Source organism: Amycolatopsis sp. NPDC102389 (genome assembly GCF_044765885.1).
Classification (GTDB): Bacteria; Actinomycetota; Actinomycetes; order Mycobacteriales; family Pseudonocardiaceae; genus Amycolatopsis.
In genome coordinates this window covers 1,953-56,637 of the sequence record NZ_JBIWKX010000015.1, presented here as the reverse complement: position 1 = coordinate 56,637, position 54,685 = coordinate 1,953, and the positions used below count along the sequence as shown (strand labels likewise).

57 protein-coding genes (1 of these 57 running past the window's edge) are annotated in these 54,685 nt (G+C 69.4%); 32 read left to right on the top strand and 25 right to left on the bottom strand.

Features of this window, described 5'->3' with window-relative positions:
• Window positions 1–644: the 3' portion of a chromate efflux transporter gene (chrA, locus tag ACIRGA_RS15975; protein WP_400941560.1), read on the top strand. 547 nt of this gene lie to the left of the window's left edge; the window shows 644 of its 1,191 coding nt (coding positions 548–1,191); its start codon lies beyond the left edge, outside the window; its stop codon occupies window positions 642–644.
• 177 nt (window positions 645–821) lie between these two features.
• Here the strand turns inward: chrA and ACIRGA_RS15970 are convergent, their stop codons facing one another.
• Window positions 822–1,439: a carbonic anhydrase gene (locus ACIRGA_RS15970; RefSeq protein WP_400941557.1), complete on the bottom strand. Its 618-nt coding sequence runs from the start codon at window positions 1,437–1,439 to the stop codon at window positions 822–824.
• On the opposite strand from ACIRGA_RS15970, the gene ACIRGA_RS15965 reads away from it, so the two are divergent.
• Window positions 1,438–1,614: a hypothetical protein gene (locus ACIRGA_RS15965; RefSeq protein WP_400941554.1), complete on the top strand. Its 177-nt coding sequence runs from the start codon at window positions 1,438–1,440 to the stop codon at window positions 1,612–1,614. The two genes, ACIRGA_RS15970 and ACIRGA_RS15965, sit on opposite strands and share 2 nt — an antisense overlap.
• On the opposite strand, the gene ACIRGA_RS15960 is transcribed toward ACIRGA_RS15965, so the two are convergent.
• Window positions 1,611–2,120, bottom strand: a complete 510-nt coding sequence (locus tag ACIRGA_RS15960) for a hypothetical protein (protein WP_400941551.1) — start codon at window positions 2,118–2,120, stop codon at window positions 1,611–1,613. The genes ACIRGA_RS15965 and ACIRGA_RS15960 overlap by 4 nt on opposite strands.
• 156 nt (window positions 2,121–2,276) lie before the next feature.
• Here ACIRGA_RS15960 and ACIRGA_RS15955 point away from each other — a divergent pair, with 156 nt between their 5' ends.
• On the top strand, window positions 2,277–4,553 hold the full coding sequence (locus ACIRGA_RS15955; protein WP_400941548.1) for an ATP-binding protein: 2,277 nt from the start codon (window positions 2,277–2,279) through the stop codon (window positions 4,551–4,553).
• A gap of 33 nt (window positions 4,554–4,586) precedes the next feature.
• Here the strand turns inward: ACIRGA_RS15955 and ACIRGA_RS15950 are convergent, their stop codons facing one another.
• Window positions 4,587–5,447, bottom strand: coding sequence for a dienelactone hydrolase family protein (locus tag ACIRGA_RS15950; protein ID WP_400941545.1), 861 nt, complete (start codon window positions 5,445–5,447; stop codon window positions 4,587–4,589).
• 189 nt (window positions 5,448–5,636) lie between these two features.
• On the bottom strand, window positions 5,637–6,827 hold the full coding sequence (locus tag ACIRGA_RS15945) for an oxygenase MpaB family protein (RefSeq protein WP_400941542.1): 1,191 nt from the start codon (window positions 6,825–6,827) through the stop codon (window positions 5,637–5,639).
• Between the two features lie 224 nt (window positions 6,828–7,051).
• Between ACIRGA_RS15945 and ACIRGA_RS15940 the strand changes: the two genes are divergently transcribed.
• Window positions 7,052–8,215, top strand: coding sequence for a TetR/AcrR family transcriptional regulator (locus ACIRGA_RS15940; RefSeq protein ID WP_400941540.1), 1,164 nt, complete (start codon window positions 7,052–7,054; stop codon window positions 8,213–8,215).
• 11 nt (window positions 8,216–8,226) lie between these two features.
• On the opposite strand, the gene ACIRGA_RS15935 is transcribed toward ACIRGA_RS15940, so the two are convergent.
• The gene (locus ACIRGA_RS15935) at window positions 8,227–8,988 is read right to left on the bottom strand and encodes an IclR family transcriptional regulator (protein ID WP_400941537.1); all 762 of its coding nucleotides are present in this window, start codon (window positions 8,986–8,988) and stop codon (window positions 8,227–8,229) included.
• 55 nt (window positions 8,989–9,043) lie between these two features.
• Here ACIRGA_RS15935 and ACIRGA_RS15930 point away from each other — a divergent pair, with 55 nt between their 5' ends.
• The 6 genes from ACIRGA_RS15930 to ACIRGA_RS15905 all read left to right on the top strand — a co-directional run bounded on the left by ACIRGA_RS15930 (window position 9,044) and on the right by ACIRGA_RS15905 (window position 14,070).
• Complete coding sequence (locus ACIRGA_RS15930; protein WP_400941534.1) at window positions 9,044–10,024, top strand: 2-dehydro-3-deoxygalactonokinase; 981 nt, start codon at window positions 9,044–9,046, stop codon at window positions 10,022–10,024.
• Entirely contained in the window at window positions 10,021–10,617 is a 597-nt protein-coding gene (locus tag ACIRGA_RS15925; protein ID WP_400941531.1) for a 2-dehydro-3-deoxy-6-phosphogalactonate aldolase, read from the top strand. The genes ACIRGA_RS15930 and ACIRGA_RS15925 overlap by 4 nt, the downstream gene beginning before the upstream one ends.
• Before the next feature lie 11 nt (window positions 10,618–10,628).
• The gene (gene dgoD / locus ACIRGA_RS15920) at window positions 10,629–11,777 is read left to right on the top strand and encodes a galactonate dehydratase (protein ID WP_400941528.1); all 1,149 of its coding nucleotides are present in this window, start codon (window positions 10,629–10,631) and stop codon (window positions 11,775–11,777) included.
• A 5-nt stretch (window positions 11,778–11,782) separates the two neighbouring features.
• Window positions 11,783–13,093, top strand: coding sequence for an MFS transporter (locus ACIRGA_RS15915; RefSeq protein ID WP_400941525.1), 1,311 nt, complete (start codon window positions 11,783–11,785; stop codon window positions 13,091–13,093).
• A gap of 81 nt (window positions 13,094–13,174) precedes the next feature.
• Entirely contained in the window at window positions 13,175–13,645 is a 471-nt protein-coding gene (locus ACIRGA_RS15910) for a carboxymuconolactone decarboxylase family protein (RefSeq protein WP_400941522.1), read from the top strand.
• Window positions 13,642–14,070, top strand: coding sequence for an ester cyclase (locus tag ACIRGA_RS15905; protein WP_400941520.1), 429 nt, complete (start codon window positions 13,642–13,644; stop codon window positions 14,068–14,070). The genes ACIRGA_RS15910 and ACIRGA_RS15905 overlap by 4 nt, the downstream gene beginning before the upstream one ends.
• A 3-nt stretch (window positions 14,071–14,073) precedes the next feature.
• Here ACIRGA_RS15905 and sigJ read toward each other — a convergent pair whose 3' ends face one another.
• From sigJ to ACIRGA_RS15885, 4 genes are all read right to left on the bottom strand, one after another.
• Window positions 14,074–14,985 (bottom strand): RNA polymerase sigma factor SigJ, encoded by a 912-nt coding sequence (sigJ, locus tag ACIRGA_RS15900; protein ID WP_400941518.1) that lies wholly within the window; start codon window positions 14,983–14,985, stop codon window positions 14,074–14,076.
• 83 nt (window positions 14,986–15,068) lie between these two features.
• Entirely contained in the window at window positions 15,069–15,887 is an 819-nt protein-coding gene (locus ACIRGA_RS15895; RefSeq protein ID WP_400941516.1) for a hypothetical protein, read from the bottom strand.
• A 56-nt stretch (window positions 15,888–15,943) separates the two neighbouring features.
• Window positions 15,944–16,666, bottom strand: a complete 723-nt coding sequence (locus tag ACIRGA_RS15890) for an ankyrin repeat domain-containing protein (protein ID WP_400941514.1) — start codon at window positions 16,664–16,666, stop codon at window positions 15,944–15,946.
• Window positions 16,666–17,214 carry a heme-binding protein gene (locus ACIRGA_RS15885; protein WP_400941511.1) on the bottom strand — a complete coding sequence of 183 codons (549 nt, stop codon included), beginning with the start codon at window positions 17,212–17,214 and terminating at the stop codon, window positions 16,666–16,668. The genes ACIRGA_RS15890 and ACIRGA_RS15885 overlap by 1 nt, the downstream gene beginning before the upstream one ends.
• A 187-nt stretch (window positions 17,215–17,401) precedes the next feature.
• On the opposite strand from ACIRGA_RS15885, the gene ACIRGA_RS15880 reads away from it, so the two are divergent.
• Both ACIRGA_RS15880 and ACIRGA_RS15875 read left to right on the top strand, forming a co-directional pair.
• A complete protein-coding gene (locus ACIRGA_RS15880; protein ID WP_400941509.1) occupies window positions 17,402–18,580 on the top strand; it encodes a sensor histidine kinase in 1,179 nt (392 codons plus the stop codon).
• On the top strand, window positions 18,577–19,203 hold the full coding sequence (locus tag ACIRGA_RS15875) for a response regulator (protein WP_400941507.1): 627 nt from the start codon (window positions 18,577–18,579) through the stop codon (window positions 19,201–19,203). The genes ACIRGA_RS15880 and ACIRGA_RS15875 overlap by 4 nt, the downstream gene beginning before the upstream one ends.
• A 34-nt stretch (window positions 19,204–19,237) precedes the next feature.
• Here the strand turns inward: ACIRGA_RS15875 and ACIRGA_RS15870 are convergent, their stop codons facing one another.
• Window positions 19,238–20,296: an aldo/keto reductase gene (locus ACIRGA_RS15870; protein ID WP_400941506.1), complete on the bottom strand. Its 1,059-nt coding sequence runs from the start codon at window positions 20,294–20,296 to the stop codon at window positions 19,238–19,240.
• A gap of 117 nt (window positions 20,297–20,413) precedes the next feature.
• Between ACIRGA_RS15870 and ACIRGA_RS15865 the strand changes: the two genes are divergently transcribed.
• The 4 genes from ACIRGA_RS15865 (at window position 20,414) to ACIRGA_RS15850 (ending at window position 22,991) form a co-directional block, all read left to right on the top strand.
• Window positions 20,414–21,253, top strand: coding sequence for a helix-turn-helix transcriptional regulator (locus ACIRGA_RS15865; RefSeq protein ID WP_400941504.1), 840 nt, complete (start codon window positions 20,414–20,416; stop codon window positions 21,251–21,253).
• A gap of 233 nt (window positions 21,254–21,486) precedes the next feature.
• Window positions 21,487–21,855 carry a roadblock/LC7 domain-containing protein gene (locus ACIRGA_RS15860; protein WP_073848829.1) on the top strand — a complete coding sequence of 123 codons (369 nt, stop codon included), beginning with the start codon at window positions 21,487–21,489 and terminating at the stop codon, window positions 21,853–21,855.
• A gap of 25 nt (window positions 21,856–21,880) precedes the next feature.
• Window positions 21,881–22,252, top strand: coding sequence for a hypothetical protein (locus tag ACIRGA_RS15855; protein WP_400941501.1), 372 nt, complete (start codon window positions 21,881–21,883; stop codon window positions 22,250–22,252).
• A gap of 22 nt (window positions 22,253–22,274) precedes the next feature.
• Window positions 22,275–22,991 (top strand): hypothetical protein, encoded by a 717-nt coding sequence (locus ACIRGA_RS15850; RefSeq protein ID WP_400941498.1) that lies wholly within the window; start codon window positions 22,275–22,277, stop codon window positions 22,989–22,991.
• 70 nt (window positions 22,992–23,061) lie between these two features.
• Here the strand turns inward: ACIRGA_RS15850 and ACIRGA_RS15845 are convergent, their stop codons facing one another.
• Entirely contained in the window at window positions 23,062–24,189 is a 1,128-nt protein-coding gene (locus tag ACIRGA_RS15845; RefSeq protein WP_400941496.1) for a S1 family peptidase, read from the bottom strand.
• Between the two features lie 208 nt (window positions 24,190–24,397).
• Between ACIRGA_RS15845 and ACIRGA_RS15840 the strand changes: the two genes are divergently transcribed.
• From ACIRGA_RS15840 to ACIRGA_RS15820, 5 genes are read left to right on the top strand one after another with little or no spacing between them, the layout of a single operon-like run.
• On the top strand, window positions 24,398–26,047 hold the full coding sequence (locus tag ACIRGA_RS15840; protein WP_400941493.1) for a fatty acyl-AMP ligase: 1,650 nt from the start codon (window positions 24,398–24,400) through the stop codon (window positions 26,045–26,047).
• Window positions 26,040–26,303 carry an acyl carrier protein gene (locus ACIRGA_RS15835; protein WP_400941491.1) on the top strand — a complete coding sequence of 88 codons (264 nt, stop codon included), beginning with the start codon at window positions 26,040–26,042 and terminating at the stop codon, window positions 26,301–26,303. The genes ACIRGA_RS15840 and ACIRGA_RS15835 overlap by 8 nt, the downstream gene beginning before the upstream one ends.
• 5 nt (window positions 26,304–26,308) lie before the next feature.
• Window positions 26,309–26,620, top strand: a complete 312-nt coding sequence (locus ACIRGA_RS15830; protein ID WP_400941489.1) for a hypothetical protein — start codon at window positions 26,309–26,311, stop codon at window positions 26,618–26,620.
• Entirely contained in the window at window positions 26,620–29,598 is a 2,979-nt protein-coding gene (locus ACIRGA_RS15825) for a WXG100 family type VII secretion target (protein WP_400941487.1), read from the top strand. The genes ACIRGA_RS15830 and ACIRGA_RS15825 overlap by 1 nt, the downstream gene beginning before the upstream one ends.
• 20 nt (window positions 29,599–29,618) lie before the next feature.
• Window positions 29,619–30,020, top strand: coding sequence for a hypothetical protein (locus ACIRGA_RS15820; protein ID WP_400941485.1), 402 nt, complete (start codon window positions 29,619–29,621; stop codon window positions 30,018–30,020).
• 10 nt (window positions 30,021–30,030) lie between these two features.
• On the opposite strand, the gene ACIRGA_RS15815 is transcribed toward ACIRGA_RS15820, so the two are convergent.
• Window positions 30,031–31,368: a GntP family permease gene (locus ACIRGA_RS15815; protein WP_400941483.1), complete on the bottom strand. Its 1,338-nt coding sequence runs from the start codon at window positions 31,366–31,368 to the stop codon at window positions 30,031–30,033.
• Between the two features lie 139 nt (window positions 31,369–31,507).
• Between ACIRGA_RS15815 and ACIRGA_RS15810 the strand changes: the two genes are divergently transcribed.
• Window positions 31,508–32,386 carry a LysR family transcriptional regulator gene (locus ACIRGA_RS15810; RefSeq protein WP_400941480.1) on the top strand — a complete coding sequence of 293 codons (879 nt, stop codon included), beginning with the start codon at window positions 31,508–31,510 and terminating at the stop codon, window positions 32,384–32,386.
• Between the two features lies 1 nt (window position 32,387).
• Here the strand turns inward: ACIRGA_RS15810 and ACIRGA_RS15805 are convergent, their stop codons facing one another.
• Together ACIRGA_RS15805 and ACIRGA_RS15800 are read right to left on the bottom strand one after the other, a co-directional pair.
• A complete protein-coding gene (locus tag ACIRGA_RS15805) occupies window positions 32,388–33,146 on the bottom strand; it encodes an ABC transporter permease (RefSeq protein ID WP_400941478.1) in 759 nt (252 codons plus the stop codon).
• Window positions 33,143–34,054 (bottom strand): ABC transporter ATP-binding protein, encoded by a 912-nt coding sequence (locus tag ACIRGA_RS15800; protein WP_400941476.1) that lies wholly within the window; start codon window positions 34,052–34,054, stop codon window positions 33,143–33,145. The genes ACIRGA_RS15805 and ACIRGA_RS15800 overlap by 4 nt, the downstream gene beginning before the upstream one ends.
• A gap of 178 nt (window positions 34,055–34,232) precedes the next feature.
• Between ACIRGA_RS15800 and ACIRGA_RS15795 the strand changes: the two genes are divergently transcribed.
• Window positions 34,233–35,294: a tartrate dehydrogenase gene (locus ACIRGA_RS15795; protein ID WP_400941474.1), complete on the top strand. Its 1,062-nt coding sequence runs from the start codon at window positions 34,233–34,235 to the stop codon at window positions 35,292–35,294.
• A 13-nt stretch (window positions 35,295–35,307) separates the two neighbouring features.
• Here ACIRGA_RS15795 and ACIRGA_RS15790 read toward each other — a convergent pair whose 3' ends face one another.
• Window positions 35,308–36,369 carry a hypothetical protein gene (locus tag ACIRGA_RS15790; protein ID WP_400941472.1) on the bottom strand — a complete coding sequence of 354 codons (1,062 nt, stop codon included), beginning with the start codon at window positions 36,367–36,369 and terminating at the stop codon, window positions 35,308–35,310.
• 82 nt (window positions 36,370–36,451) lie between these two features.
• The gene (locus ACIRGA_RS15785; RefSeq protein WP_400941470.1) at window positions 36,452–37,408 is read right to left on the bottom strand and encodes a zinc-binding dehydrogenase; all 957 of its coding nucleotides are present in this window, start codon (window positions 37,406–37,408) and stop codon (window positions 36,452–36,454) included.
• 79 nt (window positions 37,409–37,487) lie between these two features.
• Between ACIRGA_RS15785 and ACIRGA_RS15780 the strand changes: the two genes are divergently transcribed.
• Together ACIRGA_RS15780 and ACIRGA_RS15775 are read left to right on the top strand one after the other, a co-directional pair.
• The gene (locus ACIRGA_RS15780; protein WP_400941467.1) at window positions 37,488–38,123 is read left to right on the top strand and encodes a TetR/AcrR family transcriptional regulator; all 636 of its coding nucleotides are present in this window, start codon (window positions 37,488–37,490) and stop codon (window positions 38,121–38,123) included.
• Between the two features lie 118 nt (window positions 38,124–38,241).
• Window positions 38,242–39,399, top strand: coding sequence for a serine hydrolase domain-containing protein (locus ACIRGA_RS15775; protein ID WP_400941465.1), 1,158 nt, complete (start codon window positions 38,242–38,244; stop codon window positions 39,397–39,399).
• Window positions 39,400–39,444: 45 nt separating this feature from the next.
• Here ACIRGA_RS15775 and ACIRGA_RS15770 read toward each other — a convergent pair whose 3' ends face one another.
• Entirely contained in the window at window positions 39,445–40,359 is a 915-nt protein-coding gene (locus ACIRGA_RS15770) for a LysR family transcriptional regulator (protein WP_400941463.1), read from the bottom strand.
• Window positions 40,360–40,431: 72 nt separating this feature from the next.
• Here ACIRGA_RS15770 and ACIRGA_RS15765 point away from each other — a divergent pair, with 72 nt between their 5' ends.
• Window positions 40,432–41,397 carry a DMT family transporter gene (locus tag ACIRGA_RS15765; RefSeq protein WP_400941461.1) on the top strand — a complete coding sequence of 322 codons (966 nt, stop codon included), beginning with the start codon at window positions 40,432–40,434 and terminating at the stop codon, window positions 41,395–41,397.
• Here the strand turns inward: ACIRGA_RS15765 and ACIRGA_RS15760 are convergent.
• Entirely contained in the window at window positions 41,311–41,772 is a 462-nt protein-coding gene (locus ACIRGA_RS15760; RefSeq protein WP_400941459.1) for a universal stress protein, read from the bottom strand. The two genes, ACIRGA_RS15765 and ACIRGA_RS15760, sit on opposite strands and share 87 nt — an antisense overlap.
• A gap of 7 nt (window positions 41,773–41,779) precedes the next feature.
• Window positions 41,780–43,351, bottom strand: a complete 1,572-nt coding sequence (locus ACIRGA_RS15755) for an MDR family MFS transporter (protein ID WP_400941456.1) — start codon at window positions 43,349–43,351, stop codon at window positions 41,780–41,782.
• An 81-nt stretch (window positions 43,352–43,432) separates the two neighbouring features.
• On the opposite strand from ACIRGA_RS15755, the gene ACIRGA_RS15750 reads away from it, so the two are divergent.
• Window positions 43,433–44,014, top strand: a complete 582-nt coding sequence (locus ACIRGA_RS15750) for a TetR/AcrR family transcriptional regulator (RefSeq protein ID WP_072026315.1) — start codon at window positions 43,433–43,435, stop codon at window positions 44,012–44,014.
• Here the strand turns inward: ACIRGA_RS15750 and ACIRGA_RS15745 are convergent.
• From ACIRGA_RS15745 to ACIRGA_RS15725, 5 genes are all read right to left on the bottom strand, one after another.
• Complete coding sequence (locus ACIRGA_RS15745; RefSeq protein ID WP_400941761.1) at window positions 44,002–44,487, bottom strand: LysR substrate-binding domain-containing protein; 486 nt, start codon at window positions 44,485–44,487, stop codon at window positions 44,002–44,004. The two genes, ACIRGA_RS15750 and ACIRGA_RS15745, sit on opposite strands and share 13 nt — an antisense overlap.
• Before the next feature lie 100 nt (window positions 44,488–44,587).
• Window positions 44,588–45,805, bottom strand: a complete 1,218-nt coding sequence (locus tag ACIRGA_RS15740) for a glycosyltransferase (RefSeq protein WP_400941453.1) — start codon at window positions 45,803–45,805, stop codon at window positions 44,588–44,590.
• A gap of 144 nt (window positions 45,806–45,949) precedes the next feature.
• On the bottom strand, window positions 45,950–46,615 hold the full coding sequence (locus ACIRGA_RS15735; RefSeq protein WP_400941450.1) for a LuxR C-terminal-related transcriptional regulator: 666 nt from the start codon (window positions 46,613–46,615) through the stop codon (window positions 45,950–45,952).
• A gap of 147 nt (window positions 46,616–46,762) precedes the next feature.
• Complete coding sequence (locus tag ACIRGA_RS15730) at window positions 46,763–47,410, bottom strand: TetR/AcrR family transcriptional regulator (RefSeq protein ID WP_400941448.1); 648 nt, start codon at window positions 47,408–47,410, stop codon at window positions 46,763–46,765.
• A gap of 39 nt (window positions 47,411–47,449) precedes the next feature.
• The gene (locus ACIRGA_RS15725) at window positions 47,450–49,681 is read right to left on the bottom strand and encodes an ATP-binding protein (protein ID WP_400941446.1); all 2,232 of its coding nucleotides are present in this window, start codon (window positions 49,679–49,681) and stop codon (window positions 47,450–47,452) included.
• 93 nt (window positions 49,682–49,774) lie between these two features.
• On the opposite strand from ACIRGA_RS15725, the gene ACIRGA_RS15720 reads away from it, so the two are divergent.
• Window positions 49,775–50,407 carry a LuxR C-terminal-related transcriptional regulator gene (locus tag ACIRGA_RS15720; RefSeq protein WP_400941444.1) on the top strand — a complete coding sequence of 211 codons (633 nt, stop codon included), beginning with the start codon at window positions 49,775–49,777 and terminating at the stop codon, window positions 50,405–50,407.
• Window positions 50,408–50,413: 6 nt separating this feature from the next.
• On the opposite strand, the gene ACIRGA_RS15715 is transcribed toward ACIRGA_RS15720, so the two are convergent.
• Complete coding sequence (locus ACIRGA_RS15715) at window positions 50,414–50,983, bottom strand: response regulator transcription factor (RefSeq protein ID WP_400941759.1); 570 nt, start codon at window positions 50,981–50,983, stop codon at window positions 50,414–50,416.
• A 403-nt stretch (window positions 50,984–51,386) separates the two neighbouring features.
• On the opposite strand from ACIRGA_RS15715, the gene ACIRGA_RS15710 reads away from it, so the two are divergent.
• The 4 genes from ACIRGA_RS15710 to ACIRGA_RS15695 are packed head-to-tail and all read left to right on the top strand — an operon-like array spanning window position 51,387 to window position 54,555.
• The gene (locus tag ACIRGA_RS15710) at window positions 51,387–51,908 is read left to right on the top strand and encodes an Arc family DNA-binding protein (protein ID WP_400941441.1); all 522 of its coding nucleotides are present in this window, start codon (window positions 51,387–51,389) and stop codon (window positions 51,906–51,908) included.
• Between the two features lie 51 nt (window positions 51,909–51,959).
• A complete protein-coding gene (locus ACIRGA_RS15705) occupies window positions 51,960–52,805 on the top strand; it encodes a DUF4097 family beta strand repeat-containing protein (protein WP_400941440.1) in 846 nt (281 codons plus the stop codon).
• Window positions 52,806–52,816: 11 nt separating this feature from the next.
• Complete coding sequence (locus ACIRGA_RS15700) at window positions 52,817–53,767, top strand: ATP-binding cassette domain-containing protein (protein ID WP_400941439.1); 951 nt, start codon at window positions 52,817–52,819, stop codon at window positions 53,765–53,767.
• Complete coding sequence (locus ACIRGA_RS15695; protein WP_400941438.1) at window positions 53,764–54,555, top strand: ABC transporter permease; 792 nt, start codon at window positions 53,764–53,766, stop codon at window positions 54,553–54,555. The genes ACIRGA_RS15700 and ACIRGA_RS15695 overlap by 4 nt, the downstream gene beginning before the upstream one ends.
• Window positions 54,556–54,685: the final 130 nt, after the last annotated feature.

The window sequence follows — 54,685 nt, the reverse complement described above, 5'->3', positions numbered from 1 at the left end:
GCTGTGGCCTGATCGAGTTGACCGTGAACCGCGCACGCCGCGGCGAGTCCACCGCCGCCCTGTTCGCCGTCCCCGTCAAATCCTTGGCCGCCGCGGCCGCGGGCGCCGGAGTGTTCGCCTCCGTCGCGTGGGTGGCGCTCAAGGTCGGGATGCTGTCCTACGGCGGCGGTTTCGTGATCATCCCGCTCATGCAGGACGACGCGGTGAACACCTACCACTGGATGAGCGCGGGGGAGTTCCTCAACGCGGTCGCGCTCGGCCAGGTCACCCCGGGCCCGGTGGTGCAGACCGTCGCCGTCGTCGGCTACGCCGCGGCCGGGCTCGCCGGCGGCCTCTTGGCCTCGCTGGTCGCCTTCACGCCGTCGTTCCTGTTCATCCTGTTCGGTGCCAAGCACTTCGACCGGCTGCGCGGCAACCCGAACGTGCGGGCGTTCCTCGACGGCGCCGGTCCGGCGGCGGTCGGCGCCATCCTCGGCTCGGCGATCCCGCTCGCGCTCAGCCTGACCCGGGGATGGCAGTACGCCGTGCTCGCCGGTGCCGGGGTCCTGCTGTTCGTGTTCCGGCGCGGAGTGGTGACCACGATCCTTGCCGCGGCAGGCGCGGGATCCGTGCTCGCGCTCGCCGGAGCGCTCCTGCCTAGCTAGGTCGCGTCCTGTAAGGGTGCGTCCCCTTCAAGTGTCCACAAAGGACGCTAATCGGGCTGCGTCCAAGTGGTCGTGCAGCCGGAGTGTGTCGTGAAAGCCACGTTCGCGACATCTGATGTCCCGAAAGTGGCTTTCGCGACACCTCGGTGCGGAGACCGCCAACAGGACTTACAGGACCTAGTCCAACCCGCGGGTGGTCACGACCCGCGCGTTGCCGTCGGCCAGGTGGTACGAGAGCCCGGCGACGGCGGTCTTCCCGGCCTCGATCTTGTCGGAGAGCAGCCTGGACCGGTCGACGAGGAGGTCGACGGTGTGGCGGATGTGCTCGTCGATGATGTCGTCGTTGTCGGTGAGCCCGGCGGCCTGGGCGGCGAGGACACTCGGGGTGACCCGCTCGACGACGTCGCGGACGAAGCTGTTGGTGCCGAGTCCGTCGGTCAGTGCCGCGCGGGTCGCGGCGACGGCGCCGCAGGAGTCGTGGCCGAGGACGACGACCAGGGGGCAGTCGAGGATGCTGACGGCGTACTCGATGCTGCCCAGCACTTCCGCCCCGGCGACGTGGCCCGCGGTGCGGACGACGAACAGGTCGCCCAGCCCGCGGTCGAAGATGATCTCGGCGGCCAGTCGCGAGTCGGAACAGCCGAAGAGGACGGCGAAGGGGCTCTGTTCAGGGGCGGTTTCGGTGCGGCGTACCGCGTCCTGGTTCGGGTGTTCCGGGGTGCCGGCGACGAAGCGTCGGTTACCGGAGAGCAGAAGGTCGAAGGCCTCGGAAGGGGTCGGCGGCGCGTCGCTCATGATCCGGACATTACCGGGTGGCAGCGGCTCAGGTGGGTGGGCCGCGTCACTGATCGAGTCGCGCGGCGACGGCGCGCATGGCGCGGCCGACGGCTTGGAGGTCTTCGGGCGCGATCACGTCCTTTACGAGCGGTACGACGTCCACTTCGTCGACGCACCGGAGTGGGACACCTAGCCGATATTGAGCCGCCGAGTGGCCTCTTCGTCGATGCTGACCCTCCTGACCGAACCGACGCCGCCCGATCCGGCCAGCACCATCGCGACGAGCAGGAGGGGGAACAACAGGGTGCGCACGAGCATGGCCCAGCAGGCCGCCGCGCCGATCCGCCCGCCGTCCTTGACCCGGACGAGCCGGGTCCCGGTGAGCGCGGCGCCGACGACGCGGCCGTTGCCGAAGAACAGGCCGTAGACCACCGGGACACCGATCAGCAGGCCGAGCAGGGTCAGCAGGGCCGCGCTGTCGGGGAGCACGCTGTTCCGGGTGGCGACCGCGAAAACCACGAAACCGGCTCCCGCGCCCAGCAGGTAGACGGCGAAATCCACCAACCAGGCCAGCAACTCGGCCCAGCCGCCTGCCGAGACATAGAGGGTCCCGTCGTCGAACGCGTCGAGTCGTTTCGCGACCTTCGGGCCGAGCGTGCGTTCGACCTGCTCCCTGGCGATGGCCAGCCGGTCGGTCATGGACTGTCCCACCTGCCTCTCAGCCGTCGTGCGCGCGCGCGGACGACCGGTCCGGGGCATTATGCGGCGAGGTCCGGGCTGTGGTGTGAACAGCCCACGCCTCTCGGCGGGCATGCTTCGATGAGGGACCAGCTGGTTCCACGGGTGATGAGGGACATGACGAACGACAGCGAGGTCCGGTCGCGGCCCCTGACGAGCTACGTCAGCCGTACGGACGACGAGGACGAGGTGCGACGGCTGCTCGGCACCGGCCGTCTGGTCACCTTGACCGGTGCCGGTGGCGTCGGCAAGACACGGCTGGCCGCTCAGGTGGCCAGTTCGCTCACCCGGACCTTCCCTGGCGGTGTGGCGGTCGCCGGACTGGGTGAGCTGAGGGACGACCGTCTCGTCGCGCGCACGGTCGCCGACGCCTTGGGCCTGCACGACACGGCGGGGCGCACCGAGCTGGAGGCCGTCGTTTCGTATCTGCGTCCCCGGCGGTCGTTGCTGCTGCTGGACAATTGCGAACATCTCCTCGACGGCAGCGCGGACCTGGTGACGGCGTTGCTGCGCGACTGCCAGGACCTCGTCGTCCTGGCCACCAGCCGCTGCTCACTGGGGCTGGCCGGTGAGCAGGTTCTGGCGATCCCGCCGCTGGCCGTGCCCCACGAAGAGGTCGGGTCACCGCGAGAGGCGCTCACGTTCGGCGCGGTGCGGCTGTTCGCGGAGCGTGCCGCCAATGTGCTGCCCGCGTTCGAGGTCACCGAAAGCAACGTCGCGGATGTCGTCCGCCTCTGCCGACGGCTCGACGGCCTGCCGTTGGCGATCGAACTCGCCGCGGCCAGGATCCGGGTGCTGTCGCCGTCGCAGATCGCGGACCGGGTCGAGACGAACTCGGGGGTGCTGGCGAGTGGTCTCCGGATGGCGGTCGAGCGGCATCGGACGCTGCGCGCCACCATCGAGTGGAGTCACTCCCTGTGCACCGAGACCGAGCGGATCGTCTGGGCACGCTGTTCGATCTTCGCCGGGCAGTTCGATCTGGCCGCCGCCGAGGACGTCTGCGCCGATGACGGCGGCCTGGCCGTGCTCGACGCGGTGGACGGCCTGGTCGACAAGTCCGTGCTGGCCCGCGTCAACGGCACGGACAGGGTCCATTACCGGATGCTCCGGCTGCTTCGCGAATACGGCGGGCGGCGGCTCGCCGATTCCGGTGACGAGCTCGCCGTGGCGAGAAGGCATCGTGACCACTACGCCCGGCTGATCGACCAGGCCGCCGCCGCGTGGTTCGGGCCGGGGCAGGACGAGGCGTACGAACGCCTGACGGCGGCGCACGCCGACATCCGCGAGGCGCTGTCGTGGTCGCTCCGCACCCCTGGTGAAGGCGCGGTGGCGTTGGAGATGGCCACCGGCGTGATCGAATACTGGGTGGCCCGCGGCGCGGCCTGGGAACTGCGCGACTGGATCGATCGCGCGCTCGAGGCGATGTCACCGGAGGCCCGGGGACGGGCCCGTGGCCTGGCGGTCGCGGCCCTTTGCGCCGCCCTGCACGCGGATCTACCGCGAGCTCGGCAGCGGTTGGCCGCCGCCGAGGCGATCGAGGACGACGAAGCCGCTCCCTACCTCGCCCACGCGCGTGCTTTCGTGAGGATGCTGTCCGCGGAACCGAACACCATGGTCAGCGCGGCGGAGGCCACGCGCATATTCGGTGAGCGAGGCGACGTACGCCACCAGATGCATCCGATGTTCATCCAGGGGGTCGCACTGGCCTACCTAGGCGACCGGCCGGGCGCGCGGGAGCTGCTGGGCTCGATGCGCCGTCTGTGCGAGGAAGCGGGGGAGTACCGGTATCGCTCCATGGCCCTGTTCGGGCTGGGAGTCGTCGAAACCTGTTTCGGCGGCGATCTCGACGACGGCGAGCGGTTCATCCGCTCCGCGCTGGAGATCGACCTCCGTGTGTCCGACATGATGTCCGCGGCCTACCGGCTGGACGGCCTCGCCTGGGTGTCGGCAAGGCGCGAGGAATGGGTCCGTGCGGCGGAACTGTTCGGGACCGCCGCCACGCTCTGGGACCGCTGCAACGCCGAGCCTGACGTGGCCGTCACCGTGACCCACCGGATGTTCCACGACGCCACCCGGAAGGCGTTGGGGGACAAGAGGTTCGACTTGGCCTTCGCCGAGGGGCGGCGACGGAATCCGCATGACGCCCTGGCCGGCTCCGGAGCCCCGTCCGTCGGCGAACCGGCCGACCTCCCGCCGCTGACGCCGCGTGAGTCGGAGATCGCGCGCCTGGTCGCGGCCGGGCTGAGCAACCGGGACATCGCGGCGAGACTGGTCATCGCCCGGCGCACGGTGGAGACGCATCTGCAGCACATCTCGCACAAGCTCGACTTCGTCAACCGGACCCAGCTGGCGGTCTGGGTCGAGCAGCGGGACGCCGCTCGCGGACCGCTGTGACCCCGTGGTCACAGCGGCCGCGAGCCGCCGGGGTCAGCTGATCGGGCAAGTTCCCTGGTACACGGCGATCTTCGGGTCGTTCGCCGGCAGCGGGCACAGGAACTGGTCGTACCTGGCGTCTTCGTCCACGAAGCGTTTCATCCACGAAATGCTGTACTTCGCGATGGTCACGTTCGGGCTCGTCGGCGCCATATGACCTACACCGGCCAACAGCATGTACGCCTTGTCCAACGACGAGGGAAGGCTTTGGTAGAACGGCCGGGAATGCGAGCCGTCCGGCGCGATGAAATCGTTCTGGGCACTGACGACGAACGTGGGCACCTTCAGATCGGAGAACGTCGTGTTCGGGTTCCAGCCCGTCAGCGGGATGGCGGCCTTCAGCGTGGGTGCCTTCTGCGCGGCGATCAAGGATCCACCGCCGCCCATCGAATGCCCCATGACGGCGAGCCGGTGCGGGTCGACACGGTCTTTCACCTGGCTCTTGTCCGTGACGTAACGGAGCGCCGCGAGCAGTTGCTCGGACCGGACGTCCGGGGTGTCCCAGGTGCTCTTGGTCGAGAACGTGATGACGACGAATCCCTGGGAGGCCAGCCGCGGGCCGTACCAGGCGATCGCGCTCTCCGTTTCGAAGAAGCCGGGCGCGACGGCGATCACGCCGAAGGTGCCCTGAGTGGTGTCGGTCGGGTAGTGGATCGTCCCGCCGCCGAAACCTTGTCCGGCGGGGACTTTCTCGGTGGCGGTCTGGAACGATCCCCGGTCCGCCTCGATACTGGCTTTCGTCGGTGCGGGGCCGCGGGCATACGGATTCTCTTCGGCCGCCGCCGGTACCGCCGCCACGAGCAGTGCGGTCACCGCACTGAGAACCGCGGCGCCCCACTGTGATCCACGCTTCATCGCGCATGTCCTCTCGGAAGAACCGTTCCGAGGCCGGAACGGATTCCCAGATATAGCGGGAACCCCGCCGGACGCGCGTCGTGGAAACTACTGAGAGGCGGAAAACTGTCACGTGGAGAAGGATTTCGGCCTCGTGAGTGGTAAGGACGGTTAGAACCGTCCTTACCAATCACGCGGTGACGTGGGCGGTCAGGTGCCGGCCCGGTTCCCCGTGGGGATGGTGATGAGGGTCGTCGTCGGTGACGTGCCCTTGTTGAGGAACAGCATCGCCAGCGCGCGCACCATCTGGTCGAACATGTAAAACCCCGCGGGCATGATGGGGATCAGCCCCTCGCGGAACGCGATGTAGGCGGGCCACGCGGTGCGAATGAGGGCCGCGGACGCGTAATCGCGGCGCAGCCCGAGCCAATCGCCGATGGCGTCGCTCAACACGTAGCGCACGAATTCGTTGAGGAATCCCCGCGTGACGCCCAGATCGACCTGTGCGGTCAGCCCGAGCAGGTCTTCCGCGAGCTCTTTGCCTTCGTGCGACGGGGAAAGGATCGGGGTGAGCACCTGCGCCGACTGCGCGTCCGCGGCGGCCCACGTCTTCGGGATGAACTCCTCCCGCACGCCGAGCAGGTGGATGGCGACCTGCCACATGTGGAGGAAGGCGTCCTCGTCGGCGGCCGACATCGGGACCTTCCATTCGCGCAGTTTCCGGTGCACGAAGGTGCCGAGACTGTGGAAGGTGACCAGGATGTCGCCGTTGCTGATCGGGATCCGCTCGTCCGCGACGGCCTTCCAGTACGGCGACTGCGGCAGCAGATGCCGCACCGCGGCGTGCACCAGCCGGGTCTTGTTGGCGGTGACCACGAACTGGCCGCCGGGCTCGAACGCGTTCAGTTCGCTCAGGTCGTAGCCGAAGGTGAAGGTCTTGGCCGCGCGGTCCTGCATGTCGGCCCCGCCCGCGGACCAGTAAACCGATTTGGCCTCCCGCGGGATGACCGTGCTCATGATGCCGCTGCCGAGCCCGTACAGCATGAACAGATACGTGTCCTTGCGCCGGTTGAAATCGGCCGCTCGGCGCAGCTTCGCGGGGTCGGCCCAGGACGGCAGCTTGTTCACGCGCTGGAGGTAGCCCGACAGATCGGCGGGCAGTCCACCAGGCAGCGGGTCGTTGTTGTCCACCCAGGACCGCATCGCGGTGTTGGCCGCCGGCACTTGGCCCGCTTCGAGCAGCCCCGCCATGATGCGGTCGATTTCGTCGTCCCAGACCCACCAAGGGTCGGCCGCCGAACCGGTCCGAGTGTCGCCCCAGGCGGGGGCGACACTCGCCGCGCCCACCAGGCCCAGCGCGACACCGAGGGACAGAACGTTCCTCCTGCTGAGATCGCTCATTTCCTCACCTAACTTCCTTGGTAGGTTCCGGGACGTTTCTCGTCGAGGTGCGCAGCGAGCTCTTGGCCAGTATGCATGCCAAACCGCCGGTTGAGAAGCCATAAGTTAATCAGGAATCACATCGCGGCGCTGAGCTTGCCGAACGGTTCCCGTGGCGGTGATCCGGTTCGTGGTTGACTTCCCGGCATGGCCCCGTTCCCGTCCGCAGCCGCTCGGCACCCACGATGAGCGCCGACTCGACCGCGGCCGTCCGGCCCCGTAACCGCAAGCAGACGATCGTCGACGCGGCCGGGCGCATCTTCAGCGAACACGGCTACCACGCGGCGTCGATGGAGGAGATCGCCGCCGACGTGGGCATCACCGCGGCGGCCCTGTACCGGCACTTCCCGAACAAGTACGCGTTGTTCGCGGCGTGCGCGAACGTCATGGCCGACCGGCTCGTCGCCACGCTCGACGACGTGGCGCCCGGCGCGCCGCTGGCGGAGGTGCTCGCCGCGGTCACGCAGGGCACGGTCGTCCATCGCGCGTCGAGTGGCCTCTACCGCTGGGAATCCCGGTACCTCGAACGCGAAGACCGGCACTCGCTCGCGCTCAAGTTCGAACAGGTCGTGGACCGGGTGACCGAGTCGGTGCGGCGGGAGTATCCACTTCCCGGCGAGGGTTTGCGGGCCGTTGCCGCGCTCGGCGTGATCGGCTCCATCACGATGCATCGCACTTCGATCGCCCAGCGGCGGGTCGAAGAGGTGCTGCTCGAGTCCGCCCTGCGCGTGGTCGCGACCGATCCGACGACCGGTGTCGCGGGCACGCACACCGTCGACTTGCCCGCCGATCCGATGCCGCGCACCCGGCGTTCGGAGATCCTCGCGGCGGCCATCCCGTTGTTCGAACAGGACGGGTTCGCCAACGTCACGAACGGCCGGATCGCCGAAGCCGTCGGGCTGGTGCCGTCCGCGCTCTACCGGTATTTCCCCGGCAAGGCCGACATTCTCGCCGCGGCCTGTCTGCAGGCGGCGGGAATCCTGGCCCAGGCGGTGGAACAGAACCTTCGCGACGTCGACGGCCCGAGCGACGCGCTGCTGGCGCTGGCGCGGACCTATGTGGCCTACAGCTTCGAGCACACCGCGCTCACCAGCGTCGCCAACGCCGAACTGGCGGGCCTTCCCGCTGCTCTGCAACGTCCTTTGGTCAGCGCGCAGCGCGAACACATCGCCGTGTGGGAACGGCATCTGCGGGCGGCGCGGCCGGAGCTCGACCAGCGTCAGGCGAGGGTGCTCGTGCACGCCGGTTTCGGGGTGGTGGTCGAGGCGGGACGGAGGTTGCGCTGGGAGGACGTCCCCGCCAACCGTGACGCCGTCAGCGCCTTGCTCGTCGGCGCCTTGGGGGTTTGACGAGCCGTTCGTCAGGGTTCGCGGTACCCGAGGCCGGCGGAGACCTGTCGTGCCGCGCGGCCGACGACGCGGTTCAGGCCGCGCATCCGGGCGGCCGGCATGTACGGCCGGGTCGCCGAAACACTGATCGCCCCGGCGATCGCGCCGGTGGCGTCCCGGATCGGCGCCGCGACACAGCGGATCCCCGGTTCGTTGTCCTCCAGGTCCATCGCCACCCCGGACTCCGCGTACTCGCGCATGCGCGCCAGGAACGCGTCGAGGTCCTCCGGGCGCACCTTGCCGGGCTCCGCTGGCGTCTCGGCCAAGTAGAGCTCCCGCCATTCCGGCGCGGAATCCAGCAGGAGCGCCATGCCGACACCGGTGCGGGTCAACGGCATCCGGTGCCCGATCCGGGAACGCATTTCCGCACCTCGTGATCCGGGCAGCTTGTCCAGGTACAGCACGGAATCTCCGTCCCGGACGGCCAGGTGCACCGTGTCGCGCAACTGGTCGGCCAGTTCCTCCAGCACCGGCCGGGCGACCACCGGCAGCGGACTGCCGTGCAGGGCCTGGAAGCCGAGTTCGATCAGGGTAGGCCCGAGGGTGTAGCCGTCCCGCCCGCTGCGCAGGTAACCCTCGCTCACCAGCAGCTGGACCAGCCGGTGCGCGGTACTGCGGCCCAGGCCGGTGTGGTCGACCAGTGCGCGGAGATCGGTCGCGCCGCTCGCGACCGCGCGGATCACCGCCAGGCCGCGGGCGAGGGTCTGGGTGCCGGGCGGTGCCGTGTCGGACATGCGGAAATCCTACATATAGGGACGGCGATCGCAATATCGGGAACGCGACCGCACGATGTCGCTCGTGACCGACACCGAACCCGCCTTGATCGCGCTCGACTGGGGAACCTCCGGTCAGCGTGCCTGGCTGCTCGGCGGGGACGGCGAGATCCTCGACGCCCGCAGCGCCGGGCGCGGACTGCTGACCACGACCGAGGACGTCGACCTTCGAGATCGGCGGGCCAAGGCGGCCGCCTACGAATCCGCCTTCCGGAAGACCTGCGGTGACTGGCTCGCGGCGTTCCCCGGGCTCCCCGCCCTCGCCTCCGGCATGGTGGGCAGCGCGCAGGGCTGGACCGACTCCGGCTACCGCACGGTCCCGGCGCGGCTCGACTTCCCGTCGCTCGTGCCCGTGTCCCATCGCGACGGCGTGCTCCATCTCGTGCCGGGACTGCGGATCCCGTCCGGTGAGCACCCCGGCGACGTGATCCGCGGCGAGGAAACGCAACTGATCGGCGTGCTCGAAGCGCTCGGCGACCCTGCCGGAGCGCTCACCGTGGTGCTGCCCGGAACGCACAGCAAATGGGTCCGCGTCGAGGACGGGCTCGTCACCGGTTTCGCCACCGCGATGACCGGCGAACTGTACGGATTGCTGATCGCGCACGGCATCCTCGCCCGCACGGCCGCCGATCCGGTGGCCGACGACGACGCCTTCTCGCGGGGTCTCGCCGCGGGACGGCGTTCGCGAGGGCTCGCCACCGAGGCGTTCGGCGCCCGCCCGCTCGTGCTCGACGGCGTACTGGAACCGGCGTCGCTGCCCGACTACCTCTCCGGCGTCCTGATCGCCGACGAGGTCTCACATCTGCTGCGTGCCGAGGACACCCGTGTGGTGCTCTGCGGTGCGAGCGAGCTCTGCCGCCGTTATGCCGCCGCCCTCGCCGAAAGGGGATTAGAGGCCATTGTGCTGACGGAGGAGATCACCGCCCGTGGGCTGTGGCGGATCGCGACGGCCGCCGGACTGCTCGAAGACCGTCTCGAAAGGACACTGAAACCGTGACCGGTTTGATCGCGATCCTGCGCGGAGTGACCCCGGCCGAGGTCGTCGGCGTCGGCCGGGCGCTCGTCGACGCGGGATTCCCCGCCATCGAGGTCCCACTGAACTCGCCGGAGCCCTTCGAGAGCGTGCGTTTGCTCGCCGACGCGTTCGGGGAGCGGTGCGAGATCGGCGCGGGCACCGTGCTCACCGCCGAGGACGTCGGCCGCGCGCGGGAGGCCGGGGCGCGGCTGATCGTGGCGCCCAACGCCGATCCCGAGGTGATCTCCGCGGCCGTGGCCGAGGGGATGACGCCGTATCCAGGCGTCGCCACGCCCACCGAGGCCTTCGCCGCGCTGGCCGCGGGCGCCCGGAATCTCAAGCTGTTCCCCGCCGGCGCGGTCGGGATCGGGGGCATGAAGGCATGGCGCGCGGTGCTGCCGCGCGAGGTCGGGCTGCTGCCGGTCGGCGGGGTCGACGAAACGAACCTGGCGGCCTGGGCCGCCGCCGGGGCGGCCGGGGCGGGGCTCGGTACCTGCCTCTACCGGCCGGGTGACAGCGCCGACGCGGTCGGCGTCCGGGCCCGTGCGCTTTCCGAGATCTGGCACCAGGAATAAGGAAGAAGACCATGAAGATCGTGTCAATGACGACATATCAGGTGCCGCCGCGCTGGTCGTTCCTGAAAATCGAAACGGACGAAGGCGTCACCGGCTGGGGCGAGCCGGTCCTGGAGGGCCGGGCCGCTTCGGTGGCCGCGACCGTCGAGGAGCTTTCCGACTATCTGATCGGCAAGGATCCTTCGCAGATCGAGGATCTGTGGACGGTCCTCTACCGTGGCGGGTTCTACCGGGGCGGCGGTCTCCACATGAGCGCGCTGGCCGGGATCGACCAGGCCCTGTGGGACATCAAGGGCAAGGCGCTCGGGGTTCCGGTCCACGAACTGCTCGGCGGCCGGGTGCGCGACCGAATCAAGGTGTACTCGTGGATCGGCGGCGACCGTCCCGCCGAGACCGCCCGCGCCGCGCGCGAGGTGGTGGATCGCGGGTTCAGCGCGGTGAAGATGAACGGGACCGAGGAACTGTCCTATCTGGACACCTGGGACAAGGTCGACCGCTGTGTGGCCAATGTGGACGCGGTGCGGCAGGCGGTGGGTCCGAACATCGGCATCGGGGTGGACTTCCACGGCCGCGTGCACAAGCCGATGGCCAAGGTCCTGCTGCGCGAACTGGAGCCGTACCGGCTGATGTTCGTCGAGGAACCGGTGCTTTCCGAGCACGTCGACGGGTTCGCCGACGTCCTCCGCACCTCGCCGATCCCGATCGCGCTCGGCGAGCGGCTGTTCTCGAGGTGGGATTTCAAGGCGGTGCTGGCCTCAGGCGCCGTCGACATCATCCAGCCGGACCCGTCGCACTGCGGTGGCATCACCGAAGCGCGCAAGATCGCGCACATGGCCGAGGCGTACGACGTCGGCCTGGCGCTGCACTGCCCGCTCGGCCCGATCGCGCTGGCGGCCTGCCTTCAGATCGACGCGGGCTGCTATAACGCGACGATCCAGGAACAGAGCCTCGGCATCCACTACAACACGAGCAACGACCTTCTCGATTACCTGGCGGATCCGTCGGTGTTCGCCTACGACGAAGGACAGGTCGTCATCCCGCGCGGGCCGGGGCTGGGCATCGAGATCAACGAGGAGTACGTCGCCGACCGGGCGGCCGAGGGACATCGCTGGCGGAATCCGGTGTGGCGGCACACCGACGGCTCGTTCGCGGAATGGTGAACGCGATGACCACCACCGTCCAGGGCACCGTGCGCCCGACCCGGTTCCGGGTGCTCATCGCGGTGATGCTGTTCATCACCGTCGTCATCAACTACCTCGACCGGTCGAACCTGTCGATCGCGATGCCCGCGATCGCCGGCGAACTCGATCTGTCCAAAGCGGAACAGGGTCTGCTCCTGTCGGCCTTCGGCTGGACCTATGCCGCGTTGCAGCTGCCCGGCGGCTGGCTGGTCGACAAGATCCCGCCGCGGCTGCTCTATCCGGCCTGCCTGATCCTGTGGTCGCTCGCGACGTTCTTCATGGGGATCATCGGCGGGTTCGTGGCGCTGATCGCGTTACGGCTGATGGTCGGCGTCTTCGAGGCACCCGCCTATCCGATCAACAGCAAGATCGCGACCGTCTGGTTCCCGGAACGCGAACGCGCCACGGCGATCGGCTTCTACACCTCGGGCCAGTTCATCGGCCTCGCGCTGCTGACGCCCGTGCTGTCCTGGCTGCAGACCGTGCTGTCGTGGCACTGGGTGTTCATCGCCACCGGTCTGGTCGGCGTCCTCTGGGCCGTCCTCTGGTACGCGAAGTACCGCGAACCGCGGGATTCGCGGGCCAACGAGGCGGAGGTCGAGCTGATCCGTTCCGGCGGTGGCCTGGTGGATCTGCCGCGCGAGCGGCCGGAGCGGGCACGCGTCACCCGAGCGGATCTGGCGACCGTGCTGGGCAGCCGGAAGCTGTGGGGAATCTACTTCGGACAGTTCTGCCTGACCTCGACGCTCTGGTTCTTCCTCACCTGGTTCCCGACGTATCTCGTGGAGTACCGGGAAATGGACTACATCAAGTCCGGTTTCCTGGCGTCGCTGCCGTTCATTGCGGCGCTGGTCGGCGTGCTGGTTTCCGGTGTCCTGTCGGACTTCCTGGTGCGGCGCGGCGCTTCGCTCGGGGTGGCTCGGAAGGGCCCGATCATCGCCGGGCTGCTGCTGAGCACGGTGATGGTCACGGCCGGTTTCACCGACTCGACCACGATGGTCATCGTGATCCTGTCCATCGCCTTCTTCGGGAACGGGCTCGCGTCGATCACCTGGTCGCTGGTCTCCGCGCTGGCGCCGCGGCGGCTGCTCGGGCTGACCGGCGGGATGTTCAACTTCATCGGGAACCTGTCGTCGATCGCCACGCCGATCGTCATCGGCCTGATCGTCACCGACGACAGCTTCGCGCCCGGCTTCGCCTACATGACCGTGATCACGATCGCCGGGATCCTGTCCTACGTCTTCCTGGTCGGCAAGGTCGAGCGGGTCGCCGAACGGACGCCGACGCCGAGGTAACCGGTTTTCGGGCCGGGCTCACATTTCGCGGCGCTGTCTCGTCGGTAGGGCAGGAACATCCACTACCGCGAGGAGAACGCGATGAACGCCCGGCTCGACTACTTCGGCAACCCGGTCGGCGGAAAATTCATGAGGACCATCATTTCGGCGGGGAGGGGGCTGACTGACTCACCGCTGTCGCTCACGATCCAGGAGCTGGTCCGGATGCGGGCCAGCCAGATCAACGGATGCGCGGTGTGCCTGGACATCCACACCAAGGAAGCCGCCGCCGCGGGCGAAACGGACGTGCGGATCAACCTGGTCGCCGTGTGGCGGGAAGCGTCGGTCTTCACCGAGGCCGAGCGGGCCGCGCTTGAGGTGACCGAACAGGCGTGCCGCATGGCCGACGGTGGCGGCGTCACCGATGAGGCGTGGGCGAACGCCGCCAAGCATTTCGACGAGGACCAGCTCGCCGCGCTGGTGGCGGTGATCTCGCTGATCAACGCCTTCAACCGGGTGAACGCCATCGTCCAGAACACCGGCGGCGACTACCGGGTCGGACAGTTCGCATGACCGAGACCGCACGCAATCGGGCGGTGTTCAGCCGCTTCCACGACGCGACCAATAGCGGCGACATCGACCTCGTCGAGAAGATGATCGACGAGGTCGTCGCGCCGGACGTGGTGTTCCACGCGCCGGTGCCGATGGACACGACCGGGGCACAGGCACTGAAGCAAGTGTGGACGGTGCTGCTTCACGCGTTCCCGGACCTGCGGGTCACGGCCGAGGACGTCCTCGCCGACGGGGACAAGATCGTCTGCCGGAACACCGTCACCGGCACCCACCGAGGCGAGTACCGAGGACTGCCCGCCACCGGGAAGACCGTTTCCTACAGCGAGATCTTCATCCTCCGCTTCGCCGGAGGGCGGGTCGCCGAGATCTGGGGTGTCGTGGACGTCCTCACCCAGCTCCGGCAACTCGGCGCCCTCGCGGCGTAGCGGTCAGGCTCCGGCCCAGGGCCGGAGCTTCTCCGGATTCCGCATCCCCCAGATGTGCTGGATGCGGTCTCCGGCGACGTGGAACGCGAAGACGGCGACGGTCTGTCCTGCCTTCTGGAGCACGAGGCCGGGCAGGCCGTTGACGTCCCGCTCCACCAGATCGAGACCGGACGTCCACCGCGCCAACGTCATGAGATAGGAGGCGACCTCGTCGCTCCCTTCGAACGGATGCAATGCCGCCCTGACGACCCCGCCGCCATCGCTGGCCGCCTTGACTCCGGGATCGAGGAGGCCGATGAGCGCTTGGATGTCCTGGGCTTCCCAAGCCTTCTTGAATTCCCTGACGAGATCGGCCTGCCGGGAGACCGGCGCGGGCGCGACCCGCGTCGCGCGGATGCGGCGTCGCGCGGAGGACGCCAACTGGCGGCAGGCGGCCGGGCTGCGGCCGACGATCTCCGCGACCTCGGCGAAGGCGTAGCGGAACACGTCGTGCAGGACGAACGCGACCCGCTCGGCCGGGGTCAGCGACTCGAGCACGACGAGGAACGCCATGTTGATCGACTCGTCGAGGGTGATCCGGTCGGCCGGGTCGACGGCGGGCGGCCGCCCGGTCGTCCATTCGACGTGTCCCGGCACCGGTTCGGGAAGCCACTCGCCCACATAGCGTTCCCTCCGCGCGCGTGCCGACCCGAGGAGGTCCAGGCAGATCCGGCTGGCGACCGTCGTCAGCCAGGCTCCGGGAGAGTCGATCGCTTCCCGCTGGGCAGGAGATAAGGCATACCAGCGGGTGTAGGTCTCCTGCACCACGTCCTCGGCCTCGGAAAGGGAACCGATCAGGCGGTACGCGAGCCCGATCAGCTGACGCCGCTCACTCACGATCGCCTGCAGTGCCGGGTCGAGCGTTGGTTCGTTCACGGGAATCCGCCCCCTGGTCGCGTGTGCTGTCCCGGGTACGACGAGACACCGCCGCCGGATGTGAGGTCACCTCCGGCGGCGGGCTATGCCGTCACCGAGCGGGGGAAGTCCTTGCGCTTGATCTTGGCCCGGCGGCCGTCGGGATGGTGGAAGACGACGCCCTCGGCCACGTGCCCAGGAGAGAACCGGCTTTCCAGCGTGGCGAGGAAGTCCCGCAGTTCGTGGTAGCTGCGCGGTACTTCGGGCACGGCCGGTGCCTGGAGGTCGAACGGGACGCACCGGTGGTCCTCCAGCCCCAGGGGATTGCCCTGGATACGAGGGCCGAGCGCTTCGCTCGGATGCTCCCCGTCCGGCCACCCGGACACGTCGGTGTTCCCGGCCGCCGCGAGGATCCACTTGTCGTCGGCGGACGCGCTGTCGGTGTCCACGTACCAGCCGTCCACGATGCCCTGCTGCTTCTGCTCCTTACTCGGGTTGCGGCGCTTCTCGACCCGGACCAGCTGTCCCGAGCGCACGGTCAGCCGGACGTTGGTGCCGTCGAGTTTCTCGGTCCCCACCCCGGCTCCGTCGAAGACCCACGCGCACTCGGCGCGAGGCCTGTCGACGACGTGGAAGCGCTCGTCGCGCTCGAAAAGCGTGGGGATCTTCTCCATGACGGTCTTCCCTTTCACGACGTGCCCGATGAGTTCTTCCGGAGTGATGACGCCGGCGGTCAGACCGCCCGCGAGCGCCCGTATCAGCTCCGCCACGGAAACGTCGGCTTCGACGGCCACGTGCTTCAGCGCCTTCTTCTCCTCAGGGGAGACCCAGGCGACCAGCCGTGACCACCCTTCGGGAGGCGTCCATCGGGCCAGCTTCGCAGGGTCTTTACGCGGCCTGCCCCGTCCTCGCGCCTGCTCCACGGCCGAACCGTAGCCAGCCGGGAGGACTTGTGTCAATTGGCATAACAGAAAATACGTCAGCGTGCCCCGGCTTCTCCGAGGATCCGCGCGACGGCCGTCTGCCCCTTGGTCCGAGCGTGGGAGAGGGGAGTGACGCCTTGCTTGTCGGCGAGATTCACATCGGCGCCCGCGGCGACGAGCGCTCGGACCACTTCCTGATGGCGCGGCCCGCCGTCGCCGAGGATGACCGCCTCCAGCAGCGCGGTCCAGCCGAGGTCGTTCACGTGGTCGACGTCGATTCCGCTGCCGGCCACCAGCCGTACGTACTCGGCGTGCCCGCGTTCTGAGGCGGGGATCAGCGAGACGCCGCCGTATCGGTTGGTGATGGTCAGATCCGGCTTGGCTCCGAGCAGCAGCTTCGCCATCGGGACGCTGCCGGTGACCCCGGTGACCAGCCACGGCGTGTCGTGCCGTCCGTCGAGCGCGTTCGGGTCGGCGCCCGCCTTGACGAGGATTTCGGCGACGTCGACCCGGTTCTCGGTGACGGCGACGAGCAATGGGGTCCGGCCGTGATCGTCACGGGTCTCCAGGTCGGCACCGGCGTCGACGGCTTGCCGGACTCGGTTCGCGTCGGCTTCGAAGAGCTGGCTCACAGGGACTCCTTGGCGGGGCGGATGGGACGACGCGGGCGGCGGGGTGGTGCTCGTCGCCGTCGAGGGTGGTGCGCTCGGTGCCTGTGGGGAGCAGGCACCGAGCACGAGGGCGGCGAGCAGGGCCACGATCGCCCGCTCACCGATCATCAGCGGATTTCCCCGATGGCGCGCAGGCCGGCCGCGGCGAATTTCTCGTCGAGGTCGCCGCTGGGCGCGCCGCCGACGCCGATCCCGGCGATCGCGCCGCCGTTCGCGGCGACCGGCACACCGCCGCCGAGGAAGAGCGTGCCGGGGATGTCGCGGATGGTCGGACCGTCGCCCTGCGCGTTCTTGGCCAGCGCGGACGTCGGCTGTCCGAAGGAGACCGCGGTGAAGGCCTTCCGCTTCGCCGACTCCTCCGTCTGCGGCCCGGCGCCATCGCCCTTGAGCAGGACGCGAACGTCGCCCGACCGGTCGATCACGGCCACGGTGACCCGCTGGCCTTCCTGCTCGGCGGCGTCCAGCGCGGCCTGCGCGGCACGGGTGGCCGCGTCGACGCCGAGCACGCTGGTCTGCACCACTGCCTGCGAGGCGGGCGGCTGCGGCTTGCGGTCCTGCTGTGCCTGCGCCGCACCCACGCCGGTGGCCAGCGCGACGGTCGCGAGACCGGCCGTCATGCCCAGGACGAGACGAGTGCGGGGGAGCTTGGCGTTCATCGGATTTCCTTTGCGGTGAGGGGGTGTTCCGTTCTCCTTCGACTCTCCCGCCTGGCGGGGCGGGGCGAATCGGGAGAGTGGCCATCGATCGGACGTCGACCGGTCGGTATGGGCATCAACCGAACGATTGATGCGGGACACCCCGCCTCCCCGCATACGATCATCGGCGAGGAAGGGAGGACCGGAAATGAAACCGCATCTCGACGGGACCACACGGCTGAACGCCGCGATGCACGCCGGCTTCTTCCTGCTGCTCGCCGCGTCCGTCGCCCGGTTCGTCGCGGGACACGGGCTGAGCGGTGCCACCCCGCTGATCCTCGTGCTCACCGGCGCGCTCGCGCTGGTCTACGCGGCGGGCGTGCTGAGCTGGACCGTGCTCGGCCGGTGGCGTCCGGTGTGGCTGACGGCCGTGATCGCGGTCTGGCTCGCGCTGGTGGTGGCCGCGCCGAGTTTCGCCTGGTGCGCCGTGCCGTTGTTCTTCGTCTGCCTGCAGATGCTGCGCCCGCGGATGATGATCGCGGTGGTCGTCCTCCTGACCGTCGCGACCATCCTCGCCCAGCTGAGGATCGCGGACGGGTTCGATCCGAGCATCGTGCTCGCGCCCATCGCGGTCGCGCTGATGGCCACCATGACGTTCCTGCAACTCGACCGGGACCGGCTGGAACTGGGTGCGACCGTCGGGGAACTCCTGCGTACCAGGATCGACCTCGCGCAGAGCCAGCGAGTGGCCGGGATGGTGGAGGAACGGGAACGCTTGGCGCGAGAGATCCATGACGTCCTCGCGCAGGGGCTGTCGAGTTTGCGGATGCTGCTGCAGGCGGCGCAGCGGTCGTGGGACACGGATCCGGAATTGGCCAGAGCCCACGTGTCCCGCGCCGTCGAAGCGGCGGGGGACAACCTCGACGAAGCGCGCCGGTTCGTCAAGGGCCTTGGGTCACCGCGGCTCGAGGCCACCGGCCTCGGCGAGACCCTGAGCGCGCTCGCCGAGCAGGTCACGTTCGCCGCCACGCACCCGGTGCGCTTCGAGATCAGCGGAGATCCGTATCCCCTGGAGCCCGAGGTGGAGTCAGCGCTGCTCCGGGTCGCCCAGAGCGCGCTGGCGAACGTCAGCGAGCACGCCAGGGCGACGAAGGCAGCCGTCACGCTGACCTACCTGGCCGACAAGGTCGTCCTCGACATCCGCGACGACGGTGTCGGCTTCGCCCCGGCTTCGGTCCGTGCGAGCGGAGACCGGGGAAACGGGCTGCGGATGATCGGTGAGCGGGTCGCCGACCTCGGTGGTGAGATGGTCGTCGAGAGCGCACCGGGTGAGGGCACTGCGCTCGCCGTCGCCGTGCCCACAGCGCCCATAATGGAGGCTCGATGACCGTCCGGGTGCTGATCGTCGACGATCATCCGGTGGTGCGGGCGGGAATCGCCGCGTTGCTGGCCGGTGAGCCCGGCTTCGAGGTGATCGGCGAATGCGCGGGCGCCGACGAGTCCGTGCTGTTCGCCACCGCCCACAAACCGGACGTCGTACTGATGGACCTGCAGCTCGGTGATGGTCCGGACGGCGTGAACGCCACCGAACGCCTGACCGCCCTGCCCGATCCGCCGAAGGTACTGGTGCTCACCACCTACGACGCCGACCTGGACATCACCAGGGCGGTGGCCGCCGGCGCCACCGGCTACCTGCTCAAGGCGGGGCCGCCCGAGGACCTCTTCAAGGGCATTCACGCGGCCGCGCGTGGAGAGACCGCGCTGGCGCCGCAGGTCGCGGCCCGGCTCTTCGGGCATATGCGGGCTCCGGCGCCCGCGCTGAGCCCTCGTGAGACCGAGATCGTGCAATTGGTGGCGGAGGGATTGATCAACCGGCAGATCGCCGCGCGCCTGTTCATCTCCGAAGCCACGGTGAAGACCCACCTGGTCCACATCTACGACAAACTCGGCGTCGACAGCCGCGCCGGTGCGGTGGCCGTCGCCACGGAACGGAGGATCATCCGCAACTGAAGGCGGCTGCGCGTGAAGGCCCCCTTCCCTCGGCTCAGCGGCGCGGTTCGATCGTCATGTCGCCGCGGGTCAACGCGAGGGTCGAAGCGCGGGCGAGTGTTTCGTGCGGGAAGCCGAGTTCGATCGCGGAGGCCTCGTCGAGGCGGGCCAGGTGCGAGTCGGTGAACTCGACTTCCAGCGCGCCGAGGTTGTCCTCCAGTTGCTCAGCGGTGCGGGCGCCGATGATCGGTGCCGTCACGCCCGGGTTCCGCAGGGTCCACGCCAGACCGACCTGGGCGGGGGTGCGGCCGAGTTCCGCGGCGACCTCCTTGACGACGTCCACGATGGCGAAGTTGCGCTCGGTGAGCGTGCCCAAGGCGAGGTTGAAGTCCTTGCGGGTGCCGTCCGCGGACGGCGTCGCGGACAGGTCGTCCCGGCTGTACTTCCCGGTGAGCACCCCGCCGGCGAGCGGCGACCACGGGACCACGCCCAGTCCCATCTCGCGGGCCATGGGGATCAGGTCACGTTCCCCGGTGCGCTCGATCAGGTTGTACTCGATCTGCAGTGCGATCAGCGGCGACCAGCCGCGCAGGTCGGCGATCGCCTGCATCCGCGACACCTCCCAGGCCGGGGTGTTGGAGATCCCCACGTACAGGACCTTGCCCTGCCGGACCAGATCGTCCATCCCGCGCAGGATCTCCTCGACCGGCGTCGTGAAATCCCACAGGTGCAGATAAAGCAGATCGAGGTAGTCCGTGTTCAGTTGCCGCAGGCTGGCTTCCACCGACGCGAACAGGCTCTTGCGCTGGCCGCCCCCGGAATTCGGGTCGCCGGGGCGGCGCAGGTTCGTGTACTTCGTGGCCAGCACGAGGCTTTCGCGGCGGTCGCGGGCGAATTCGCCCAGCAGCCGCTCGGAGCTCCCGTTCGTGTAGGTGTTGGCGGTGTCGATGAAGTTGCCGCCGCGTTCGACGTAGCGGTCGAACAGCTTGCGTGCCTCGTCCTGCTCGGCGCCCCAGCCCCATTCCGTGCCGAAGGTCGCCGCGCCCAGCGCCAGCGGGGAAACCCGCAGCCCGGACCGGCCCAGCAGCCGATAGGTGTCGAGGGTGAGCGACATCGGGTCCTCCTGTGTTCGTGTTCCGTTGCCGGAGCCGAGTCTGCGGCCGCCGCGAGCGAGGGATAAGGGAGAACACTTCCTGGGAACACGGGTCCTACCCTGGCTGTTGGACCGGGCATGACGACCTCCACCGTGGACCCGACACAGGAGCTGGCCGCGTTCCTGCGGACCCGGCGTGAACGCCTGGCCCCGGAGGAATTCGGCCTGCCGTCGCGCCGTCGGTCGCGTCGGACCCCGGGGCTGCGTCGCGAAGAGGTCGCCGAACTGGCGGGGGTCAGCGTCGATTACGTCGTGCGGCTCGAGCAGGCCCGTGGGCTGCGGCCCTCGGCCGATGTCGTGGAGGCGCTGGCGGGAGCGCTGCGCTTGCCCCCTGACGAGCGCGCCTACCTCTTCGATCTGGCCCGGCAGCGTCCCCGCACCGCCGACAAGCTCGCCACCACCGCGGCACCGCCGCTGGCCCGGCTGGTCGCGGATCTGTCGCCGCTGCCCGCCATGCTGATGAACCACCGCTACGACATCCTGGCCTGGAACGACGAAATGGCGAGGCTGCTCCTGGATTTCGGCACCCTGCCGCCGTCGCGGCGGAATGCGATGTGGCTGTGCCTCAAACACCCCGAGATCCGCGAGTTCTACGCGGATCGTGAACGTGTCGTGCGGGAGGGGATCGCTCATCTGCGCGCCGCTTGGGCCGCGCATCCGGACGATCAGGCCCTGACCGAGCTGATCACCGAATTCACCGCCGACGAGGAATTCGCGCGGCTCTGGGCCGAACGCGACGTCAAGGTCAACGGCCGAGGGCGCAAGGTGATGCGGCATCCCGAGGCCGGTGCGGTCGAACTGGACTACGAGGTGCTCATCCCGCTCGAGGATCAGGACCAGCGCTTGGTGATCTACCGTGCGATGACCGAAGAAAGCCGCTCGGCGCTGGACCGGTTGTTCACCCTCCCGCCGCGGTAGGCAATTCGCGTACCGCGCCGATTTCAGGTGTCGGCGGTACGAAGAAACCCATGACCTGGTGCGTACACGGAAAGTGTATGAGCCGATCGCGTGATGCCCATATGACGTCGGTTCGACGCATAGGTGACGACTGATTTCGGTGGTACGGTCCATCGCGGTCGAGAAACCTCCAACGAGTGATCATTGCCTCGTGTCATTCAGTGATGGGCCTTCGGAAAAAGAGAGTATGAGTCGTGGATTTCGACGCACTGATCGCCGAATTGCGGACCTTGCGGGACAATGTCGCCGGGGTGACCGACACGGTGATAGCCGCTGTCGACGGAATACCGATCGTCGCCGACGCGGCGAAGAACATCGACCCCGCGGAGGTTTCCGCGCTCGCCGCCGCGAATCTCGGGATCGCGCGCCAGGCGGCCGAAGTGACGGGCAAGGGCACGCTGAGGCAGACCGTCGTGTTCAGCAGTGACGGCTACATGGCCGTTTACGCCATCGACCGGATGGCGCTCATGGTCATCATGGGAGACCGGCAGCTGAATGTCGGCCGCCTGCTTTTCGAATGCCGGCCGGTCATCGATCGGATCAGTTCGATACTGGCCGCTTAGTCGTCAAACCAAGAAAGTGAGTTCGATGAACATCGAAAACGCGCTCAAGGAATGCATGTCGATCGCCGGAGCGGTCGGTGTCGCGCTGGTCGATTACGACAGCGGGATGTCGCTCGGCACCAGCGGGGGAGGTGATTGGCTCAATCTGGAGGTCGCGGCGGCGGGGAACACCGATGTCGTCAGGTCGAAGATGAGGGTCATGTCCGCGTTGTCGCTCAACGACAGTATCGAGGACATCCTCATCACGTTGCACCGCCAATATCATTTGATCCGGCTGCTGGATTCCGTGAACGCCAGGAGCTCCCTCTTCTTGTATCTGGTGCTCGATCGGGACCAGGCGAATCTCGCGCTGGCCCGGCACTATCTCAAGCGCATCGAGATGGAGTTGCAGGTCTGAAGACGAACGGGGGAAGCCGGCGATGACCCCGGTCGCGTCCAGTCGCCACGCCCTCGTCGCCGGCTCGGCGCTCATCGGCGGCCTCGGCTCGTCGTTCCCGGCGGGGTTGAAGCTCGTCGGCGATCGACTGGAGTTGCTGTTCGTCATGCCGGACGGCCGCCAGGCCTTGGACGCCGAACCATCGGACCATCCGTTCGTCGCGGTGAAAGAGCGGATCCGGCAGGGTGCCGGTACCGGGATGCCACCACCGCGGTTCTTCCTCGACACCGACGGCAAGTGGACCCGGCTGCACGTGGAATTCGCCGGAGTCGCGGTCCGGGCGGTGATCGTGCTGCCGGACGAGCTGACGGCGCGGGCGATCAACGCACCGTTCCTCGGCCGCTGGCGGGACCAGGTACCCGGTGCCGTGCGGCTCGCGGTGGACGAGTTCGCGCGGATCCTCGCGCGGTGCCGCCATCGGGCAGGGGGACCGGAGCCACTGATCGACCTGGAACTGGACTATGTGCCCGTCCGGGACTTCGAGGCCGTGTTCGCTCGCGCCCACGAGCCGGTCAGGCCGTTCATCGCGCCGGTCCGTCCCGCGTTCAAGATGCGCTGGCACGCGGTGACACCCGCGCAGCGCAAGGCCTTCACCGGTGATCTGATCGACGTCACGTCCGCGGGCCGGTGGCTTCGCCGCAAGCCGACCGCGACGATCATGGGAGTCGAGGTGGAGCTCCCGCCGCGGCACTGGCTCTAGGCCGATCGCGTGTCCGTGAAGGCCTCCTTGCCTACCCTGAGGGTAGTGAAGGAGGCCTTCACGTCCTGCGTCAGGCGGTGACGAGCGACAGGCCGTAGTTCTGCAGGATCTCGTTCACCGGCTGGAACCAGGTCTCGCCGCCGGAACCGCAGTTGCCCCAGCCGCCGGAGGTGACGCCCTGCGCCTGGTCACCGGTGATGAAGGAACCGCCGGAATCGCCGGGTTCGGCGCACACGTTCGTGCGGGTCATCTGGTGGACGGCGCCCTGCGAGTAGTTGACCGTCTCGTTGTGCCCCAGCACGGTGCCGCAGTGCCAGTGCGTCGTCGAACCGGACCGGCACACCGAGGTGCCGACCGGCGCGACCCACGAGCCGCGGACGAGCGCGTCGCTCACGGTGCCCCAGCCGAGGACGACCGGCGCGGTCCACCAGCCGTTGCCGATCCGGATGAACGCGTAATCGTTGCCGGGGAAGGAAGAACCGGCGAAGTTCCCCATCGCCGAGCCGTCCCAGCCGACGACGGAACTGCCCGTGCCGCCGCAGTGGCCGGCGCTGACGAATCCACCGTGGACGCTGAATCCGATCGAGCAGCGGGTGTTCCCGTTGATGTAGTACGGGTCGCCGCCGACGGTGCCCGCCGCGAACGGTTCGGCCTTGGGCGCCGTGACCACCGTGACCGGGCCGGATTTCCTTGCCCTGGCCAGGAAGTCGTCGACGTCGGAACCGTACGCGCCCGGCCGCAGCGCGACCACGACACTGCCGCTGCGCGGGTCGGCGCGCCAGCCGCTGACGGCGGCGGGAGCGGGCCGGGTCTTGGCCGACATGTCGATTTCGGCCTTGGCCGCGTCGAGCCGGGCCGCGCTGATCGCGACCGCGGTGGGGGCGGCACCGGCCTCCCGGACGGCGGGCGCCGCCGCGGGATCGGTCACCCCGACGACGAGTTCGCCGAGCGCCGGATCGAACCAGGCACCGCCGAACGCCGCGCCGGCGGCCCGCTGCGCGGCGGGCAGCACCCGCGAGGCGGTCATTTCCTGGGTGAGCCGGGTCGAGGCCTGCGCGGCGGTGAGCCCCAGGTCCCGCTGCATCGCGGCGATCAGTCCGGGGGAAGCCTGCGCGACCGGGGCGAGGGCGGAGGCGGAAGTGAGACTCGCGGTCAGGACGGCGGCGCCGCCGACTGCCAGGGCGATTCTTCGACGCATGGTCTAGTCCTCCAAGGCCGGGGGAAAGAAACACACTGCCCGCCGAGTGTGCGGCCGACGCTGGGGAAAGGGCGAGGAATGTCCGGTCTTCTGTCCGGAATTCACAAGAGCGAACGCCGGGGGATCACGCCGCTCATCGTCTACTTAGGACGGTCGGTCGAATGGGCCCTCCGCGCGCTCTCACGGCGGTTCCAGTACGTTGCCGGATATGACCGCGTCGCCGGAGGAAGTGCCGGAGCAGGTGCTGCGCACCTCGATCGTCGAGCGGTTGTTCGCTCGTGAGACCGACCCGCGGCCGCTGTTCACGCACCAGGATCACAGTGCCGGTGTGGACACCACGGTCACCTGGACGGAGTTCGTCTCCCGGGTGCGAGTGGTCGCGGGCGCGCTGCGCCTGGTCGCCCGGCCGGGTGACCGCGCCGCCGTGCTCACCGGCCAGGACCTGAATTACCCCTTGGCCTTCTTCGGCGCACTCGCCGCCGGCCTGGTGGCCGTGCCGTTGATGGCACCGGGAAGCCCTTCCCAGCGCGGCAGGCTCGCCGGAGTGCTCGCGGACTGCGGCGCGAAGGTCTGGCTGACCTCTTCGGCCGCTGTCGCGAAGGTGCGCGAAGCCGGCGAGCCGGACCACCTGATCGTGGTCGACAAACTCTCCGGGCCGGGTATCGATCCGCTTCCCGTCGCACCGGAAAGCCCCGCGTATCTGCAGTACACGTCCGGGTCGACCCGGGAGCCCGCCGGTGCCGTGATCCCGCATCGGGCGGTGGCCGCCGCCTGCTGGCAGGCGAGCCGGGCCTACGCCGTCGACGAGGGCACGACGTGCGCCGGCTGGATCCCGTTCTTCCATGACATGGGCCTGATCCAGTTGCTGTGCCTGCCGGTCCACGCGGGAGCGCGATCGGTGTTCATGTCGCCCGCCGAGTTCGTGCACCGTCCGGTGAGATGGCTGCGCCAGCTCGCCGATCACCCGGCCGTGTTCACCGCAGCGCCGAACTTCGCTTTCGACCTCGCCGTCGAAGCCGCCGAAGAAGCGGGAGAGGACCTCGATCTCTCCGACGTCCGGGTCGCGCTCAACGGCGCCGAGCCGATCCGGCCGCGTACGGTCGCCCGCTTCCTGGAGGCCTTCGGCCCGCGTGGGTTCCGAGCTGAAGCCCACCGTCCGTCCTACGGTCTGGCCGAGGCCACTGTGTACGTCGCGAGCGCGGGCGCCGAAGGGCCGCGGAGCGCGGTTTTCGACAGGGAAGCCCTGGCGCAGGGCCAAGCGATCGAGGTTCCGGACGGCCAGGAACTCGTTTCGGTCGGCCGCCCGCTCGGCCAGCGGGTCCGGATCGTCCGCGACGGCGTCGCGCGGCCCGACGGCTTCGCCGGGGAGATCTGGATCCACGGACCGAACGTCGCGTCGGGGTATTGGGGCCGCGGCGACGCCGCCGCGTTCGCGGGCGAACTCGACGGTGCCGGCGGTTGGCTGCGCACCGGTGACCTCGGCGTGTTCCACCGCGGCGACCTCTACATCACGGGCAGGCTCAAGGACCTCATCGTCATCGACGGCCGCAACTTCCACCCGCAGGACATCGAAGCGGTGGCGGGGGAGGCGCATCCGGCGATCCGCCGCGACCGCGTCGCCGCATTCGGCGTCTCGGACGAAATGGGCGAAGGGGCGATGTTGGTAGCCGAATGGGCAAAGAACGCCGAAGCGGATGTCAAAGAAGTGACGAGGATGGTATTGCGCGCGGTGTCACGGGAACATGATCTGACGTTGCGATCTGTCCGTCTGGTTCCCTCCGGTGACCTTCCGCGCACTTCCAGTGGCAAGGTCGCGCGGGCCGCGGCGAGGGCGCGTTATAGTCGGCGCCGTGGGTGATCACCGCGCGGAGGTCGTGAAGGTCGTCAGTGAGACTTTTCGGCTTGATCCCGCCGAAATCGAGTCCGACGCGCCGCTCGAAGAGCTGGGTATCGACTCCAAGGGACGGATAAGACTCCTGTCGGCGCTGGAGATCTACCACGACGTGAGGATCGATTTGGACCAGCTGGACCGGTTCACCGACATCGGGTCGGTGGCCGAAGTGCTCGCAGAGGCACTCGGCGGTAATGCCGACGGATCCGACGAAAGGCGCTGAAAAGAATGAGCGGGGGCTTCACCGCGGCGACCGACGCGCTTTCATCGGCGTCGAAGAACATCGGAAAGCTGACGGAACAGTTGCTCGAAGACAACCCGGATCTGTCGAGTACTCCGGTGAACGCGGCCGGCTTCGGCCAGGCGCACGGCGACCACGCCAAGAAGTACACCGACGGGGTGGCGGCGTTGTGGGCGTCGGTCCAGGGGTACAGCACCACGCTCGGCTCGTTCGGCACGAACCTCGGCACCGCGGGCACGGCCTACGGCACCAACGAGGACGAGCAGAAGGACAAGATCACCAAGACGGGGATGCGCTAGTGGCCGACAAAACCACCTGGACCGACGTCAAGGCCGTTCTCGACGACCCGGCCGTTCCCGCCGACCAGAAGACCAAGCTCATCGGCTCGTGGATGCGGACGCATCCGGCGCCTCCGCCGTGGTCGGCGGACCAGGAGCCGGAGGAAATCAAGAAGAAGCGCGAGGAAGCCGCGAAGTACGCGGCGTCCTACAACGCCATCCCGTTCCTGGCTTCGGACGACGTCGACAAGATCTACGACGACGCGAAGAAGGCCGGTGACCAGGCCAGCTTCACCCAGAATGAAGAGACGAAGGCCGTCGAAGAGGGCGGCAAGAAGCTGGACGGCACCAAGGAGCCCACCGCGGAGGGCGCCGGGACCAAGACGTCGGACGAGATCTTCGACGCCGCCGAGCCCGCGCTCAAGGTCTTCCAGACCTTCGGCTCGCTGTTGGCGAAGGTCCCGGAAGACTGCCGGGGAACCTCTCGCGCGCTCGATTTCGAGAAGGACATCAAGAAGCCGTTCGACGAGCAGCGCGGCATCAGCTTCAAGAACTTCGTCGACGACGCCGCGCACTTCAAGACCGGTTCGAAGACCGTGCAGAAGGCCATCGACGACACCGGTTCCCAGCTGAACACCCTTTACGGGACCTGGACCGGGAAGGCCGCGGACGCTTCGTCGGAGAACTACAACGAGAAGATCCTCCCCAAGGCCAAGAAACTCTCGCAGACACTGGACAACGCGAGCGAAGCGACGCTGCACACCACCGCCACGGTGTTCAAGCTGTGCAAGGGCAAGGCTGACACGGTCGTCGACCTCTACAAGGAGATCGTCGGCAAAGCGGACTTCGCGATGGCGCAGAAGGTCATCGCCATCGCCGCCGGTGAAAAGAGCGGCAAGGAGGATCTCGGCGCGATCGCGGGCTGGATGGACGTCAACTTCGGCTCCAACCTGACCCAGCAGCTGAACAACGACGGCTGCTGCGACGACGACGAGTTCAAGAAGGCGGGCCAGAACCTCGCCAAGCAGTGGATCCAGAACCAGTTCATCCCCGAGATGTGGACCATCATCTACGAGGGTTTCGCCAAGTCCTGCAAGGAAACCAAGGAATTCGTCAACCAGGCCTACGACGAGCTCGACAAGATCATGGGCAAGGTCAAGAACGAGTTCGAAGGCGCGGGTGACAAGGGCGGCGCCGGCGGCGCGGGTGGCACGGGTGGCGGACCCGGCGGCAAGGGCCCGGACTTCACCGGTGGGCAAGGTGGTCCCGGCGGAGGTCCGGGTGGTGGCCCCGGCGGCTCGGGAACCGGCGGCCCCGGTGGCGGAACCGGCGGTGGTCCCGGTGGTTCGGGCAAGGGGCCGGACTTCACGGGCGGCACCGGCGGTGGGCCGGGTGGCGGCCCCGGTGGCGGACCTGGCGGTGGCCCCGAAGGCGGCACCGGCGGTGGCCCCGGATCGGGTGGTTCCGGCCCGGGCGGTGGCACCGGCCCGGCGGCGCAGAAGCCCCCGCCGATCCCGGACGTGAACATCCCCGAGAGCGGAGGATCGCCTGGCGGCGGGCCGGGCGGTGGCCCGGGTGGCGGACCGGACGAGAAGAAGGACCAGACGTCGCCCTCGGGTTCGGCCCCGCCTCCGTCGAACGGCGACGAGCAGAAGGCCGCCGCCGAAGAGGCGAAAAAGCAGGCCGCGGCGGCCGCCGAAAACGCGAAGAAGCAGGCGTCCGAGGCGCTGGGCAAACTGGGCGACGGTCCGACCGGTGGCGACCTCGGCGGTTCGGGCCCGGGTGGCGGCCCCGGCGGTGGCGGCAACACGGACGCCGCGGCCGACGCCAAGGCCGCGGCCGAGAAGGCCAGTGAAGAGGCGAAGAAGCAGGCCTCCGACGCGTTGAACAAGCTGGGCGACGCCCCTGGCGGCATGGGTGACACCGATTCCAAGGATGCCGACGGCAAAGACGGCGACTCGAAGGATGCCGAGAAGGCCGCCGACGAGGCGAAGAAGAAGGCCTCGGATGCCTTGGACAAGCTCGGCGACGAGCTGCCCGGTGAAGACGGCGACAAGCTGACCGGTGACAAACCCGGTGAGGACGGCGACAAGGCCGAGGACGGCGAACGCGAGACCCTCAAGGTCAAGCAGGGCGACAAGACCTTCGAGATGACCGAGCCGGACAAAGACGGCGAGATGGAGATCAAGGTCGGGGACGGTTCCGGACCCGCCAAGGACTTCAAGCTCGACTGGACCGGCGACGGCGACGAGTCCAAGCTGGGCTCCGCTCCCGGCTCGGACGACGGGAAGCCGGACAAGGACGGCGTCCACCGTCCGGGGCCGGACGGCAAGATCCACATCCAGGACGGCGATGTGAAGATCACCGCCGAGCGTCCCGACGGTCCGTCCGGGCCGACGGTCGTCACCGTCGACGACGGCACCGGCAAGCCGACCACGTACACCCTCGGCGAGGAGGACAAGCCCTCGACGGACAAGCCCTCCACGGACAAGGTGCCGCATCCGGCGAATCCCGTCACCGGGACGACGCAACCCGACTCCAAGCCGGCGTTCACCCCGCACGAAGGCGGCGGCGGGACCGCCCCCGACGGGATCCGCGGGAGTGACACCGGTGGTTTCGGCGGCGGTGGCGGTGCTTCGGCACCGTCGATGCCGTCGGTGCCGCCGGTGCCCTTCGAATCCGCGAGCCCGGCGGCCGGCCAGCCGCTGACCGAGGGCGTGCACACCGGCGGTGGAACACATCAGCCGCAGCCGGTGGCGTCGGGTGCCCCGTCCGCTCCGATGAGCGGCCCGGCGGGCCAGTCGTTCGGCGGCGGCGCGATGCCACCGATGGGCGGCATGGGCGGCGGAGCGGGCGGCCAGGGCGGCGGAGACCAGGAACGGACCAACCGCGCGTACCGGATCGAGGGCGAGGTGTTCGACCAGATCAACGAACCCACCGGCCGGATCACCGGTTCGTTGCTGGACGATGAGGATCAGTCGGTCACCCGCAAGCGGTGAACCGGGGCAGGGGAGAACAGATGAGCGCCGAGGACACCGCCGCCATGAGGGCGACGCTGGACGGTCTCGTCCGCGAGCAGTCGGACCGCCGGGCACTGCGGGATCAGCGGGCCGCCGAGATCAAGGCGAGCTCGCAGGAGTTCATGACCAAGCAGGTCCAGACCGCCCAGCGGTACGTCGAACACCGGCGGGAACTGGGGCAGCGCAAGACGAAGTCCGGTTGGAGCACCGACCGGTCGCACGCGCGGCCGGGGAACGCGTCAGCGTTCGAAGACGACTCCGTGGACATGGCGGCTCCGTTCGGCTCGGAGCCGCCCCCCGCCCCCACCGGACGCGACATGCCTCGGCGCGCTCCCCGCGCCCGCCCGGCACCGGCCGACGACGAGGACGACGCCTTCCTCAACAACCGTTGGCGTGACTGACTTCGCGCCGTCAGACGACCAGGCCGAGCGCCAGCACGATCGGGAGCGAGATCACCGACGCCAGTGACATGGCGACGGTGTGGGTCTTGAACGTGCCCCGGGTGCTCAGCCCGAGCAAGGATTGGAACATCCAGAAGAAGTTGCTGCTCACGTGAGGAAGGAACAGCGCGCCCGAGCAGGCGGCGAGGGCGACCAGCACCACCGGGACGCCGAGTGAGCCCGCGATCGGCGCGAGGATGCCCGCCGCGGTGATCGCGGAGATCGAGATGGATCCCATCGCGATGTGCAGGACGGCGGCGATCAGCCACACGAGTACCAAGGGTGGCAGGAAACCGGTGCCGAACGAACTCGCCAGCACATCGCGCAGCCCCGACTTCCCGATCACTTCGGCGACGGAGCCGGAGAGACCGGACAGCACGAGAATGGGGCCGGCCATCGCCAGCGCCTTGCCGACGGCGGCGTTGACCTCGTGCCGGGGCAGGACGCGCCGGGCGAGCAGATGCGCGAGACCGGCGCCGAGCGCCATGGCGATCACCGGCTCGCTCAGCAGCGACACGGGTCCCAGCGGGAAACGGAAGGCGTCCGCGAGCGCGCCGAGGGCGATCAACGACAGGGTCAGCAGCACCGGGGAGACGGACAGCGAGAGCGGCAGTTGCCGGGCGGCAGTGGTGGTGACCGTCGCTTCGCCGCCGGTATCGGCCTTGAGCTCGTCTGCGGCCGGATTCCACCGGAGCGTCCGGCGCAGCAGCACGGTGAAGACCAGCGTCGTGAGCACGGCGGTCGGAAGGCCGACGGCCAGTCCGAACAGGAACATCTCGCCGAGCGGCACCCGGAGGAGCCCCGCGACGGCCAGGGCCGCCACGCCGGGGACGACGAACACGAGCCCGACCTCGATCCCCGCGGTCAGCGCGCCGCCCATGAGCGCGACACCCCTCGGCCCCAGCCTGCCGCCGAGACGCCGGGCCAACGGCGCGGTGAGCACCAGGACGACGTCGGAGTAGATCGACGTGAACACGGTCGACAGCGAGACCGCGAACACCATCGGCACCCGCTTCTCCCCGAAGACACCCAAGAGCCGTTCGAGGACGCGATGCAGGGTGTTCATGGCCGTGAGCAGTGAACCGATGACGACCCCGAAGGTGATGAGCATGCCGATCTCGGCCATCACGTCACCGAATCCGGCGGCGAGCGCTTCGGTCGTGCCGCCCACCCCGAGCCCCGTGGCGAGCCCCAGATAGGTGGCGCCGATCAGCAGGCCGAAGATCGGGGGCGTCTTGAGCCAGGTGATCATCACGACGATGCCCACGATGGCGATGCCGGTGTGGGCAAGGAGCCAGGCATCGGACACGGCGCCCTCCTCGGGATCCGGGACGGCGCCGGTGCCGTCCCTCGTAGCGACCCAGTAAGCCCTTCGGGTGGCTCGCCGGTCCAAGACCGGGTAGCTGGCAAGGTGATAGGCCTCGGCTATCGACCACAAGGAGGCCGGAGTGGATGCCCGTCAGCTGAAGTACTTCCTGGCCGTCGTCGACGCCGGAAGCGTCCACCGGGCCGCTGAACTGCTCTTCGTCGCCCAGCCGTCGGTTTCCCAGGCGTTGCGCACGCTCGAGCGGGACCTCGGGAGTCTCCTGTTCCACCGGACCGGCCGTCGCCTGGTGCTGACCGCCGCGGGGCACGCGCTCGTCCCGCCCGCGCGGGAGGTCATGCGCGGGCTGGAGCTCGCCAGGGCGACGGTCGAGGCCGTCGACGGTCTTCTCGGCGGGGAACTGGTCATCGCCTCGATGCCGTCGCAGTCGGTCAGCCCGCTCACCGACTTGATCGCCGCCTTCGCCGCCGCCAATCCGCTGGTGCGGATCTCCGTCCGCGCGGCGAGCACACCCGCCGACGTCGGGAAGATGCTCACGACCGGCGACGCCGAACTCGGCGTGGTCGCGGCCTCGCCGGCGGCTTCGGCGCTGCCCGGCCTCGAAGCGCTGCACCTGGAGACCCAGCGCTTCGCCTTACTCGCCCGCGACGAGGCGGCGCTTCCCGCCGCGGACCCGGTCCGCCCCGCCGAGCTCGCCGGGGCCGCGCTCATCGTCGGCCAGCAAGGCACGGGAATGCGTCGTGTGGCGGACGCCGTGCTTCGTGAAGCTCCCGGCAGCCGGTTCGCCGTCGAGGTGGAACACCGGGAAGCCGTCCTGCCCCTCGTCCTCGCCGGCGTCGGCATCGCGGTGGTCAGCGATTCCTGGCGCGCGCTGGCGAACGCGGCGGGCGCCGCCGTGCGGGCGCTGGACTGCCCCGATTCCCTGGCGGTGTCGTTGGTGCACAGGCCGGGGCGACTGAGCCCCGCCGCGGCGGCTTTCCACGGGTTGGCGGCATCCGGCTGATTCAGGCGTCTCGCCGGCCGATGGCGGCCAGTCCGGCGTAGGTCGCGGCCGTCACCCACACGGCCATCGCGATGAGCGCGCCGAGCGGAGACAGCTGGGCCTCCGCGCCGCTGAGCTGTCCCGCCAGTTCCGAGGGCAGGACCGCGGTGATCCGGTCGTTCCATGGCGCGGGCAGCAACATCTGCGAAGCCATCGGCAAGACGAAGAGCACGACGGCCATGGTGACCAAGGTTCCGGCCGTGGATCTGATCATCGTCGCGAGGCCGAGCGCGATCAGGGCGACCACCGTCATGAGCAAGCCCTCGGCCAGTACCACCGGCAACCCGGTGCCCACCGAGGTCAGTGACCCGATCGGCCGGTCGCCGATCACCAGCCTGCTCATGAAGAGCGTCGCCACCGCGACCGCTTCGCCCGTGATCAGGCTTGTCACGGCGACGACCGTGACCTTCGCCAGCAGGAGTCTCCGTCGCACGGGAACCGCGATCAGGCTGGTGCGGATCATCCCGGTGGAGTACTCGGACGTCGCGGTAAGGATCCCGAACGTCATCAGGCACAGCCGCACGACGGTGAGGACGGAGGTCCCGTCACCGAGGCCGCCGAAATGCGATCGCTCGTCCGGGGTGGCCGAATCCCAGGCGCCCGCGGAGATCAGGGCCATCAGGCCGCCGACCAAGACGGCCGCGGCCGAGAAGCCGAGCAGAGTGCGGGTCGAGCGGATCGATCTCGCTTTGATGGTCTCCGAGGCGATGACGTCGATCACGAGGTCTTCCTTCCGGCGCGGTATTCGGTGCTGTCGTCGGTGAGCTTGAGGTAGGCGTCTTCGAGGGAGTCGCTGCGCGGTGTGAGCTCATGCACGGCGATGTGGTGCCGTACGGCGACGTCGCCGATCGTCACGGCATCGATTCCTTGTACCGCAAGGCTTCCGTCGGAATGACGGGTGACGGCCGCGCCCGCCGCGCGCAGCAGGCCGGCCAGTTCGGCCTCGTTCGGAGTGCGCACCAGCACGTCGCGCCGGAACCGTCCGGCGAGTTCGGGCATCGAGGCCTGCGCGATCAGCCTGCCCCGCCCGATGATCACGATGTGGTCGGCGGTGAGCTCCATTTCGCTCATGAGATGGCTGGAGACGAGGACGGTCCTGCCTTCGGTCGCCAGCGAGCGCATGAGGTCGCGGATCCACCGGATCCCTTCCGGATCGAGACCGTTGCCCGGTTCGTCGAAGAGGAGGATCCCGGGATCGCCGAGCAAGGCGGCGGCGATCCCGAGCCGTTGTCTCATCCCGAGCGAGAAACCGCCGATCCGCTTGCCCGCGACGGCGGTGAGGCCGACCCGGTCCAGCACCGTGTGCACTCTCGGCTTGTCGATGCCGTTGCTGCGGGCCAGGCAGTGAAGGTGGTCGAAGGCGCGACGCCCGCCGTGGACGGCGCCCGCGTCGAGCAGCGCGCCGACGTGGTGCAGCGGGCGCTCGATGGCCGCGTAACGCCTGCCGTTGATCAACGCCTCGCCGGAGGTCGGGCTGTCGAGGCCGAGAACGGCCCGCATGGTGGTGGACTTGCCCGCCCCGTTGGGGCCGAGGAAACCGGTCACGTAGCCGGGATCGACCCGGAAGGACAGGTTGTCCACGGCGACCGCGGGGCCGTAGCGCTTGGTCAATTCCCTGAGCTCGATCATGCCGGAAATGCTGGCCCGCCAACGCGATCGGCGAATCGGACCGAGGGTCCACCCGGTGGCTCGTCCCACAGTCGGGATCGGGCGGTGAAGTCCCACCATGGGTTGATAGGCGCAGCCTCTCAACGCGGCAGCAACTGGGTCTTGGACGCGCGGCACCGGCCCGACGTCCACTGGACCCATGACCAGTTACCGCATCGCGCTCATCCCCGGCGACGGCATCGGCACCGAGGTCCTGCCGCCCGCCCAGGCAGTGCTCGCCGCCGTCGGCAAGCGGCACGGGATCGAATTCCGCTACGACTCCTTCGACTGGTCCTGCGAGCGCTACCTCGCCGAGGGCGCGATGATGCCGTCCGACGGGCTCGACCGGATCCGGCGGCACGACGCCGTGCTGCTCGGCGCGGTCGGCTGGCCAGGGGTGCCGGATCACGTGTCGTTGTGGGGGTTGCTGATCCCCATCCGGCGCGGCTTCCGGCAGTACGTCAACCTCCGGCCGGTCAAGGTGCTCGACGGGGTGCCGAGCCCGTTGCGCGGTGCCGGAGACGTCGACCTCGTCGTGGTACGGGAGAACGTCGAGGGCGAGTACTCCGAGATCGGCGGGCGGCTCGGCCGGGGCACCGAAGACGAGCTGGCCGTGCAGGAGGCGGTGTTCACCCGCAAGGGGGTCACGCGCGTCGTCGAGTACGCCTACACGCTGGCCGAGACCCGTCGAAACCACGTGACTTCGGCGACGAAGAGCAACGGGATCGTCCACACGATGCCGTTCTGGGACGAACTGGTGGAAGAGGTGGCGGGGCGGCACCAGGACGTGCGCACGGACAAGGAACACATCGACGCGCTCGCCGCGAAGCTCGTCCTGGCGCCCGAACGGTTCGACGTGATCGTCGGTTCCAACCTCTTCGGGGACATCCTGAGCGATCTGGCGGCCGCGGTGGCCGGGAGCATCGGTGTCGCCCCGGCCGCGAACCTCAACCCGGAACGGGAATTCCCGTCGATGTTCGAGCCGGTGCACGGCTCCGCTCCCGACATCGCCGGGCAGGGCAAGGCGAATCCGTTGGGCGCCTTGTGGTCCGCGGCCATGATGCTCGACCACTTGGGACACCACGAAGCGAGTGAGGAACTGCTGGCCGCCGCTTTCGGCGCGCTGGCCGACGGCGTCGCCACCGTCGATCTCGGCGGGACGGCCGACACCGCCGGGTACACGCGGGCGGTGCTGGACCGGGTGGGCGTTGTCGTGAGCTGATCGGGCACCCGGATCACGAGCGGTGCCAGGCGATCCCGCGATAAGTGGAGCTGGCCGCGGCGAAGCCGTAACCGATGATGACGGTGCCGCTCGCGTTGATGTGCTGGGCCACGATCGCCGTGAGCCCGTGAGGTGACGGGAGCGGGAAGGGTTTCCCGTCCGCGTCCCAACGAACCGGCCGCACCGTCCCCTGGCTGACGGATTCGCCGACGACCGTCCCGGCTTCGTCGATGTCGAAACACGTGCTGGCGACGTCCGAAGGCAAGGGCCGCAGCACGGTGGGGCGACCGTCGGGCTCCCAGCGCGCGCAGATGCCGTGCCGGTCCGGGGTCATGCCCCAGCCGATCGCGACACCGCGCCCGGTGATCCGGACGACCTGTCCCGCGGAGAACTCCGGTTCACCGGTCAGCAGGACGGTACCGCCGTCGCGGTTCCACACGACCCCGTCGCCGAGGATGGCGCCGGAGTCGGTGATCCCGCACGCCGTCGCGCGGCGGGGCGGGGGCAGTTTGCCGATCTTTCCCGAGGACGTCCAGCGCACCGCGGTCCGGACGCCCATGCCGTTCTTGGCCGATCCGACGACCTCGTCCAGCCCGTTCAGATCGTGCCCTTGCGTCTCGCCGTCGCCGGGAAGGGTGCCGAGTTCGACGGCTTCACCGCCGGGACTCCAGCGCAGTGCCCGCCACCGGTAGCCCGGCCACATCACGTTCCCCAGCACCGATCCGCGTTCGTTCACCCGGCACGCCGTGCCGGAGACCACGCCGTCGGGGAGTTCGAGAGCGCGCGTCCGGCCGTCGGGCAGCCAGCACACGGGCCGGAGGTGCTCGCCGACGTAGAGCGAGCCCGCGACCATCCCCGCGGCGTTGACGCTGACGGCGCGGCCGCCGGAACAGCCGTCGAGGACAGGCAGCGGAGTGGGGCTGCCGTCGCCGTCCCACCACACCGGCCGGGAACCCGACTCGCCCACGATCGTCCCAGCGTCGTTGACGCAGTACGCGCCGGTGCCCTCGCCGTCGGAGAGCGGCCGTAGGTCGACCGCCGTGAAGCCGGGTCCCTCGGGCATCGGATCGGGCACGAGTGGGCAGCCTAGTGCGAGAGCGCACGCGATGGGGAAACTTGCACTGACCGGGTGACAGGGCGCTCCACAATGGACCTGCCTACGGGGTCAGCACGATCCTGCCGAAGACCTCGCCGTCGTCCATCTTCCGGTGCGCCAGAACGGCTTTCTCCAGCGGCAGCAGTTCGTGCACCACGGACCGCAGCTCACCGCGCGCCGCCGCGGCGAACTGGTCCGCGGTCGCCGCCAGCCGATCGGCCTCGGGGATCGAGTCCGCGCTGAAGGCGGCGAACGACAGGGACTTCCGGAAGGTCGCCATCAGCTTCGCGCCGAAGTCCGCGGGTGGCATTCCCGCGACCACGCCGATGGCGACCATGCGGCCGTTCGGGTTCATCCTGTCGAAGAAGGAAGGCATGTCCACTCCGGACACGATGTCGATGATGACGTCGTAACCCGCCGGGCCGTCGCCCGCGCCGGAGCGGTCGAGGACGTGGGTCGCGCCCAGCTCGCGCAGACGGTCGCCGCGTTCGGCCGAGGACGTCGTGACCGCAACGGCGCTCGCGCCACCGCTCGCCGCGAGCTGGACCGTCATGATCCCGATGCTGCCCGCCGCCCCGCGTACCAGCACCGATTCGCCCGCCGCGAAAGGGGCGTGGGCGAGCGCGAACCGGGCCACCATGCCGGAGGTCCCGAGTGCCACCGCGTCGGCGGCGGGCAGGTTTTCGGGGAGGGGCACGATCTTCTCGGCCGGGATGGCGACCTGTTCGACGTAGCCGCCGCCTTCGCCGGTGAACGCCCAGACGCGCCGCCCGATCCAGGCCGGATCGATGTCGTCGCCGACCGCGGTGACCGTGCCCGCCACCTCGTTGCCGGGGATGTGCCCCTCCTGGAAGCCGAACCCGGCGAGGGCGCCGCTCCGGATCACGGTGTCGACGCCGCCGACGCCGATCGCTTCCACGCCGATCAGCACTTCTCCGGCGGCGGGGACGGGGGTGGGGAGGTCGATCACGGCAAGGCCCTCGGGGGCGCCGAACGTCCGGATCTCGACTGCTCGCATTTTCGGTCTCCTGATCGTCGATCACTGTCGCGGCGGACGTTAACGGACGCCCCCGTCCGTTTTGGCTAAAGTGAGAGTGGTGACCGATCATTTGCCTCGGATCCCGCGCTCCGACGCGCTGGACAACCGTGAACGCATCCTCGAAGCGGCCCGCGCGCTGTTCGCCACCGAGGGCCTGAACGTGCCGCTGCGGGAAGTCGCGCGCCGCGCCGAAGTCGGTCCCGCCACGCTGTACCGGCACTTCCCGACCAAGGAGATCCTGGCGACGGAGGCCTTCGCCGACCAGATGCGCACCTGCCAGCTCGTCGTCGACGAGGGGCTCGCCGACCCGGATCCCTGGCGCGGCTTCTGTTCCGTGATCGAGAAGATCTGCGAGCTGCATTCGCGCGACCGGGGTTTCACGGCCGCCTTCGTGTCGGCCTTCCCCAAGGCGGTGGACTTCACCGCGGACCGTGATCACGCGCTCAAGGCGATCGCCGAGCTGGCGGGCCGGGCCAAGGACACCGGGAAGCTGCGCCCCGACTTCGTCATCGACGACCTGATCCTCATGCTCATGGCCAACAACGGGATCCAGGCCGCTTCGGCGGCCGCGCGGGTGGCGGCGTCCCGGCGGTTCGCCGCGCTCGTGATCCAGGCCTTCCGTACCGTGCCGGAACGGGCGCCGCTGCCACCGGTGGCGCGGCTCGCCCTCGTGCTGCCGGGCATGGGCCGCTGAAAGCCACCGACAGGTGAAACCCTGAGAAGACCCTGTCCTCCGTTGGTACCACAGGGGGAGGCGACGTCGTCCTCCAAGCCGATGCCCGGTGCACCGTGAACTTCGTAGTTTTGCCGGTATGAAACGAACTTCAGTGGTCATCGCCGCACTTTGCGCGGCAACGCTCGTTTCCCCGGCCGTCGCGTCCGCGGCGCCATCCCTGCAGCGGACACTGCAGCGCGACGCCGACACGCTCGTGGCGAACGGTTCACCCGGTGCCCTCGTGGAGTTGAGCACCGGCAACGGCGGTGTCAAGGTACGCAGCGGCCACGGCGACCTGCGGACCAGGACCCCGGTGCCCTGGAACGGTCACTTCCGGATCGCCAGTTTCAGCAAGACCTTCCTGTCCGCGACGATGCTCCAGCTCGTCGGCGAGGGACGGCTTTCCCTGGAGGACACCGTGGACCGGTGGCTGCCGGGGGTGGTGAGCGGGAACGGCAACGACGGCAAGGCCATCACCGTCCGGCAGTTGCTGCAGCACACCAGCGGCCTGCACGACTACATGGCGGAGCTCGACCTCTTCACCGAGAAAGGCTTCCTGCGTCACCGGTTCGACGAACTCAGCGCGTCCGAGGCGGTGAAGCTGGCGGTCGGCAAACCGCCGGAGTTCGAGCCGGGAACGAGCTGGGGATACTCCAACACCAACTACGTGCTCGCCGGGCTGGTGACCGAGAAGGTCACCGGCCGGGACTGGCGGCAGGAGATCGTCGAGCGGATCGTCCGTCCGCTGGATCTGCGCGAGACCACCCTGCCCCACACGTCGCCGTTCCTTCCCGCCCCGTACGCGCGGGGCTACGACCGGTTCGTCGTCGAGGGTTCGAACCCGCCGCGGCTCGGACGGCGGGTGGACGTGACGCTGATGAATCCGTCGATGGGCGGGGGAGCGGACGGATCGATCAACAGCACCACGGAGGACGGCAACAAGTTCCTGCGGGCGTTGCTGGGCGGCAAGGTGCTCGAACCCGCTCTGCTGGCCGAAATGAAGAAGACCGTGCCCGCGCCGGGACTCGGCGAGTACGGCCTCGGCCTCGCGAAGGCGAAGGCGTCCTGCGGTGAGTACTGGAACCACGGCGGCGCGCTGCCCGGATACCTGACGGGCAACGGCGTGACCGAGGACGGCAAACGCAGCGTGATGGTTTCGCTGAACACCCTCACGCCGTACAACCCCGGCGCCGAACTCCCGGCGGGGAACCCGCTGGACCCGGTGATCGACCACGCTCTCTGCGGTCGCGGCTGATCCGCCTCGTGAGTGGTGAGGACCGGGACCAACCGTCCTCACCACTCACGAGCCCCAGGATCTCGCGGCCTCCACCAGCGCCATGACGCATTCGGCGACGGCCGGCCGCGTTTCGCCCCGAGGTTGCACGGCGTAGAGCTGCCGGTGCAGGACCGGTTCGAGCGGCGCGTACGCCACGGTCGGCGGCGCGATCGTGGTGGCCATACTCGGCACGAGCGTGACCGCGCCGAACCCGGCGACGACGGCGAACTGCGTCCCGAAGCCGCTGACCGTATGCCGCACGATCGGTTCGATCCCGCGTTCGCGCAGGGTCTGGCGGAGCCAGGCGTTCGCCAGGGTGGGCCGCGCCCAGGCGACCCAGATCTCCTCCGCGAGGTCTTCGGCGCGGACCGAATCCGCCTCCGCCAGCGGATGTCCGGCCGGGAGCGCGATCATCGCCGAGTCGTCGCGCAGCTCGGTCCAGCGGGTGGCGGGCGGCCGGGTGAGCGGCAGGTTCTCCCAGCTCTCGACGACCACGACGTCGAAGACACCGTCGGTCAGCGCGGGAAGGGCCACTTCGGGTTCGACCTCGTGCAGCCGCGCCTCGATGCCGGGGTGGCGGACGGCGAGGCCGGTGAGGGCGGGCGTGATGAACGTGTGCACCCCGGAGGGAATGGCGCCGATCTCGACGACGCCGGTCGTCTCGCCGGTGAGGGAGTCCAGATCCGCCCGCGCGGCGCGGAGTTCGGCGAGCACCCGGTCCGAACGCTGCGCCAGCAGCAGCCCCGCCGGGGTGAGCCGCACGCCGCGCCCGTGGCGGACGAGCAGCGCGGTGCCCGCCTCGCGCTCCAGTTTGGTCAGCTGCTGGGAGATCGCCGACGGCGTCACGTGCAGCAGCTCGGCCGCCGCGGCGAGCGATCCCCGCCGCCACACCGCGTGCAGCATCCGCAGCCGTTCCACATTGGACAGATCGCCACTCATTAGCCGAGCTTAACCCTCGGGGTAAGAGGATCTCGCTGGTCCTCCCCGCCACCGTGCGATCGAATCAAAACCATGGCCCACCAAAGAGTTCTCACCGATCCGCGGGCGCAAGGAGTCCTCGGAGCCCTCGCGATCGCCTTGTCCGCCCCGCTCGTCGCGCTGTCCGGGGTCAGCTCGACGACGGCGACGTTCTTCCGCTGCCTGTTCGCGTTGCCGATCCTCGTGCTGCTGGCCCGGACGCGGGAGCGCGGGCACCGTCCCACCCCGGCCGCGCGGCGTCGGCACGTGCTGGCCGGCGTCCTGCTCGGGATCGACATGGTCCTGTGGAGCGAAGCGATCTTCTCCGTCGGGGCGGGCGTCGCCACGGCGCTCGTGAACGTCCAGGTGGTGCTCGTCCCGCTCGCCGGGCTGCTGTGGTTCGGCGAACGGCCGTCGCGGCTGTTCTGGCTGTCGATCCCGGTCATGCTGGCGGGAACGGCACTCGCCGGGGGACTGGCGGACGGCGGCACCGCGGGCAGCGATCCCTGGTACGGCACCGTCATGGCGATGCTCGCGGGTGTGGCCTACGCCGGTTACCTCGTCCTGCTGCGCCGCGCCGGGACCGAAGGCGGCGGTCATACGACGATGCTCGCCACGGCGACCGCGGCTTCCGCGAGCGTGGGCGGAGTTTCGGGGCTGCTGGCGGGAAATCTCGACGTCACGCCGTCCGCTTCGGCGCTGCTGTGGCTGCTCGCGCTGGCCGTGACGGCGCAGGTGCTCGGCTGGCTCCTGATCGGGAAGGCCCTGTCCGCGCTCCCCGCGAGCGGCGGGTCCGCCGTGCTGATGCTGCAACCCGCCGCCGCGATCCTGTTCGGGGCCGTCCTGCTCGGTCAGTGGCCGACACCGCTGCAGCTGGCGGGCTGTGCGCTCGTCGTCGCCGCGGTGGGGGCCGTCTCGTTCCTCGGCCGGTCGTCAGGGAACCACCAGCACCGGCCAGTGCCCGGTCCTGATGAGCTTGGTCGCGACCGACCCCGCGAACCGGTGACCGGCCTTCTGTGACGCGTCGACCACGACGGTGTCGACGTGGCTGCGGTCGGCGGTGTCGCGGAGCGCGGTGTACGGATCGCCGAAGGTCTTCAGGAAGCTGACCGGCACTTCGAGCTCCTCGGCCGCCGCGCGCATCTGCTCGCGGATCTCTTCGTAGAGCTGCACCGCCGTGTCGTGTTCCACCGTCGCCGCGATCGCGGGACCGAGGGCCGGACGGCAGACGAAGGCGACGATCAGCCTGCCGCCCTCGCGCCGGGCCATGCCGAAGGCGAAGGCGGCCGCCCGCATCGCCGTGTCGGAGCCGTCGACCCCGGCCAGGATGGCCCGCCCCGTGTGGTGCCGGGGCGGGCCGAAACGCTCCACAGTGGACTCGAAGGCCCCGTTCATCGCGCGCCTACCGCGCGACCGGGTCGGACGCCGGGGCTTCCGTCTCCACGTCGAGCGTGGTGCGCAAGGTGAGCGGCTTGAGCAGCAGCGCCGCGATCACGCCCACGACGCCGACCGCCGCGGAGATCAGGAAGATGTGCGCGGTCGCGTCGCCGTACACGGTGTGCACGATCGTCTGGACCTCCGGCGGCAGCGCCTTGAGGTTCAGCGCGCTGACGCTGCCCGTCGACGCCTGACCCGCCGGCACGTGCAGTGCGGTGGACAGGTCGGCGGTGACCCGGTTCGCGAGGACCGCGCCCAGCACCGAGACCCCGATGGTGCCGCCGAGCGAGCGGAAGAACGTCACCGAGGCGCTGGCCGCGCCCAGATCCCGCAGCGGCACGGTGTTCTGCACGGCGAGGACGAGGTTCTGCATCGTCATGCCGACACCGATGCCGACGACCGCCATCGCGATGCCGACCAGCCACAGCGGCGAGGCGTGATCGACGGTGCCCAGCCCGAGGAAGCCGATCACCAGGGTGATCGTGCCCGCCACGATGTACGGCTTCATCCGCCCGGTGCGGCTGATCAGGCGTCCGGACACGGTCGAGGAGACGAGCACGCCGCCCATGAGCGGAATGGTCAGCAGACCGGCTTCGGTGGGGGAGTAGCCGCGGCCGATCTGGAAGTACTGGCCGAGGAACACCGCGCCGCCGAACATCGCCATCCCGACCGCGAGGCTCGCGATGATCGCCAGCGCCGGGGTGCGCTGAGTGATGATGTGCAACGGGACGACGGGTTCGCGGACCTTCCGTTCCACCAGAACGGCGAGGACGAGGAGCACGACACCGCCGGCCACCATGACGGCCGTCTGCCAGGACAGCCAGTCGAAGCCGTTGCCCACGAACGAGACCCAGATCAGCAGGACACTCACGCCCGCGGCGATGAGCCCGGCGCCGAGGTAGTCGACCTGGACGTTCTCCCGGCGCACGGTCTCCAGCTTCAGGGTCCGCTGCAGCACGAGGAACGCCGCCACCGCGATCGGCACGCCGACGAAGAAGCACCAGCGCCAGCCCAGCCAGGGCACGTCCACGATCAGGCCGCCGAGCAGTGGGCCGCCGACCGTGGCGACCGCCATGACCGCGCCGAGGTAACCGTTGTAGCGGCCGCGTTCACGCGGCGGGATGATCGCGGCGATCACGACCTGCACGAGTGCCTGCAGGCCGCCGACGCCGATGCCCTGGAACGCGCGGGCGGCGATCAGCTGTCCGGTGTTCTGGCTGAACCCGCTGATCGTCGACCCGATCACGAAGATCACGATCGCGATCTGCACCAGCGTCTTCTTGTTGAACAGGTCGGCGAGTTTGCCCCAGATCGGCGTGGTGGCCGTCGCCGCCAGCAGGGTGGCCGTGACCACCCACGTGTACTGCGTCTGCGTGCCGTTCAGCGAGCCGATGATCAGCGGCAGGGCGGTCGACACGACCGTCGAGCTGATCATCGCCACGAGCAGCGCGAGCAGCAGACCGGACAGCGATTCGAGCACCTGGCGGTGCCCCATCGCCCCGGACGGTGCCTCCGCCGTCGTTCCCTCGGTCTTCATGGCGTCCTTTCGAGCGGCGATTGTTGCTCATTGTGCAAACTTGCACAGTGAGCACTTTATTCCCCTCGCTACGCTGTCCAGGTGGACACCCTCGACACGCTCCGCACCCGCAAGAAGGCGGCGACGCGGCAATCGCTGCACGAGGCCGCGCTCCGGCTGGCGATGGAGCACGGTCTCGACGGGGTGACCGTCGAGGACATCGCCGACGCCGTGGGCGTGTCCCGGCGGACCTTCTCGAACTACTTCGCGAACAAAGAGGACGCGATCCTGCACGCCGACCGCGAGCGCACCGGGCTGCTGGTGTCGCTGGTCGAAGGCAGGCCGCCCGGTGAGAAGCCGTGGCAGGCGCTGCGCGCGGCGTGCCGGGAGCTGTACCGGGCGCACCCCGTCCCGGATCGTGAGTGGGTGGCGCAGCTACGGCTGCTGCGGCGGCATCCGTCACTGCTCGCGCGGCAGGCCGGCGATCAGTTCGCCCTCGAACGCGACCTGATCGCGGTACTGCTCGCCAGGGGGCACGGCCTCGATCAGGAACTGGCCAGGCTCACCGCGGCGACCTTCCTCGCCACGTTGCGCACGGGAAACGTGCTGTGGCTGGAAGGTCCCGAGGAGCAGCCGCTCCCCGAACTGGTCGACCGGTTGCTGGGCCGCGTTCAGCTCCGGTGACCGATGGCGTACGCGGTCGTCACCACGGTGGTGGCCGCGCGGACGAAGGCGGCGACGGCCGGTGAGCGGGAGTCCTGTGGCCACATCACGGCGAGTGTCGTGGGCTCCACGTCTTCGACGGGCAAGTACGTGATCCCCGCCCTGCGGTAGCGATCCGCCACCGAGACCGGCAGGAAGCACACGATGGCTCCGAGTTCGACCAGTTTGAAGATCTGAGTCAGGTCCGAGACGGGACCATGGGGCGCCGCGGTGGCGGGTGGTCCGGCCGTAGGGCCCTGATCGGCAGGCGCGCCGTCGGGAAGGAGACGGCCTTCGAGATCCGCCAGGGTCAGCCGCGACCTGGCCGCCAGCGGGTCGTTCGCCGCCAGCGCCACCAGCCGGGGTTCGGTCAGCAACTGAATGTGGCGGCCAGGTGGTCGCAGGTCCGTGAAGGCCTCCTTCCCTACTCTGAAGGTAGGGAAGGAGGCCTTCACGGACTTGCAGGGGCGAGCAAGCGCGGCGGTGGCCTGCTGGGGCACCTCTCGTGAGTGGTAAGTGTCGTTCTAACGACACTTACCACTCACGACCACCGGGCTACGCGTTCACGGTGTCGACGAGCAGCTTCGCGGCCACCGTTGCCCCATCGGTCCGGATCGTGTCCGCCACGGCCTTCGCCCGCGCGCCGGTTTCGGGGGACAGGGCCGCCGTCAGCGTGGCGGTCAGGGAATCGACGGTCGGCTCCGGATCCTGGTGCGCCACACCGATTCCCAGCTCGTCCACCCGCTTCGCCCAGAACGGCTGGTCCGCGATCCGGGGAACGACCACCTGGGGCGCGCCCGCCCGGGCGGCCGTCGTCGTGGTGCCCGCGCCACCGTGGTGCACGACGGCGGCCACCCGGCGGAAGAGCGCCTGCTGATTGACTTCGCCGACGACGAAACAGTCGTCGGCGTCGTCGATCGACGCCAGGCCCGCCCACCCGCGGGCGAGCAGGATCCGCCGTCCCAGCGCGCGGGCGGACTCGATGGCCACCCGGGCGATGTCCTTCGGCGCGTACGCGGCCATGCTGCCGAAGCCCACGTACACCGGCGGCTCGCCGGACTCGAGGAAGTCCTCCAGCTCGTCCGGGAGCGGCCGGTCGTCGGGCCGGATCCACGCTCCCGTCGGGACGAGGTCGAGGTCCGTCATCCCCTCCGACGGGCACAGCACCGTGTCCGCCGCCAGCCACGGCGAGCCGGTGAAGACGTGATCGCGGACGTTGTCCACCGGCGGCAGCCCGATCGCCGCGCGGTGGCTGTTGAGCGCCCCGCCGTACAGGGCGTTGACGCGTTCGGCGTCCTGTCGCCACAGCACCCGGTTGTCGGTCTCGCCCTCCGGGGACGGCGTGCCCGGCCGCATCCCCGGGGCGAAATGCCGCGACGGCAGCCCGAAGGTGTGGAAACACGCGTACACGTAAGGAATTCCCAGTTTCTCGGCGACATCCCGCGCGCCGGCGGGCAGGAGACCGGTCGCCAGGATCGCGTCGCAGCCTTCTTCCGCCGCGGCGGAAAGCGTTTCGAACCGGGCGGCCACCAGCGCCGGGGCGAGCTTCAGCGCGTCTTCCCCCGTCGGCGGTTTCGGCCCGGCGACCACCGAGTGCACCGTCGGGCCGAGCGGTACCAGGGGCACCCCGGCCTGCTTCAGCAATTTCACGAATTCCTCGTCCGGAGGCGCGCACACCAGCGCCTCCACACCGAGTTCCCGCAATTCCACCGCGAGCCCCACCAAGGGTTCGACATCTCCGCGTGACCCCCACGTCGTCAGCAAAACACGCACTTAGCGACTCCCATTTCCGCAGATTCCGGCCTTCGGCGGGCAATTCTGGGGGATGACCGGGGCCTTGCCGCAAGCCCCCATGTCCGCTATAAGTTGAAGGGGGCGGGGAAATGGTCCCTCTTTCGTCCACTCTGGACGGGGTTCTCAGATCGAGCCGGTGCGCAGCGCGAAGGCGACGGCGTGCGTGCGGTTGTGCAGGCCGTACCGCGACATCACCCGATGGAGGACGTTCTTCACCGTGCTCTCCGAATAGGCCAGTTTGGCCGCGATCTCTTCCGTGCCATGGCCGTCGGCCAGCAGCCGGAGCACCTCACGTTCCCGGTCGGACAGCCCGGACAAGGCGAGGCCGTTGGGGACCAGCAGGTCTTCCTGGATCCGTTCGAGCTGGGAGAGCAGGCTGCCCTGCAGACGCGGCGGCAGCGCGCCCGCGCCCTGGCTGACCGCGAGGATCGTCCGCACGAGGTGCTCGCCGTCGAGGTCGCGTCGCGGCAGCAGGGCGGCCATACCGCATTCGATCGCGGTCATCAGGACCTGGACCGGGAAGTGGTCGGTGACGATCACGCATCGCGGCGGCGTCGCGAGTGACGACGCGGCGCGAACTTGGCGCAGGAAAGCGAAAACCCCGTCGCCGATCGAGTCTCCGACGGTCACGATGACTTCGGCCGGCCCGAGGTCGGTGTCGGGCAACACGTCCAGCCGCTCGTCGGCGCCGAGGATGCTCGTCGTGCCCAGCCCGGCCAGCAGATCCGGGGCGTGCACGGCGACTCTGACGCGTTCGGTCCTCCTGCTGATCTTCTCCCCGTGAATCATGATCGAAGTCCCCCCGAAGCGCCTGAATCAGTTAATAGCTCTTGCGGTACTTAGAAGCTATAACGTTACAACGTTGCATGTCAACCGTGGACCGCAACGTCACAGGGCAAGACGCCCGAGAGGCGGGAAAGGTTCAGTGCGCGGCGGTCACCGGCTCGTGAGGTCGTCCAGTTCGTCCGCGATCAGCAGATCGGGGTCGAATTTCATCCCGGCGAAATGGCCGGCGAGTTCGAGCGAGAGCACGCCGTGCAGGCGGGTCCAGAAGGCGAGCGCGCGGTGCAGGGTCGCGGACGGGGCCGGATCGTCGCCCGCCCACTCGCGGTGGCCGTCCAGATGCCTGTCGAACGGGGTTTCCGGGGTGTCCACGGTGATCGCGCGGCACGCTTCGAGCAGCACGGCCATGACCTCGCTCGAAATGGCGGTGGTGTCGTCGGGCGCGTGGTAGCCGGGGACCGGCGTGCCGTAGATGAGGAAGTAGCGTTGAGGGTCGCTCCGGGCCCAGTCCCGGATGGTGACGGCGAGCCCGGCCAGGTCGGCGCCGCCGTCGAACGCCGCACGGACGGTGTCGGCGAGACTCCGGTACGCGTCGCGGATGAGCGCGGTGACGAGGTCGTCGCGGCTGGCGAAGTACCGGTACAGGGCGGGACCGCTCATCCCCACCTGTTTGGCGATCGCGTTGAGCGACAGCGCGGGCACCCCGGCGGTGGCGATCTGCTCCCACGCGTGCTGCTTGATCTCCGCGCGCACCTGGTCGCGATAGCGCTCCCGCGGGCTCTGCCCGTCCGCGTCCGTCATCGGCCCTCCCGTTCCGTCGGCCCGAAGCTTAGTTGGCGATCACTCGGGCAGGAGCGCCAGTTCGGCCAATGCCTGCTCCCGCCACGCGGTGAACGACGGTCCGGGGGAGAGTTCCACGGCCAGGGCGAGGCATTCCCTGGCCTCCTCGAAGGCACCGGCCTCCCGCCAGGCCCGTCCCTCACGGATCGCGCTGACCACTTCCAGCCCGTCGAAACCGCCTTCCCAGGCGAGCCACCGGCTGGTGCGGTACTGGCTCGCCGCTTCCCGCCATTCGGCGAGATCACCGTGCACGTCGCCGATGGCGCGCACGGTCAAGGTCTTCAGCAGCCGATGGAAATCGGGATACGTGTCACCCGCCAGCCGTTCGGCGTCGGAGAGCACCGCCCGGTGGACGGCGAGCGCCTCGGTATGCCGCCCGGCGTTGAGCAGCGCGCGCCCGTACATGTTCCGTGCCGTGGTCTGCCCGTCCCAGAACGGCAGTTCGTGCGCCAGTTCGTACCCGCGCTTCGCGAACTCGAACGCTTCGTCGCCCTGCCCGGTCAACCGCAGCACCTGGCCGAGGTAGATGGACGCCCAGGTCTGCTCGACGTGGTCACCGATCCGGACGGCGATGTCCAGCGCCCGCCGGTGCGCCGCCACGGCGCCCTTGTCGTCGCCGAGACAGACGCTGGCCGCCCAGCCGACGAAGTTGACCAGCTTCGCCTCTGCCGCGTCGTCGCCGAGCGCGCTCGCCGCCGCCGCGCCGAGGGAGAAGATCTCCCACCACGGCCGCTGGGCACTCCGTCCGTCGGAGTACCAGTGCAGCGCGACGGCGAGATCGCGGACCTCCCGGTGCCAGTCCTTCCGTGCCGCCAGCCGGTGCGCGGCGACCCAGTTCCCGCCCTCGACGTCGAGCCAGCGGGCACCTTCTTCCCGTGAGCCGAACCGGCCGGTCTCGGATGCCTTGGGGTAGAACAACTTTGCCGCTTCCGCTGCCTTGTCGAGCAGATGGGCGAGCACGATGTCCCGCGCGGCGGGGTCCTCTTCCGCCTCGAACCGTTCCTCGGCGAACAGGCGGATCAGGTCGTGGAACTGGTGCCGTTCCGGTTCCGCCGTGGTCTGCAGGAGGCTGGCGTCGACGAGTTCGTCGAGATGATCGCGGACGTCGGCGGGGGCCGCGCCGGAGACGACGATCGCGAGTTCGAGACCGAAGCCAGGGCCGGGCACGGTCGCGAGCCGGCGGAACAACCGCCGTGCCTCGGGCGAAACCGCGCGATAGGACAGATCGAAGGCCGAGCGCAGTTGCAGATCGCCCGCCGCGAGCGCGCGCAGCCGGGTGCTTTCGTCGCGCAGCCGGTCGGCGAGGTGGGCCAGGGACCAGTGTGGCCGGGTGGCGAGCCGGTTGCCCGCGATCCGGACCGCGAGCGGCAGGAAGCCGCACAGCTCGGCGAGTTCGCGTGCCGCGGCGGGCTCCGCCCGCACCCGGTCGGCGCCGATGATCTTGGCGAGCAGGCCGGTCGCGCCGTCGTCCGACAGCGGTTCGAGCCCCAGCCAGCGGGCGCCTTCGAGACCGGCGAGCGTGCGGCGGCAGGTGATCAGGGTCAGGGAGCCGGGCCCGGCGACCAGCAGTGGCCGGATCTGTGCCTCGTCAGCGGCGTTGTCGAGCAATAACAGGACCTTCCGGCCTTCGAGCAGCATCCGCAGCAACGCCGATCGTTCGGCCTCGGAGGCGGGCACCTGTCCCGGCGCGACGTCCAGCGCGCGCAGCAATCGGTCGAGCGCGGCCTGGGCGCTCAGCGGTTCCTCGTCCATCCCGCGCAGGTCCACCGCGTAGCTCCCGTCCGGGAACTCCGTACGCCACAGGTCCGCCGCGGTCACCGCGAGCGCCGTCTTCCCGACCCCGGCCTGCCCGACGATCGCGACCACGCCGCCACCTTCGGCGACCTTCGCGGAAAGCTGGTCCAGCTCACGTTCACGGCCGGACAGGTCCGCGGTGGGCGCGGGCAGCGCGCAGGTCGCCGCGACCTGGGCGGCCAGCGCCGGATTCCGGCGCCGTCCCTGTTTGGCGACGGTCAGGAAGAACTCCCGGTCACCGCCGGTCAGGCCGAGCGCGTCGGCCAGCACTTCGGCGGAGCGTCGCTGGGCGGCCCGCGCGCGGCCGCGCTCCAGCTCGCGCAGGGCGCGGACACTGATACCGGAGGCCTCGGCCAGCCGCCCCTGTGTCCATCCCGCGGCCCGCCGGTGTTCGAGCAGGAGCTTGCCGAACACCGACCGCGTCTCGTTCGCCTCCACCGCGGTCCATTCAACCGGCAGGCTTCCGAAGACGAAAAGCTGCCCCCTGCTTCCGCTTGTCCCGCCTTCCGAAGGGCCGGTTACCTGGAAGGCATGTCGACGATCATGACGACGCCCGTCCGCCCGGTCGTCCGGACCGAGATCCGGGTCGCCGTGCACGCCGGTGATCCGCTCGTCCTGGCTGGGCTGCGCAGCGCGCTCGGTGCCGGCCCCGGCATCACCTTGCGCGACGACCCGGCGAAGGCGGACGTCCTCGTCGCGGTCGCGGGCGACGATCCGCGGCATATCCCGGCCGGGGCCGCCCGGCTGGTGCTGGTGGCCGATCACCCCAACCAGGCCGAACTGTGGGCCGCGGTCGAGCGCGGGCTCGCCGTCGTCGTCGCGCGTTCCGAGGCGACGCCGGGACGGTTGCTGCGCGCGGTCGCCGACGCCCACGCCGGCCGGGGCGATCTGCCCGCCGATCAGCTCGGCAGTCTGTTGCGCGGGATTTCGCGGCTGAACAAGGAAGTTCTCGAGCCGCGCGAGCTCACGCTCAGCGGTCTTTCGCCCCGCGAGACCGAAGTGCTCCGGTTGCTCGCGGAAGGATTCGACACCGGTGAGATCGCCCGGCGGGTGGCCTACTCCGACCGGACCGTGAAGAACATCCTGCACGGCCTGCTCAGCCGGTTCAATCTGCGCAACCGCACCCATGTCGTGGCGTACGCGCTCCGCGAAGGTCTCATCTGAGCGCTTTCAGATGACCCCTTCCCGGATCGCGTAAGCCACCGCGTGCGACCGGTTCCGCAGCCTCAGCCTGTCGGTGACGGCGTAGATGACGTTCTTCACCGTTCGTTCCGAATAGGCGAGTTCGGTCGCGATCTCCTGAGTGTCCAGCCCGTCCGCCATCAGGCGGAGGACGTCGATCTCGCGTGAGGAGAGCTCGGCGCCGGCCGGCCCGTTCGGCGCGAGCATCTCCCGGTGGAGCCGCTCGGCGTGGTCGGCCAGCCTGCGGAGCAGTTCCCTCGGCGGGCCCACGGCGCCCGACGCGGCGGCACGGACGCCGTCGGCCACCCGGGAATCGGTCATCGCCGACCTCGGCAGGATGGCGACCACCCGGCACGTCACCGCCGCGGTGAGGCCGCCTTCCTCGATCCGGTCGGTCACCAGCACGATCGGCTTGCCGAGTTCGGCGGCGACGCCGCGCAACGCCGTGACCGCGTCGGCCGAAAGGCGGTCGAAAGCGGCGACGACGACGTCGGTTTCGTGCCGCGCCCGGTCTTCGAGCACCTCCACGGACGCGCGTGCGTCGAGGAGGTCGACCATTCCGGCCTTCGTGATGGGGTCCAGGGCGCAGACGCTCACCCGAACTGTTCGCATGTGTTCGTCTTCCGTCCACTGTGGATCTTCGCTTTGTCAAGAGCCGCAAGGACAAAAAGCGCTGCCCGCATACGCGAGCGGACCTCTTGTACGGTGGGAACCGGGTAGCGGCCCGCCTCGGGTGACCCCCACGCTCGACGGCGGGTCGCTTCCTTTTCCGCGCGGCTCGTGGCGATTCTCGCCCGCCATGAACGGCTCCGGCAACGCGTTCGGCCGCCTCCTGCTTCGCCCGCCAGCCGAGACTGGCCGAAGGGGCAAAAGTAGCCCTGACCTGCGAAGACGCCACGTTGGCTCAGGTTGGCGCCAACTTGGCCTTGCGTTGGCGCCAAAGTGGTGCCATGATGGCATCATGGATTTGACGCCCTTTGTGGACAACGTTCGCCGGGAACTCGCCGTCGCCGCGGAAGCCGGGGGAGCCGAGGCGAGCGCGCTCGCCGAACGCCTCACCGCGCCGCTCGCGTCGGCCATGCGTCTCGCGCTGCTGGACGCGTTGTCCGCGGCGTCGGACGAGATCACCCGTGACCTCGCGCCGGGTTCGGTCGAGGTCCGGTTGCGTGCCGGGGAAGCCAGCTTCGCCGTCACGCCTCCCACGGTCGAGCGGACTGAACCAGCCGGACCCACCGCGGCCGCCGCGCCGGAGCCGCCGCCGGTGCCGGAGGAAGAAGGCGCCACGGCCAGGATCAACTTCCGGCTTCCGGAAAACCTCAAGACACGCGTCGAGGAAGCCGCGGCCGCGCAAGGCCGTTCGGTCAACGCGTGGCTCGTGCGCGCCGCGTCCGCGGCCTTGCAGCCGTCGGAGCGGGCCGCGCCGCCCGCCTCGGAGAGCGGCGGACACCGCGTCGCTCAGCGCTACACCGGCTGGGTCAGCTAAATCTCCTAGACCAGCACAAACACCGATCACACCACCTCTGAGGGGACAACCATGCCTACTTTCGCCACCCCGGAACCCATTCTCGCGGACCTCGAGCCGGTCATCGGCAACGTCCGGATCGTCGCCGGAGACCGCGCCGACACGGTCGTCGAAGTCGCTCCGCTCGACGAGAACAACGAGTCCGACATCGACGCCGCGAAGTGCACCGTCGTCGAATTCTCCGGCGGTACGTTGACCGTCCGCGCGCCGAAGATGCGCCTGCTCGACTTCTCCAGGCGGACGAGGTCGATCGACGTGACCATCGAACTGCCCGCCGGATCCCGGGTGCAGGGGAGCACCGGGCTCGGCGACCTGACCGTGACCGGGCGGATCGGCGGCTGCCGCTACAAGTCCGGCACCGGGCACATCCGGCTGGACCGCGCCGGCGAGCTGAAGCTGCACACCGCGTCCGGGAACATCGTCGTCGAGCACGCCGACGGCAACGCCGACATCAGCACGAGCTCCGGCCGCGTCCACGTCGGCGGGATCGACGGCACCGCGGTGGTCAAGAACTCCAACGGGCCCACCACGATCGGGGCCGCCGGCGACTCGATCCGCGTCCGGTCGGCCAACGGCGACATCACCGTCGAGAAGGCCGAAAGCGGTGTCGAAGCCAAGACCGCCAACGGTTCGGTCCGCGTGCTCGACGCCGCCAGGGGCACGCTCACCCTCGAGACGTCGTTGGGGGACGTCGAGATCGGCATCCGCGAGGGCAGCGCGGCCTGGCTCGACGTCAACACCGGCTTCGGCCGCGTCATCAACGACATGGCCGCCGCCACCGCGCCCGGCGCCACGACCGACAAGGTCGAAGTCCACGCCGGCACCTCCGTCGGCGACATCATCGTCCACCGTTCCTGAGGGGAATCCACATGAGACACCCGGCCATTTCCGCGACCGGACTGCGCAAGTCCTATGGCGACAAGGTCGTCCTGGACGGCATCGATCTGCACGTCCCGACCGGAACCGTATTCTCACTGCTCGGACCCAACGGTGCGGGCAAGACCACCACGGTCAACATCTTGTCCACTTTGGTCAGTCCGGACGCCGGCGCCGCGACCATCGCCGGAGCGGACCTGGCGACCGACCCGGACGGGGTCCGCTCCGTTATCGGTCTCACCGGCCAGTTCTCCGCGGTCGACAACCTCCTCACCGGTGAGGAGAACCTGTTCCTGATGGCGGATCTGCACCATCTGCCGCGCCGTACCGGGCGCAAGCGGGCCGTCGAACTCCTGGAACGGTTCGAACTGACCGACGCCGCGAAGAAGACGCCGTCCACCTTTTCGGGCGGTATGCGCCGGAAACTCGATCTGGCGATGACGCTGATCGGCGACCCCAAGGTCATCTTCCTCGACGAACCGACCACCGGTCTCGACCCGCGCAGCCGCCGCACGATGTGGCAGATCATCCGGGACCTCGTCGACGGCGGTGTGACGATCTTCCTCACCACGCAGTACCTGGAAGAGGCGGACCAGCTCGCCGACCGGGTCGCCGTACTCGACGGCGGCCGGATCGTCGCGCTGGGCACGCCCGACGAACTGAAGCGACGCGTGCCCGGCGGGCATATGCAACTGAAGTTCCCCGACGCGATCTCGTTGCGCGACGCGACCCGTGTGCTCCGAGTGTCCACTTCGGACGAAGAATCCCTGGCGCTCCGTGTGCCGACCGACGGGACCGTCGCCGCCGTGCGCACCGTCCTGGACCGGCTCGACGCCGAAGCCGTCGCCGTCGACGGCCTCACCGTGCACACGCCGGATCTCGACGACGTGTTCCTCAGCCTCACCGGTCACCGGACCGAAGCGACCAAGGAGATGGCCCGATGAGCACCCTGTCCCTCTCGGTGCGCGACTCGACGACCATGCTGCGCCGCAACATCCGGCATATGCAACGGTATCCGTCGCTCACCATCATGCTGATCGGGCAGCCGATCGTGTTCCTGCTGCTGTTCGTCTACGTTTTCGGCGGCACGCTCGGGAACGGTCTCAGCGGCGGCGGAGGCGGCAGGGCCGAGTACGTCGGCTATGTCACGCCCGCCATCCTGCTCGTCACCGTGTGCAGCGCCGCTCTCGGCACCGCGATCTCGGTGGCGACGGACATGACCGAGGGCATCATCGCGCGGTTCCGCACGATGGCGATCAGCAAGGCCTCGGTACTGACCGGGCACGTCGTCGGCGCGCTCATCCAGACGGCGTTCGCGCTCGCCGTGGTCTTCGGCGTCACGCTGCTCATCGGGTTCTCCCCGACGGCGGATGTCGGCGAATGGTTCGCCGTCGTCGGTGTGCTGCTGTTGCTGACCATCGCGCTCACCTGGCTTTCGGTGGCGCTGGGCCTGGCGGCCAAGAGCGTGGAAACGGCCAGCAACACACCCATGATCTTCATGTTGCTGCCCTTCCTCGGCAGCGGGTTCGTGCCCACCGACTCCATGCCGGCCTGGCTGCGCTGGTTCGCCGACTACCAGCCGTTCACGCCGGTCATCGAGACCATCCGCGGCCTGCTGCTCGGCACCCCGATCGGCAGCAGCGGCTGGCTCGCGGTCGGCTGGTGCGTCCTGCTCTCGGTCGTCGGATACGTGTGGTCGAAGTCCTTGTTCGCCAAGGAACGCGACCGCTGACCTGGGTATGCACTGGGGGTCGCCCCGGGCCGGATTCTTCGGTCCGGGGCGCTTGGTCTTGGGTCGGGTGGGTCGTGGGGGGGGGGGGGGGGTGTTTAAACGAAAACCCCCCAAACCCCGCTGTTACCCC

Excerpts from the sequence above, each read along its gene's own strand:
- ACIRGA_RS15965 (WP_400941554.1), top strand. The coding sequence starts at position 1,438 with ATGATCCGGACATTACCGGGTGGCAGCGGCTCAGGTGGGTGGGCCGCG.
- ACIRGA_RS15970 (WP_400941557.1), bottom strand. The coding sequence starts at position 1,439 with ATGAGCGACGCGCCGCCGACCCCTTCCGAGGCCTTCGACCTTCTGCTC.
- ACIRGA_RS15960 (WP_400941551.1), bottom strand. The coding sequence starts at position 2,120 with ATGACCGACCGGCTGGCCATCGCCAGGGAGCAGGTCGAACGCACGCTC.
- ACIRGA_RS15955 (WP_400941548.1), top strand. The coding sequence starts at position 2,277 with ATGACGAACGACAGCGAGGTCCGGTCGCGGCCCCTGACGAGCTACGTC.
- ACIRGA_RS15950 (WP_400941545.1), bottom strand. The coding sequence starts at position 5,447 with ATGAAGCGTGGATCACAGTGGGGCGCCGCGGTTCTCAGTGCGGTGACC.
- ACIRGA_RS15945 (WP_400941542.1), bottom strand. The coding sequence starts at position 6,827 with ATGAGCGATCTCAGCAGGAGGAACGTTCTGTCCCTCGGTGTCGCGCTG.
- ACIRGA_RS15940 (WP_400941540.1), top strand. The coding sequence starts at position 7,052 with ATGAGCGCCGACTCGACCGCGGCCGTCCGGCCCCGTAACCGCAAGCAG.
- ACIRGA_RS15935 (WP_400941537.1), bottom strand. The coding sequence starts at position 8,988 with ATGTCCGACACGGCACCGCCCGGCACCCAGACCCTCGCCCGCGGCCTG.
- ACIRGA_RS15930 (WP_400941534.1), top strand. The coding sequence starts at position 9,044 with ATGTCGCTCGTGACCGACACCGAACCCGCCTTGATCGCGCTCGACTGG.
- dgoD (WP_400941528.1), top strand. The coding sequence starts at position 10,629 with ATGAAGATCGTGTCAATGACGACATATCAGGTGCCGCCGCGCTGGTCG.
- ACIRGA_RS15915 (WP_400941525.1), top strand. The coding sequence starts at position 11,783 with ATGACCACCACCGTCCAGGGCACCGTGCGCCCGACCCGGTTCCGGGTG.
- ACIRGA_RS15910 (WP_400941522.1), top strand. The coding sequence starts at position 13,175 with ATGAACGCCCGGCTCGACTACTTCGGCAACCCGGTCGGCGGAAAATTC.
- ACIRGA_RS15905 (WP_400941520.1), top strand. The coding sequence starts at position 13,642 with ATGACCGAGACCGCACGCAATCGGGCGGTGTTCAGCCGCTTCCACGAC.
- ACIRGA_RS15890 (WP_400941514.1), bottom strand. The coding sequence starts at position 16,666 with ATGATCGGTGAGCGGGCGATCGTGGCCCTGCTCGCCGCCCTCGTGCTC.
- ACIRGA_RS15885 (WP_400941511.1), bottom strand. The coding sequence starts at position 17,214 with ATGAACGCCAAGCTCCCCCGCACTCGTCTCGTCCTGGGCATGACGGCC.
- ACIRGA_RS15880 (WP_400941509.1), top strand. The coding sequence starts at position 17,402 with ATGAAACCGCATCTCGACGGGACCACACGGCTGAACGCCGCGATGCAC.
- ACIRGA_RS15875 (WP_400941507.1), top strand. The coding sequence starts at position 18,577 with ATGACCGTCCGGGTGCTGATCGTCGACGATCATCCGGTGGTGCGGGCG.
- ACIRGA_RS15870 (WP_400941506.1), bottom strand. The coding sequence starts at position 20,296 with ATGTCGCTCACCCTCGACACCTATCGGCTGCTGGGCCGGTCCGGGCTG.
- ACIRGA_RS15865 (WP_400941504.1), top strand. The coding sequence starts at position 20,414 with ATGACGACCTCCACCGTGGACCCGACACAGGAGCTGGCCGCGTTCCTG.
- ACIRGA_RS15855 (WP_400941501.1), top strand. The coding sequence starts at position 21,881 with ATGAACATCGAAAACGCGCTCAAGGAATGCATGTCGATCGCCGGAGCG.
- ACIRGA_RS15850 (WP_400941498.1), top strand. The coding sequence starts at position 22,275 with ATGACCCCGGTCGCGTCCAGTCGCCACGCCCTCGTCGCCGGCTCGGCG.
- ACIRGA_RS15845 (WP_400941496.1), bottom strand. The coding sequence starts at position 24,189 with ATGCGTCGAAGAATCGCCCTGGCAGTCGGCGGCGCCGCCGTCCTGACC.
- ACIRGA_RS15840 (WP_400941493.1), top strand. The coding sequence starts at position 24,398 with ATGACCGCGTCGCCGGAGGAAGTGCCGGAGCAGGTGCTGCGCACCTCG.
- ACIRGA_RS15830 (WP_400941489.1), top strand. The coding sequence starts at position 26,309 with ATGAGCGGGGGCTTCACCGCGGCGACCGACGCGCTTTCATCGGCGTCG.
- ACIRGA_RS15820 (WP_400941485.1), top strand. The coding sequence starts at position 29,619 with ATGAGCGCCGAGGACACCGCCGCCATGAGGGCGACGCTGGACGGTCTC.
- ACIRGA_RS15800 (WP_400941476.1), bottom strand. The coding sequence starts at position 34,054 with ATGATCGAGCTCAGGGAATTGACCAAGCGCTACGGCCCCGCGGTCGCC.
- ACIRGA_RS15795 (WP_400941474.1), top strand. The coding sequence starts at position 34,233 with ATGACCAGTTACCGCATCGCGCTCATCCCCGGCGACGGCATCGGCACC.
- ACIRGA_RS15785 (WP_400941470.1), bottom strand. The coding sequence starts at position 37,408 with ATGCGAGCAGTCGAGATCCGGACGTTCGGCGCCCCCGAGGGCCTTGCC.
- ACIRGA_RS15775 (WP_400941465.1), top strand. The coding sequence starts at position 38,242 with ATGAAACGAACTTCAGTGGTCATCGCCGCACTTTGCGCGGCAACGCTC.
- ACIRGA_RS15770 (WP_400941463.1), bottom strand. The coding sequence starts at position 40,359 with ATGAGTGGCGATCTGTCCAATGTGGAACGGCTGCGGATGCTGCACGCG.
- ACIRGA_RS15765 (WP_400941461.1), top strand. The coding sequence starts at position 40,432 with ATGGCCCACCAAAGAGTTCTCACCGATCCGCGGGCGCAAGGAGTCCTC.
- ACIRGA_RS15760 (WP_400941459.1), bottom strand. The coding sequence starts at position 41,772 with ATGAACGGGGCCTTCGAGTCCACTGTGGAGCGTTTCGGCCCGCCCCGG.
- ACIRGA_RS15755 (WP_400941456.1), bottom strand. The coding sequence starts at position 43,351 with ATGAAGACCGAGGGAACGACGGCGGAGGCACCGTCCGGGGCGATGGGG.
- ACIRGA_RS15735 (WP_400941450.1), bottom strand. The coding sequence starts at position 46,615 with ATGATTCACGGGGAGAAGATCAGCAGGAGGACCGAACGCGTCAGAGTC.
- ACIRGA_RS15730 (WP_400941448.1), bottom strand. The coding sequence starts at position 47,410 with ATGACGGACGCGGACGGGCAGAGCCCGCGGGAGCGCTATCGCGACCAG.
- ACIRGA_RS15720 (WP_400941444.1), top strand. The coding sequence starts at position 49,775 with ATGTCGACGATCATGACGACGCCCGTCCGCCCGGTCGTCCGGACCGAG.
- ACIRGA_RS15715 (WP_400941759.1), bottom strand. The coding sequence starts at position 50,983 with ATGGTCGACCTCCTCGACGCACGCGCGTCCGTGGAGGTGCTCGAAGAC.
- ACIRGA_RS15710 (WP_400941441.1), top strand. The coding sequence starts at position 51,387 with ATGGATTTGACGCCCTTTGTGGACAACGTTCGCCGGGAACTCGCCGTC.
- ACIRGA_RS15705 (WP_400941440.1), top strand. The coding sequence starts at position 51,960 with ATGCCTACTTTCGCCACCCCGGAACCCATTCTCGCGGACCTCGAGCCG.
- ACIRGA_RS15700 (WP_400941439.1), top strand. The coding sequence starts at position 52,817 with ATGAGACACCCGGCCATTTCCGCGACCGGACTGCGCAAGTCCTATGGC.
- ACIRGA_RS15695 (WP_400941438.1), top strand. The coding sequence starts at position 53,764 with ATGAGCACCCTGTCCCTCTCGGTGCGCGACTCGACGACCATGCTGCGC.